Consider the following 41,038-nt stretch of genomic DNA (forward strand, 5'->3'; position numbering starts at 1 on the left):
ATCAACATGTTTCCGCAATCAACTCTGTTGGTGCAAAAGGCGGAATATGAGTGGCCTTCGCCCTTCGCGCGGGCACTTCAAGCCGGACCATCCACGGTCAACAAACTGGAGGGGGACCATGACGTCTTCGGCGACGGCAGCGTGATGCTCATGGCGACACCCGGGCACACGCCCGGCCATCAATCGCTATTGATCAAACTGCCCAACACTGGCGCACTCCTGCTCTCGGGCGACGCCGTCCATTTTAAGGACAATTGGGAAAACCGCCGCGTCCCTGACATCAATTTCAACAAGGAGCAGACCTCCGCATCATTGCAGCGGATGTCTGACATTCTCGCGAAGGAAAAGGCGCAGCTTTGGATCAACCATGACAAAGTGCAACGCGACAGCCTAAAAATGGCGCCGGGCTTCTACGATTGAGACCTGTTGGGCTGTCCCGGACGCACGCTGATGGCACTTTTGAGACACCCGACCGCTTCTGACGATGTCCGTTATCGGGGGAAGACCGGAAGTGCTCAGCGCACGGACAAAACGGCGTTATTGGACCCAAAGCGGATCCGCTGGTTCGCTAAAATGGCCAAGTGGGCTACGGGAATAAGACCTTGCGCCTTTATAGCAGACCGTACCGCAGCACGTTGATGCAAAGCGTCAACTTCGACCTGTCAACGCTGAGGTCCCATGAAGCGATGGGCATGCTCCGCACATAGGAGGTGATGATGCAGGTTAGCTATCCATTGTCGGCCGGAAACCGTCATATTCAGATATCTTAGACCGTCCTCGATGTGCGTCGAAACGCTGTTCCAGAAAAAGCCGGGATATTTGTCGATAATATCAGCTGGCGAGGCATATCCAAGCTGACGGTTTTTTCCGATCTCTTCAAACTCGCTATAGAGCGCATTGGCCTTTCGCGAATACATTGGATCCCCAAGCTGTCCGATGAGGTCGGCAGCTTGGACTAGTTTTGGCTCTATGCCCTCATTAGCGTTCGAGCGATCCAGACGTGCTGGAAAGCGCGTCATTTCAATTGCGGCTGCGATACGCGACGCGTCGAGGATGGGTGAATTTCCGAGGCGCTCAAAGGCAAACAGCTTCGATCGATCGACGTGATAAGGCGAGAGAGCAGCATCTGATGCGCCGCGAGAAAGCGTAATCGTCTTTCCGCTCCCGTCCACCACGAACTCGGTTTCCGTGTCACCGCTCAAAACGCCACGCACATAGCCGATATCGTGCAACAGACAAGCGACGATCAGATGGCTGTAATCAGTGGGTTCTATTCTTTGTGAAAGTGTCATTCCGGCCAGAATTTCACGTCCGACCATCGTGACCTGTAGGGTGTGCTCGTAATTGTGGTAAAGAGCATCGCTTCTGGCCAGGCATTCAATGGTGCTGCGCGCAAAGGAGCCTAAACGCTCAGCCATATCGTCCTGTGCTGGACCAAAAATGCGACGGAAATCTTTGGCGAGAAATTTGCCCAACTTCTTGGCTGCTAATGCCGTGATCGTCTTCACCGACCATCTCCAGGACGGCAAGATGCTATCATTTTGTGAAGAATCTGGAAGGCGAAAAACGTCCGTCGGTAACGCAGTCCTCGGTCTGACGTCGCGACAGACGCCCCTCGTTCGAGTTGATGAAGTGATCGAAAAGCTCGCTGGTTGCTGCGGTGCATGAGGATCGGTTTTGGCACGAATGCGAAGTGCCGACCGGCTCAGAAACTGTCTGCTCCTCGGGGGTTTCGCCATTGCGCCCTGCGGTCCTGTGGATCCGACGCCCCTCCGGTTTTTGACGGGAACCTTTTCCCTTCGAGACCATCCAAGGTGGGCAGTGAGGAAAGTGCCGATGCGACGTCCAGTTACCTGTGGACGGACCCGTTGGCACCGGACAATGCCGAGTTCGTACAGCGCGCACGCGGCTCGGGATGGGAATGGCTTCGAACCTAACCAAGGAGGACAACCAATGGCACAGGATCTTTCGACTTCCATCACAAGACGAAGCCTAGTCGCAGGGCTGGCGCTGAGCGCCGCTCCAGTCGCTTTGGCGGGCGCTAATAATGCCTACGCGCAGGCGAAGGAAACCCCGTCTGAAAAAAGTCTGTATGAGCGCCTGGGGGGCGTATTCGCCATCGCGGCGGTGGTTGATCACTTCAGCGACGCCGTCGTGAAGAACCCGGTCGTTGGCCAGAAGTCCAAGAACCCGCAACTGCGAGAATGGCACACCAAGAACCTGAAAAGGTTGCCCGGCCTCAAGTTCATGCGCACGCTGTGGGTCTGCAACGTTTCGGGTGGGCCCTTCCAGTTCACCGCCACCAAGCCCGGCAAGACGCCGCTCGGCCTTGAGGAGGCCCACCGCGATCTTCGAATCTCCCCGGCCGAATTCGATGAGGTCGCAGCCCAACTCGGACGAACCCTAGACTTCGCCAAAGTCCCCAAGCGCGAGAAGGCCGAAGTCCTGGCAGCCTTTGCCGCCCACAAGGACGAGGTCACCGCTGGCTACGTGGCGGCCAGCAAGCGCGGCTGAAGCTGCTGTCCAGACGATCCCGCTCAGCCCAAGCTGGGCGGGAAGTGTTGCTGCGTCTCAACGCGGTCCTGGGCTGGCCGGAAGTGGACCAGCGATCAAGCTGAGGAACCCACTTTTTGGTTTTCCTGCAGCGCACAACTGAAAGAACCCGCTCCCATCCGAACCAAACAACGCCCGAGCCGTTACGGTCCCGCCTTAGAACGGGCCCCGCCTTAGAATTGAGAGATGGCCATGCGTGTTATTGCGACACCCACGATATTCTTACTTTCATCCAGCCTCGTTCCCACACTCGCCCAGGAGCAGGGAAGGGCTCCGGCTCAGAGTCAGTCCGAGACGGCTCCGGCCCCTACTCCGCCCCAGACTGTTCCTGTGATGCAGCCCGAGCGAACCTCACAGCAATCGGAGTAAGCTCGTAAGCAAGCTCAGGATCGGGCGGAGGACGTCCAGGTCGGTCGCGATTGGCGAACGCAATCGCGCGACGGCGACAAGATGGGTCGCATGGGCCAGGATGGCATGGGGCGAATGATCGAAGGTATGGGTCCAATGGGCGAAGACGAGATGGCGCGAATGGGGGATCACATGAGGATGTGCCGACAAATGATGAAGCGCTGGGGTCACAGAATGCACCGCGACAGTGATGACATGGACAGCGACACAGCCGAGGAGACCGAAGCTCCGATCGGTCAGACCGAGATCGTTACGGCCGTACTTACGATGAAGGTCGATCTTCGCGTCAGGTGAAAATCTGTATTGAGGACGAAAGCGGCGACGAGTATTGCCGATATCGCAATCGGTAACCGCCTAGCGCGGCCTCCCCCTTCAGGACGTCCCCAAAGTCCGCAGTTAATAGGTCGGGCCGCCTTGACGGGTAATCTCTCCTGTACGGTACTTGCCGTCCAACACCTTGTCCGAGCCCGCCCGACGCTTTCCCTGATGCAGATGTGCTGGTCGCACTCAAGCGTTACGATCTCGGCAGCCTCATCCCCAAACTCGACCAGGTGGAGCTTTGGGACAAGGAGCTTTCGCTCGGCGAACAGGAGCGTCTCGCCTTTGCGCGACTGCTGCTGCACAAACCAGGATGGATTTTTCTCGACACACGAAAGCCCGAGTGCACACGAACGGCGGCGTTCACTCAATCGCCTCGGAAAATAGGCGCTTTGTCGCCGGAGCCATTCCTTTCTCCATTCTCATTGCGACGCGAGCGACACAAAGAAAACGCCAAGAACGACGCACATTCAACCGAAACCAAGAAGCAGCTTTGGCAAGGAAATCAGCATTGATCCAACGCTACGAGGGGTACGTCACATGCGCGACAACGTGAGCGCAATTCAGGAAACGCCTCAATAGAGCGTGAGGGACATGGGACCGACAGGAAATAGCTCTCTACCCGCAAGGTAAAAGAACGCCGTGCCCGAGGGACACGGCAAGTTTCAGGGAGGGTGAACCGGAAAACTCCCGGTGCATACGTGAGGCGTGGCCTCGGCCGATCGTCCGCCGGGCGCGATCGGAAAAAGTCAGCGGCCGTTCGCGGCCGCGGTCACCATTTCAACGCTGCCGTGCGCACGGGATGGTCCCAGAGCGCCGCGGTCTCGCTGTCGAGCAGGTTCACTGTGAGCGAGCACCCGGCCATGTCCAGCGACGTGACGAAACTGCCGACCAGCGAGCGGGCGATGCGCAAGCCCCGTTTCTCGAGCATCCGGCGCGCCGCGTTGTACATCAGATAGAGCTCGATCGTCGGCGTTCCGCCAAATCCGTTGACGAGCAAGAGGGCTTCGGCCCCGTCGCGCGCGTTGAGATCCTGCGCGATGGCCGTCGTCATCTCGTCCGCGATCGCGTCGGCCCGCTCCAGCTTGACCCGGCGACGTCCCGGTTCGCCGTGAATGCCGACCCCCATCTCCATCTCGTCCTCGCCGAGCGAAAAGGTCGGCGTGCCCGCGGCCGGGACCGTGCAGCTCGTTAGCGCCACCCCCATCGAACGCGTGCGCGCGTTGACGCGCTCGCCGAGCGCAACGCAGCCCTCGAGGTCGGCGCCCTTCTCTGCCGCCGCGCCGACGATCTTCTCGACGATCAATGTGCCCGCCACGCCGCGGCGCCCGATGCTGTGGGTCGAGTTCTCGACCGCGACGTCGTCGTCGGTCACGATGGTGGCAGTGCGACCTTCGGCGATCTCGGCGGCCATCTCGAAATTCATGCGGTCGCCCGCATAGTTCTTCACGATGAACAGAACGCCGGCTTCACCCGCGACCGCCTGGGCAGCCTCGACGATCTGGTCCGGCGTCGGCGACGTGAAGACCTGTCCCGGGCAGGCGGCGTCGAGCATGCCATAGCCGACGAAGCCTGCATGCAGCGGCTCGTGCCCGCTCCCGCCGCCCGACACGAGCGCGACCTTCCGCGGATTCAGCTCACGGCGCCGCACGAATTTGCGCTCCGGCCCGAGCGTGACGAGATCGCCATGCGCGGCGGCGAACCCGTCGAGGCTCTCCGCGAGCACGTTGTCGACCGAATTGATGAATTTCTTCATTGTCTCCTCCCCATCTCATCCGCATGTCCTCCCCTTGCGCCTCACGCTTATTTTTCCTGCATGATGGCAATCAGGCGCCGCGCGAACTCCTGGAGCAGCGCGTCAAGCTCGGCGTTCCGCTTGGCATTGCCGAGATCCGGCAGGTGCAGCGTCAGGGTCCGCTCGTGCGGCCCTTCGGTGAGCCGGCCGATCCGCCGCGGATGCGCGCGGGCATAGGCGCGCAGAAACGCGGCCTTGGCCTGCGGCGGGAAATGGCAGACATCGAAGATCGTATTGAGATGCTGCACGGGGATCGGCACGGGATAGGCGGGGTTGCTGATCTGGCTCACGAAGCTGCGGTTCTTCCCCATGGCATGGGCCAGACGAAGCCGCATGCCCGAGGGGCGGCTGTCCAGCACTTCCTTGAAGATGCGCTTGTAGACCGCAACAGCGCCGGCTTCGGCCGGCTCATCGATCGCCGTGTCAGCCAAGGCCGCCTCCGCCGCTCAGCCGGACGATGGTCTGCTTGATCTGTGCCAGCGCCGATGCATTGACGGACAACTCGCGCAAGCCGCAGTTCAGCAATGCGGGCAGGCAGCGCGGATCGCTCGCCATGTCGCCGCACAGGCTGACGCTGATCCCGGCGCGCCGGCCGTGCTCGGCGGTCCGCGCGATCAGTTCGAGTACTGCCGGATGCAGCGGATCCATCAAGGGCGCGAGAGCTCCATTGGAACGATCGCAGGCAAGGACATATTGCGCGAGGTCGTTCGAACCGATTGAGAAGAAGGAGGCCTTGAAGCTCGTGACTGCCAAAGCCGCCGCCGGGACTTCAATCATGATTCCCAGCTCGGGAAGCATCGCGGCAACGCCGTCCGCCTGCAAGCGCTGCACGACATCGGAAAACAACTTCCGTCCCGCCTCGAGCTCGTCGGCCGATGTGACCATCGGAAACATGACCTTGAGGTTGCCGCGCACCGCGGCACGCGCAAGCGCGCGGAGCTGAACGGCAAAGATCTCGGGCCGGGCCAGGCAAAGCCGGAGACCGCGAACCCCGAGGAACGGATTGGCTTCGCCATCCAGCGTAAATCCGGGCACCGGTTTGTCGCCGCCTGCATCAAACGTGCGGATGGTGACCGGGCGCCGGTCGGCCCAGCGCAACACCGCATCATAGGCCTGGAACTGCGTCTCTTCGTCGGGCAGCCCCCCGCGCTCGGTCAGCAGAAACTCGGTACGCATCAGGCCGATGCCATCGGCATATTGCGCGTCTGCGTGCTCGAGATCATCGACGCGCTGGATATTGATGAACAGCTTGATCCGCTCGCCGCGCCACGATGCGGTCGGCCGTCGCAGGATCGCGCGGGCCGACGCCCTGCTCTTGCGGTGGCTTTCGCGCCGTTTTTCGAACAAGCGGACCTGCTCGGCGCCGGGATCGAGTTCGAGCATCGCGCCCTCGCCGTCGAGCAGCGCCGTGGCTCCGATGTCCGGAATCGCGCCGAGTTGCACGACCATAGGGATGCCCCGCGCGCGCGCCAGCATCGCGACGTGGCTGGTGGGACTGCCGCGCAAGAGCGCCAGACCGCCGCCGCCGGACCAGTCGATCTCCAGGAACCGCGACGGCGGCAGATCGTCGGCGCAGACGACGGCGCCGCTCGGAATCTTCAGGGCCTGGCCCTCGCCTCCCCGCAGAATGTTGATCACGCGGTCGCGCAGGTCCGCAAGGTCCGAGGAGCGCGCCTTCAGATATTCGTCCGCCACCGAATTGTAATCCGCGATCTGCTCGTCGAGCGCTGAACGCCATGCGACATCCGCAGGATCGCCCTCGCCGATCGACGCGAAGATCGCTTCGATGAAGTCCTCATCGTCCAGGAGCGCGACCTGGAATTCGAGAATCTGCGCGGCTTCGCCACCGGCGATCCCAGCCAGATCCGCGATCTGCCCGCTTGCCGTGTCAATCGCAGCACGAAGGGCTAGCGCTTCTTCAGCCAGGTTACCCGCGACACGCTCGCCGCTCGTGCTGGCATCGACCCGGACGAATGGACCATGGGCAAAGCCGATCGAGGCGGTCCTGCCGCGGTAGGCCAGTCCTGCAGCGCCACCCTGCATGCTACGAAGCTCCGTCCGGAAAATCGGCCGCGATCAGGTCGACCAGCGCCGCAACGGCGGCCTCTGCGTCACTGCCGGATGCCTTGATCTCGATCGTGCTGCCGTGCGCTGCGCGCATCGCCATGATCTTGGCCACGCTCTTGGCGTTGATCCATTCGGCCGCGCCTGCGACACGAACGGAAATCTGGGCCTGGAACCTCTTGGCGAGCTTGGTCAGCTTGACCGCCGGGCGCGCATGCATGCCCACCGCGTGCACCAGCCGCACATTGCCGGTGAATATCTGTCCGTCCGCTTTATCCAGCATGCTCATATTCCATCATCGCTTCGCCGACATGTCAGTCGGCAGAGAGTTCCTCGGCCACGGCCTTCACCTGGGCCAGTGAGCTACCGCCCGCCGCCTCGGTTGCCGCCATCACGGCCCCCTCGACGATTGGCGCGTTGCATACGACAACGAGATCGCGCCGTGCAGGCTCCAGCATCTCGACCGCCATTTCGCTGTTGGTTTCGGCGCCGCCAAGGTCGACGAGAATCGCGACGCCCTTCGCCGACCAGGCATCATTGATGGCGTCAATGATCAGGGAGACGGTGGTGCCCAATCCGCCATCCGGATTGCCGCCGCAGAACGCCACCTTGACCTCGCTGCCGACCATCTGCCGCACCATGTCGGCGGTGCCCTTGGCGATGTCCCTGGAATGCGAAACGATCACGATACCCACAGTTTCGGTCATTCCTGTCCCTCCAGGCTCGCGCATACCGCCTGCACGAGAACGCAGCTTGAGCGCGCGCCGGGATCGATATGCCCGATGCTGCGCGGGCCGAGGAACGACGCCCGCCCCTTGGTGGCCTGCATCGGCGCGGTCCGCTCGACCGCTTCGGCCGCGGTGATGCGGACCCGCGCGATCAGATCCGCTTGGCCGGCCGCCGTCTTCAGCGTCTCCAGGACGGGAATGAGCACGTCGAGCATCGTCTTCTCGCCGGCCTGCGAGCGGCCCCGCGCGCTCACCGCGTTCACGCCGCAACCAAAGACATTTGCGAGATCATCCGGCAATTGTCTGTCGTGCGAGAGCGCTTCGCCCGCGGCAAGAAAGAAGCTGCCGTAAAGCGGCCCGGAAGCGCCGCCGACCGTCATCACCAAGGTCTTGCCGATCATCTTCAGCGCCTCGTCGAGCGGCTGCGCGGAGATCGCATCGAGCTTACCCAGCACCGCTTCGAATCCGCGCTTCATATTGATTCCGTGGTCGCCGTCGCCGATCGCCTGATCCAGGCTCGTCAGCTCCGGCGCGCTGGCGATGACCCGCTCTGCGGCCACTTTGACCAACGACTTGAACGTATCGGGTTGCAGCGACATCGACTTGATCCTCTAGTGAATCATCGCGGGGATGCGTTGCCCCGCGCGATCGAAACAGAGCGGATGTACCAGGTGCAATTCGACCTCCTGATCGGCCTTTAGCGGCTGCTGATGCGGATCCGCAAGCGTCACCAGCATTTCGCCCTTATAGTCCAGGTGAACGTGATTCTGCTCGCCGAGGTGCTCGACACGGTGGACGCGGCCGACCATCCGCCCGCCATTGCGAGCACCGACCTTCAGATGCTCGGTACGGATGCCGACCGTCTCCGTTCCGGGCGGCACCGGCACGTCCGGCAATAGACGGGCGGGAAGGAAATTGATCTGGGGCGTGCCGAGGCGCGAGGCGACGTAGCTGCTGGAGGGGCTTTCGTAGATCTCCCGCGGCGTGCCAAGCTGAAGAAGCTGGCCGTCCCTGATCACACCGATCCGGGAGGCCATGGTCATGGCCTCGACCTGGTCGTGGGTCACGTAGAGAATGGTCGCGCCCAGTTCCAGCTGGATCCGCTTGAGCTCGAGACGGAGCTCCGCGCGCAGCTTCGCGTCCAGCGACGAGAGCGGCTCGTCCATCAGGTAGATCGAAGGATCGCGGACCAGCGCGCGGCCGATGGCGACTCGCTGCATTTCGCCGCCGGACAGGCGCGTTGCACGGTTGTTCAGCTTGCTTGCGATATGCAACAGTTCCGCGGTCTGTTCAACGCGCTTGCGGATCATGGGCTCGGGCACGCGCCGCGCGGGAGAGCGCAGCGGAAATGCCAGATTGTCATAGACCGTCAAGTGCGGATATAGCGAATATTGCTGGAAGACGAAGGCGATATCTCGCGATCCCGGCGGATCAATTGTGACGTCGCGGCCATCGATCAAGACCGAACCGGCGTCGGGGCTCTCGAGCCCGGTGATCAGGCGCAGCGTCGTGGTCTTGCCGGCGCCGCTCGGCCCGAGCAGGACCAGGAACTCCCCGTCATTCACCGCCAGCGAGAGTTCGCGCACCGCCTCCACCGCGCCGAAGCGCTTGCTGATGTTGCGCAGGATGACGTCAGCCATGGCGCGCGCTCCCCTCATTGGCGGTCCCAATCGCGAGGCCGCTGCCGACATCGAACAGCGCCAGGCGTTCGGAATGGAATTCGAGACCCACCGTCTCGCCGATCCGCACCGCCGCATTGGAGGGCAGCCGCGCCGCGACGCGTCCATGCGCCGTGTCGACGGTGACGATCTGGGTGGTGCCGAGATATTCGGCTCCGAACACCTCGCCGCGGAAAGGTGCCGCGTCGGCAAAGCGGATATGCTCCGGACGTATTCCGAGCGCCAGCGGGGCGCTCGCGCGATCCTCGCGGATTTCCGGCACCGCGATCCTGGTGTCATGGAAGCTGATCACCCGATCGCCGGATCGCAAGCCCCCTTCAAACCGCAAGAAGTTCATGGGCGGCGAGCCGATGAAGTCGGCCACGAACATGCTCGCGGGCCGGTCATAGACCTCCTGCGGCGGGCCGATCTGTTCGACGCGTCCCTTGTTCATGACGGCGATCTGGTCCGCCATAGACATCGCCTCAAGCTGGTCGTGCGTCACGTAGACCGTGGTCGCGCCAATGCGATCGTGCAGGTCGCGAAGCTCGCCGCACATGAGATGCCGAAATTCGGCGTCGAGCGCCCCCAACGGCTCGTCCATCAGAAAGGCCTTCGGTCGCCTGACCATGGCGCGCCCGAGCGCGACACGCTGGCGGTCGCCGCCCGACAGTTTCGAGGTCTTGCTCGACAAGAGATGCTCGATCCGCAGTAGACGCGCCGTTTCCTGCACTCGCTCGCGAACCTCGCGCCGGCCCATGCCCTGGCACTTCAGCGGAAAGCCGATATTGTCCGCGACATTCATGTGCGGATAGAGCGCGAAGAGCTGGAAGACGAAGGCGATGTCGCGGGCGGCGGCACGGCGGAAGGTCACATCCTCGCCGTCAAGCAGGATCTTTCCCTCGGTCGGCAGCTCGAGGCCCGCGATCATGCGCAGCGTGGTCGTCTTGCCGCAGCCGGACGGCCCCAGCATCGCAAAGAAGGTGCCGTCGTCGATCGTGAAGTTCGAGCCTTGCACGGCCGTGAACTGATCGAACGATTTGCGCAGGTTTTCGACGCGGATCTGTGCCATGGCTGCCGCCCTATTCCGGAAAATGGCTGACGATGACGTATCCAATCGTGCCGGCAAGGATCGTCACGAAGGAATAGCTGTAGAGATCGATCGACCAGGGCTGCACCAGCATAATGATGCCGCCCCCGATCAGGGTCATCGCGCCCGCCTCCCACGGTCCGCGACGGAACCAGCGAGACACTCCACCCTCCTTGGCAACCGCAGACCCGCTCATTTACGCACAGCTCCGAAGGTGATGCCGCGCAACAGGTGCTTGCGCAACAGCACGGTGAACAGAACGATTGGGACGACGAACAGCGTGGTCGCGGCAGCAACGGCCGGCCAATCCTGCCCGCCCTCGCCGATGATGAAGGGAATGAAAGGCGGCATGGTCTGCGCCTCGCCGCTGGTCAGGAGAACCGCGAAGGCGTATTCGTTCCACGAGAAGATCAGGCAGAAGATCGCGGTCGCCGCGATTCCGGTAACAGCCTGCGGCAACACCACCTTGCGCAGGGCCTGGAGCCGCGTGTAGCCGTCGACGAGGGCGGCCTCCTCATACTCGCGCGGAATCTCGTCGATGAAACCCTTGAGCAGCCAGACCGCGAGCGAGACGTTCACGGCGGTGTAGAGCAGGATCATTCCGAGCCTGGTGTCGGTCAGGTTGAGCTGCCGGTACATCAGATAGATTGGGATCGCGACCGCGACCGGCGGCATCATTCGCGTCGAGAGGATGAAGAACAGGAGATCGTCGGCCAAGGGAATGCGGAATCGCGAGAAGGCATAAGCCGCAAGCGTGCCGAGAAAGACGGCCAGGAATGTCGAGCCGAATCCGATGATCAGCGAGTTGACGAAACGCGGCACGACCTTCGAGGGTCCCGCAATGACCATGTCCCGCTGACGCACGAGCTTGTCGTACCACGTCTCCGGCGGCGGCAGCTTGGCGATGAAGTCCGGCGTCTGGCGGGTGCGCACGGTGAACAGGTTCACATAGCCTTCGAGAGTCGGCTCGAAGATCACCTTGGGCGGATAGGCGATGGCGTCGCTCTGCGACTTGAATGCGGTGGCGACGATCCAGAGCAGCGGCAGGATCGTGATCACGGCATAGAGAATGACGAGCCCACCGGCCACGGCCTTTGCGCGCGGCGAGGCTTCGACGATGGAGTGAGCGGTGGAATTGGCGACGGCAGCGGTCATCGTTGCTTCACCTTGTTGAGCACCTTGACGTAGATGTTGGCTGCACCGAACACGGTCACGAACAGGATGATGGCGAGCGCGGACGAATAGCCGGTGCGCCACTTCTCGAACGCGGCGCGCTTCAGCGTGATCGACACGAGTTCGGTGGTCGACCCCGGTCCTCCCGACGTCAGGAGGTTGACCATATCGAACATCTTGAAGTTCTCGATCGCGCGGAACAGGACGGCGAGCATCAGGAACGGCACCGTCATCGGCAGCGTGATCGACCAGAATTGCCGCCAGGGCGAGGCGCGATCGACTTCGGCCGCCTCGTAGATGTAGTCGGGAATGGAGCGAAGCCCGGCGAGGCAGATCAGCATCACATAGGGGGCCCACATCCAGGTATCGACGAGCACGATGGTCCAGGGTGCGAGCGAGACCTGCCCGGTCATGCTGAACGAACTCGGCGGCACACCCGTGAACAGGCTGATCAGGGAGTTGAACGGCCCGATCTGCGGCTGCAACAGCAGGGTCCAGAAGTTGCCGACCACTGCCGGCGACAGCATCATCGGCAGCAGGATGATCGTGGTCCAGAAGCTGTGACCGCGAAACTGGCGGTTGATCAGCAACGCCAGACCATACCCGATAACCACCTGTAGCGCCACTGACCAGATCACGAATTGCGCCGTGGTCTGGAGCCGGAACCAGACGTCCTCGTCGGTGAGGATGTCGGTGAAATTGTCGAGCCCGACGAACCGCAGCGGCAGATAGGACATGCTGAGGTTGAGGCTCGTGAAGGACAGCCGGATCATCCACACCAGCGGAAAGATGTTGATCGCCAGCAACAGCGCAATGGTCGGCGCGACGAACAGCCAGGCGATGGCCCGGTCCGACAGGCCGCGGACGCGCCGCGCGGCGCGAGATTTGGCGGGCTCGCTCATACCGGCAATCGTGACATGATCAGGTTGTAGGATCGTCGTCATCTGGTCCATCGGCTGGCTGGTCCAGCTTCCCCGAGGTGCACCCCCGGGGAAACCAGTTCGGTTAGAGTTGCGAGCGGCGTGTCTATTGCGACGCGACCTGCTTGCCCTGCTCCTTGAAGACCTTGGTCCAGTCCTTGACCAGGAGATCGAGCGCCTGCTGCGCCGTGCCCTTGTCGGCAACGACGTAGTCATGCACCCGCTTCTGCATGTCGAGCAGCAGTTGCGCGTATGACGGCTCGGCCCAGAAGTCCTTGACGATGCCCATCGACTCCAGGAATTGCGGTGCGAACGCCGCGCTCTTCGGGAAGTCGGGTGCATCGACCACCGCCTTCAGGGCCGAGTAACCGCCGAGCTGCCACCACTTCTGCTGCACGGCGGGTTGCGCGAACCATTTGATGTAGGCGAGCGCGTCGTTCCTGCGGTCGGAGGTCGCGACGACCGAGATGCCCTGCCCGCCGAGCTGGGTGAAGCGTCCGTTCGGACCGGCCGGATTGACGAAGAAGCCGATCTTGTCGCCGCCGACATTCGGATCCTTGTAGAGGCCGGGGAAGAAGGCGAACCAGTTCATCTGCATCGCCACCTGGCCGGACTTGAAGGCATCGAGCCCCTCTTGCATGTAGGCGTTGGTCATGCCGGGCGCCGTGCAGCACTTGTAGAGCTCCTTGTAGAACTCGAGCCCTTTGGCCGCGTCGGATGAATTGACAACGCCCTGCATCTGGTACGGCTTCTTCGGATTGTCATAGCTGAAACCGTAATTGTAGAGCGCGTTGGTCACGCCCATGGTGATGCCTTCCGAGCCGCGCTCGGTGAAGATGTAGGCACCATAGACCTTCTTGCCGTCGATCTCGCGGCCCTGGAAGAACTCCGCGATCTGCTTCAGCTCGTCATAGGTTTTCGGCGGCGCCAGATCGCGGCCATACTTGACCTTGAACGCGGATTGAATTTCGGGCCGCGAGAACCAGTCCTTGCGATAGGTCCAGCCCACCGCGTCTGCCATGGCCGGCAGCGCCCAATAGTTCGGCGAGTTCTTCGGCCACTGCGAATAGCCGACGACCGTTGCCGGGACGAAGTCGTCCATCGAGATCTTCTCTTTGTCGAAGAAATCGTTGAGTTTGACGTACCACTTGTTCTCGGCAGCCCCGCCGATCCACTGGCTGTCGCCGATGATCAGGTCGCAGAGCTTGCCATGGGAGTTGAGCTCGTTGAGGAAGCGATCGGCATAGCTCGTCCAGGGGACGAACTCGTATTTCATCTCGATGCCAGATTGTTTAGTGAAGTCCTTGCCGAGTTCGACCAGCGCGTTGGCCGGATCCCATGCCGCCCAGCACAGCGTGAGCTGCTTGCTCTGGGCGGTGGCCTCGTTTGCACCAAGTGTCCCCAGCACCACTCCGAGCACCGCGGTCACCGCTGAGCTGCCTAGCCATTTGAATCTTCGCATATCTGTTTCCTCTCTCGTTGAAGCATCTGACCCGCTCAGCGCGCCCTGCCGGAGCGACGCCAAGACCCTGAAACCGAGTTTGAGGAGCGATGGGTGAGGAACGAGACGGACCATTTCCGGAAAACGGGTCCGGAAAGGCTGGGCTCCTCCCACACATCCACTCGATGCGTGATGTTTAGTTTTTTGTAACACTAAACATATTACTGAACGTACGAGGCCGTCAAGTCGATTTCTTGCGGCCCGCCGAAAAATTTGAATAGGCCTAAAGATGTGCTGCATCGCAACAGATCGCGCGCAGAGCGGAAGGGTTTTGCTTCGACAAAGTGTTTAGCAGATTAGTTTTACTGAACGTTCAATGCGCCATGACGAGCGAGAGCAGCGCCCCGTACACGCCGTCCGAATTTGATTGGAGAAGGCTAGCCACGAAAGTATCGAGCTGGGGCGACTGGACCGAGCAGTCGCCAGGAGCGAATAACGATCACCCGCCTCGACGATGCGTGGGCATCGTGCGAACCGGATCGTAGACCGGCGTAGAAACTCGTGGGCCGTAGTAGCGGGGGACGACTCGAACCCCGACATCGATTTTTTTGACCTTAAGCTGAAACAGCAGCCCCTATCCACCGACGACACGAAGGCAGGTCCGCTCGTTATGCCGATAAACGAGATCAGCTTCTCGGTCGCAGGTGGGTGCACTGCTCTCGTCGATTCGCCCGCGTCGAGCCCCGACGCCCACCTCACGTCGCGGACCGACTGCGCAGCTTTGCCATTGCTGGATTCTTCTGGATCTCCCGGTGCACACGTCGTGCACACGCCGCCTCCTAACCGAATGAACGGGTTAAGCTCTCGCTCCAATCCATCATTGGACCCGTAGAGACACCTGAGCCGATCCGATGCGAACTGGCAAATTACAATGGCGCAAAGTGGCAAACTCGGCTGATGCTTGCGCGATCGATCAGTTGTCGAGCAAGTACAACGTCGTGGAATATCGTGGATTTTGGCGCTCCCCAGGGAACGCCCCTTTCAACCGCACCTCACTGTCGCCCAACATGGCGTCGAACCTTCCCTCGGCCGACGCCGCCGCGGCGCAGCTAAAGATGCGATAGAACTGCGCCCCCGTCAAAGGCGACCAGCAGCAGATCGACACCAGCGTTGAGCGCGTCGACCACCGCCATACAGACGCTGCGTTGATAGATCGCCCCCATCACGAGGTCGTCGGTCATGACGACGCCCTGATAGTTCCATCTCTTGCGAATGATGCCGTCGACGACCCGTTTGGAATACGACGCCGCGCGGTCCGGATCAACTGAGGTCAGCGTCACATGCCCGATCATCAGTTGCGCTTTCGAACCAGCCAGCACCTTCCTGAAGGGACTCTAGTCGGACGCTTCGAGCTCATCCACGGACGTATCGAGATCGGCGCTGAAATGATGGGTATCGGTTCGCACGCGCCCGAGCCCTGGAAAATGCTTCACCGTGGCGCCGACGCCTGACGCTTCCAGCCCGCTCACATATGCTCGCGCGACGTCAGCGACGACAACCGGATCATCTGAAATCGCGCGCTGGCCGATCAGCGTGTTGAAATCGAATCGGTTACGCTTCAGTTCGGGTCGCAAATCCAGCACCGGCGCAAGATTCAGGTTGACGCCGAGCGCCGTCAGCTCCTGCCCGTGAATACGCCCGAGCGCCTCTGCCTTCTCGGCGCGAGCATCGGGCGCTAGATTCGCAAGCGCCGATAGAGCCGGCAACTTGGTCAAGGGCGGCGCCAGATGCGATACGATGCCGCCTTCCTGATCGGCCGCGACGGTCAGGGGCGGCAGGCCCGCAGCGCGCCGCTTTTCCTGCAGCGCCGAGATCTCTTCTTTCAATCGCGCCGCCGATGATCCCACGACATTGTGCCTGGTGATATAGACGCCGGAGATCAGGCCCTTCTCGGCCAGGCCAGCCACCTCCGGAAATGATGAGTATCCGACGATGAAGCGCCGCCCAAGGCTTCGCGCCTGCGCAGCATCGGTCTGCAAGACGTTCCGCTTGCGCCATTCAAACGAAGCCTGCGCTCCAGGATCGACAGCGATGGCAGGCACCACAGCAGAATGAGCAACCGTCCGGCGATGCCTCGTCTCCAATAACCGTGACGGACGAGAACTACGACCGCGATGATGCTCGCTGCGGCCAGAACCAATGGCCCTCGCAACGAAATCAGATAGGGATCGTTCTTGTTGGCCGCAGCGAAAATGCAGACAGCGCCGGTGAACCAGAGCAGGACGAGGCCAATGCGTTTGAGAATTTGCATGAAAATGGATGGCGGCTTGCGCGAGGAGGTCGAATGAGACCATTGCCCGTATCAAAATCGTCTCGCCGACGCGAGCGCATAACCGCGCCTGCACGGAAACTGCATAAAAATCCTGAACTCTTGCAGACGGCGCTCCAAGCAAATGCACACCGGCATCTGATAGTTCGTCCTGCAAACTGGGCGATCATCGAATGCCTGTTCCCACGAGACTAGCTAACGACGGGTGGTGGCTGTGCGAGCGCCCCGCGACGGCGCTGGTTTGCAATTTTCCTCTCCAGACAGGTAGCGCAATAATGGCCGATTTCACCACGCCGGCATCCCATGCCAGCTCCGTTCAGGACGGCACCTTTCCCGTCAATGCAGCCATTGTCCTTGCGCTGGCTGCGCTGGCCGACTGGCTGTTCTACGGGCACGGCATTGGAATATCGGCCGCCATCTTTGCGGTCGCCGTAGCCTGCGGCTCGTTGCTCGCCAACCTTGCAACTTTGAACCGAAAGCAGGCGCCACCGGCGGGCGCTCTCCTGCTGGGAGCCCTCGTCCCCGCCGTGGAAGAATTCAACGTCGCGTCCCTGACCTTCATGGTGCTGGCGCTGGGCATTGGCCTGCTGCTGACGACCGAACGCGATCGGCATGGTCTCGGCGAGCAAGCCGCGGTGTTATGTGATCTTTATCTGGTCGGCCCGCTCCGATTTTTCCGCGATGCCATCGCTGCGTTCAATCTGCCGGCACTGAAGACCGGGTTTGTCGTGTGGTTCATTCCGATCGTTCTCGGCGGCATCTTCGTGTTTCTGCTGGTATCGGCCAATCCATTGCTCGAGAAGTGGATCAGCCTGCTGAACCCCGGTAACACGGCTTCCTACGTGAGTCTCGGACGCGTACTGTTTTGGACTGTGGCACTGTCGATCGTGTGGCCCTTTATCCACGTCCGGTGGAGCAGCAAGCGGGAGACTCCTGCAGGCTTGGCCGAAGCGGCGGCACTGGCGCAGGGAATACCATCGAGCCAAAACGATTTCTTTGGTGTTGCGACGATCCTACGTTCGCTGATCCTGTTCAATTTGCTGTTCGCCGTTCAAAGCGTTCTCGACGTGGCTTATCTCTGGGGCAACGCGACCCTGCCCGCCGATATCAGTTACGCTTCATATGCGCACCGAGGCGCCTATCCCCTCATTGTCACGGCGCTATTGGCGGCGGGCTTCGTTCTGGCCGCCATGCGGCCCGGTGGACCGGCCGAGCAATCAAGGGTGATCCGGCCGCTGGTCTATCTATGGGTGACGCAGAATGTCCTACTGGTGCTGTCGTCGATCCTGCGCCTTGATCTCTATGTTCAAATCTACCTGCTAACCTGGTGGCGCGTCGCGGCTTTCATCTGGATGGTGCTGGTCGCGTTGGGGCTCGTGCTCATCGTTGCCCGCATCGTTTTGAACCGCTCGAATGACTGGCTGATCCGAGCCAACCTCACCACCCTGACGGCAACTCTCTACGTCTGCTCGCTGGTCAATTTCGCCGCCATCATCGCCGACTACAATGTCGGCCACAGCCGCGAAGCCGCCGGCAAGGGAGTGTGGATCGACATGAACTATCTGTTTTCCCTCGGACCGCAGGCATTGCCAGCCATCGACCGGGCCGTTGCCCTTCGCGGGTTCGATCCCGCCCTTGTTTCCCGCCGTGGTAGCCTTGTAGAACAGCAACGAAGAGAGGTGGCATCCTGGCGCAGCTGGGGCTTTCGGAGTTGGCGACTGCAGCGCTTCCTGGGCGCCCAACAGAAGAGTTCGACCACAGGCTAGTACGACTTCTCGGAGAGACCTTTGACGCACCGCATTCTTATCGTTGACGACGACCTGCATATCCGTGAGGTCATCCGTGTAGCACTGAAGAAAGCCGGAATGACCGTCTTCGAGGCGCGCGACGGCAAGGAAGCATTGACCCGCTTTGCCGCCCACAGGCCGGATCTGATCATTCTGGATATCGGCATGCCGGAATTCGACGGCCTGGACGTCTGCCGCGAAATCAGAAAGTCCTCGGACGTTCCGATCCTTTTTCTCTCCGCTCGCGACGACGAGATCGATCGCGTGCTGGGTCTGGAGATCGGCGGTGATGACTATGTCACCAAGCCGTTCAGCCCGCGCGAACTCGTCGCCAGGGTGAACGTCATCCTGCGCCGCATGGCTTCGCGCACGCAGGATGCACAGGCGTCCATGGCCGCGCTGTCGCAAGGCAGGCTGTCCATCGACCCCGAACAGCATCTCGCCGAGTTTGCGGGCACCCCGCTCCGGCTCACGGCCATCGAGTTCGGAATCCTCAGAGCATTTCTGACACGGCCGACGCTCGTCTTCAGCCGCGAGCAGATCATGAGCGCCGCCTATCAGCTCAACATCCAGGTATCGGACCGCACCATCGACAGCCATATCCGCAATATCCGCGCCAAGCTGTCCGCCGTGAACTGCGACAATGTCATCGAAACCATTCACGGCGTCGGCTTCAAGCTTGGGCGATGCGAGTCGCAGGCATGATGCCCCGCACGGGTGAAAAATGGCGACCATCGGTGGGGCAGGTCATTTTTGCCGCGCTCGCCTCCGCGGCGACACTGCCACTGGTCGGGCTATTCTTCTTCCGCCTCTATGACAACCAGCTCATTCACCAAACCCAGGCCGAGCTGATCGCTCAAAGCCGGGTGCTCGCCGCGGTCTATGCGCGGGAAGTGGAAACCCGCCTCGGCGCCGGGATTACTCTCGGAGCTGAAATTCCGTCCGAGGCCCGGCCGGACCGGGAAGACCAGCTCACGCCGATCCGGCCTGCGCTCGATCTCGCCGCCGGCGGTGATCTGCTGCGACGGCGGCCGAACGCCCTGCCGGCAAATGCGCCCGCTTCGCCGCCCTATGTCGAGATCGGTGCGCGTCTGATGCCGATCATCCTGGAAACGCAGAAGGTCACGCTTGCTGGTTTCCGCCTCCTCGATCCCCGCGGCGTCGTGATAGCCGGCCGCGACGAGGTCGGCCAATCGCTCGCCCATATCGAGGAAGTAGCCACAGCGCTTCAGGGACAATACCGGGCAGCCTTGCGGATTCGCAAGCCCGACAAGCCGCCTCCTCCGATCTACTCGATCAGCCGCGGCGTCGGTGTCCACGTGTTCTCTGCAATGCCTGTCATCGTCAACAACCGCGTCGCGGGCGTCGTCTATACATCGAGGACGCCGAGCAACATCTTTGACCATCTCTACCAGGAGCGCGGCAAGTTTATCCTGGCGGGACTTGCGGTCATTTTCGCGACCGTCATTATCGGCCTGGTTTTCTCCCGAACCATCACCCGCCCGATGCGCGAGCTGGTCGATCGCGCCGCGCGCATCAGCCGCGGCGATCGCGACGCATTTCTGCCGCTCGCCAATTACGGCACGCGCGAGTTCGCCCAATTGTCGCACAGCTTCCTCGACATGGCCGAGCAATTGGCGCGGCGGTCGGACTACATCGCGACCTTTTCAGCGCACCTCACCCATGAATTGAAGTCGCCGCTGACATCGATCAAGGGTGCCGCTGAACTGCTGCTGGATTCGCTGCAAAGCAAATCCGACAATCTTACCCGGATGGAACAGAAGAACTTCATATCCAACATTCTGGGCGACACGGGGCGCCTGGAGGCCATGACCCAGCGGTTGCGCGAACTGGCCCGCGCCGAAACCGCGCCGCAGAACGAGCAAACCGAATTGTCACAGGTTGTCGGAGGGTTGAAAAGCCGCTTCCCGACACGAGCAATCGAGGCAACCGGAAGCCTCGAGCGCCCAATCGGCATGTCCAGCGAAAAAGCGCTGATCGTGTTGTCGCATCTGACCGACAACGCCATCCGTCACAACGCGAAGGCTGTGCGACTGGAAGCGATCGAGGAAGCTGGATCCGTCAGGATGACGGTCAGTAATGATGGCGATCCGATATCCGAAGCGAACCGGGAGAAGATTTTCGACGCGTTCTTCACGACGCGCCGCGACACCGGCGGCACGGGAATGGGGCTCTCGATCGTCCAGGCGGTCATGACCAGCCATGGTGGATCAATCCGGCTTTTGCCGTCGAACGAAGGCGTTACGTTCGAGTTGCAGTTTCCGACTGCTTAAAGCCCTACCGTCAAACGCGCTCGATAATAATAGCCGGCGCCATGCCGCCGGCGGCGCACATCGTTACCAGCCCCCGCTTGAGGTCGCGCCGCTCCAACTCGTCGAGCACGGTACCGATCAGGATCGAGCCGGTCGCACCGATGGGATGGCCGAGCGCGATCGAGCCGCCATTGACGTTGACCTTCTCACGGTCGAGCTTGAGATCCCTGATGAACTTTTCGGCGACGACAGCGAACGCTTCATTGATTTCGAACAGGTCGATATCGTCGAGCGTGAGTCCGGCCTTGGCCAGCACCTTGCGGGCGGCCGGTACCGGCGCGTTCAGCATCAGGGTTGGCGAGTCCCCCATATTCGCCATCGCGACGACGCGGGCACGCGGCTTCAGGCCATGGGCTTTTGCGTAACTCGGCGACGCCAGCAGGATCGCCGCCGAGCCATCGACGACGCCGGAGGAATTGCCGGCGTGATGCATAAAGTTGATGTCGAGGTCGGGATATTTGTCGAGGATGAGTTTGCGGTAGGTCGTGCCCTTGTCGTCGAGCGGATAATCCGCAATCGCCGGGAAGGCCGCCTTCAGGCCGGCCAGACCTTCGAGCGTGGTCTGCGGCCGCGGATATTCTTCACGATCGAGCGCGAGGCTGCCGTCTTCGCGGTAGACCGGCACGAGGCTCTTGTCGAAATGGCGACCCTTGATGGCGGCCGCCGCCCGCTTCTGGCTTTCGAGGCCGAGTTCATCGACATCCTGCCGCGTGATGCCTTCCAGCGTCGCCACCGCATCGGCGCAGACGCCCTGATGCGACTGCGGATGCCGGGCACGCAGGCGAAGGTTGCCGTTGTCCATCATGAACGGCCCCTCGCCGCGACGCCCTTCCATCGACATCATCTCGGTGCCGCCGGCGATCACGAGATCCTCGGAACCCGACATGATCGAGCTGGCCGCCATGTTGACGCTGGTAATGCCGGACCCGCAAAATCGATCCAGCGTCACCGCGCTGGCGCGCACGTCATAGCCGGCATCGAGCGCCGACATCCGTCCGAGGTCGCCGCTTTGCTCGCCGCGTTGCGAGCTGGTGCCCCAGATGATGTCATCGACATCGGCGGTATTGATGCCGGTGCGGTCGGCCAGCGCGCGCAATACCGTGGCGCCGAGCTGCTGCGGATGGATGCCCGACAAGGCGCCCTTGCCGGCCTTGCCGATGCCCCGCGGCGTCCTGCATGCGTCGATGATCAGCGCGTCAACCATGGAATTTTCCTCAAGTATATCGATCGGCCGCATTTGCCGCCGACCAAGCTATAAAGTCAATCTGATCAAGTCGGGTTCGCAGTCCGGTTCGTAGCCCGGATGAGCGCAGCGAAATCCGGGGCCTTCTTGCGCATTCGACCCGGATATCGCTTCGCTCATCCGGGCTCCAAGATTTTCGCTACCGTCCCCGCAGTGCCAGAATTTTCTCCGCGGCGCGCAGATGTGGCTTGTCGATCATCTTGCCGTCGATCTTCACCACTCCTGAAGTCGGATTGTCGTTGAACGCCTTGACCACCTTCTCCGACCAGGCGATTTCTTCATCTGTCGGCATGAAGGCGGCATTGACGACGTCGACATGCTTGGGATGGATGACAGCCTTGGCCAGAAAACCATCCTGACGTGCGGCAATGGCCTCCTCCCTCAGGGCGTCGAGATCGTTGATATCGGTCGCAATCGTGTCGATGGCGACGACGCCGGCTGCGGCTGCACTGATCAGGCAGAGGTCGCGCGCCAACAGGAACGGTCCATGGAAGCGGCCGCCGGTGCGGTTCCGCGATGCGCCGAGCGAGGCCGCGAGATCCTCGGCGCCCCACATCATGCCCCATAGCCGCGGGCTCATGTTTTCGAAATCGAGCAGCTTGAGGACGGCCCTCGCCGTCTCCGTCGCCACGGTCACGATTCTCGTAGAGCCATGTTCGATCCCCGCGGCGGCCTCGAAGGCATCGAGATATAGCGAAAGCCGGTTGACGTCGGCGGCGCCGGCGCATTTCGGCAGCACGATGCCGTCGGGCCGGCCCGGCATCACGGCCGCGAGGTCGCCAAGCGTCATGTCCGTGTCGAGCGCATTGACGCGGACGTATATCTGCTGGTTCCGATTCCGGGCGTCGAGCATCTCGCGCACGGTGCGGCGCGCACCGACCTTTTCGTCCGGCGCAATCGAATCCTCGAGGTCGAGGATCAGCGCGTCGGCCGCGGTCTTCTTGGCGTTTTCGAACTTGCGTAGGCTATCGCCGGGAACGAACAGGAATGATCGCATCAGCTTAGACCTTCGGTTTGCAATGCATCAGACCGGTCCGGCGGCAGCTTGCCACCACCTCGCCGCGCTGATTGGTCATGGTGTGCTCGAATTCCACAATCCCCTGGTTCGGCCGTGATTTGCTTTCACGCTTGGAGATAATCTTGGTGTGGGCCTTGAGCGTATCGCCGTGGAACACCGGTTTTGGAAACTTGACGTCGGTCATGCCCAGATTGCCGATCGTGGTGCCGAGCGTCGTATCGTAGACGCTCATGCCGATCATGATGCCGAGCGTATAGAGGCTGTTGAACAGCCGCTGACCGAATTCGGTATTTTCGGAGAAATGCGCATCGATATGGAGCGGTTGCGGGTTCATAGTCAGCAGGCTGAACAGCGTGTTGTCCATCTCGGTCACGGTCCTGGAGAATTCATGATGAAACTCCCGGCCGACCTCGAACTCCTCAAAATACAATCCAGCCATCAGCGCCCCCTGTAGTTTGGCGTCCGCTTTTCGACGAACGCATTCAAGCCTTCCTGACAATCTTCCGTCGTTGCGACGAGCGCAAAACTCTCGGCCGCGTTTTCGACCGAGCGGCGGAAATCGGCGTCGACCGCCCGCATGAAGGCATCGCGCCCGATCTTCATGACAATGGGAGATTTGGCAGCGAGCTTGCCCGCGACCTCACGCGCGCGGTCCAGCGCGGTGCCCTTCGGCACCACCTCGCTCAGCAATCCCATGCGAAAGGCTGTCGCGGCATCGAAGGGCTCGCCCAGGAACAATGGTCCGAAAGCCTGGTGCTTGCCGACGAGCCGCGGCAGTTGCACGAAGTGAATGGCCGGGATCAGGCCGACATCGATCTCGGGATAACCGAAGGTACAGGCGTCGCCCGCGATGATCATGTCGCAGGAAATCGCGATCGTCATGCCGCCGGCGCGCACCGCGCCGTCGACGGCGGCGATGGTCGGCTTGCCCATGCGATACTGGGTATCGTTGAGCGCGAAATACAGCCGTTCGAGGAATTTCTTGGTCTCAATCCCTGGCTTGCCCCGGACGATGTCCAGATCGAGCCCAGCGCAAAACACTTTGTGTGCGCTGCCGATGATGACGGCGCGTACCGCTTCGTCGTCCCCCGCCTTCGAAAGCGCCGCCAGCAGCGCATCGATCAGGTCCATGCTGAGCGCATTGACTGGCCCACGATCGAGCATGATTTCGGCAATATTGCCCGAGGCGAAATAACGAACGAGATCGGTACTCATGCCGTGCCTCCCCTGGCCTGACGCACCGCGCCGGCCTTGACCAGATCGTCGATGGCGCCACGCTCGAAACCCGCTTCCAGCAGCACCTCGTGACTGTCCTGGCCTATATCAGGCGCAGGACGCAAGTCATCCTCCGAGAAGCTCGCAATGCCCGGCGTCCGCGGGGAGTACACCGGCCCTACGCCCGGCGTCTGCTGGCAGACCGCGGCCCGGGTCGCCTCGACATGGACGTTGCGCAGCCATTCTCCGGGATTGAGGATCCGTTCCGCAATGAGATCGGCGGCATGCAACCGCGACAGCCAGATATCCGTCGGCTGCGTCGCAAACACCTCCCGCAACTGCGGGATCAACGCATCCACGGCATCCGCACGCCGGGCAAAATCCGCAAAACGCGGATCGCTGGCGAGATCGTCGCGACCGATTGCCGTGCACAGCCGCTTGTATTGCGGCTCGTTCACCAGCGTGACCATCATCCAGCCGTCGGCAGTCTGATAGGAGCCCGCCGGAACGTTAAGCGCGCGCGGCGCACCGCCCTCCAGAATATGTTCGGCGACCTTGTGACCAAGCAAGGCAGACGTCGACTGGCAGAGGTTGACGTCGATCCAGCGCCCGGTTCCGACGGTCGCGCGTGCAAACAGCGTCGTCGCGATCGCCTGGAAGGCATAGACGCCGGTGACGACGTCGGAGATCGTGGTGCCGACCCGATGCGGGGTCCCGTCATTGCCGGCATTGATCGACACCAGGCCGGAGAACGCCTGTGCGACGGAATCGGAGCCGGGCCGTTTCGAATAGGGACCGCTTTGGCCGAAGGCGCTGACCGAGAGATAGATCAGGCCGGGATTGTCGCGTGATAACTCCTCGTAGCCAATCCCCAGCCGGGCGGCGACGCCTGGCCTAAAGCCTTCGATCAGGACATCGCAATCCCTGGCGAGCCGCCTCGCGATGGCGATCCCGTCCTTGTGCTTCATGTCGAGGCAAAGGCTGCGCTTGCCACGATTATAGACCGCCGACAGCGTGGTATGGCTGCCATAGGTCGTGCCCAGAAATCGCGACCAATCGCCCTCCGGTGGCTCGACCTTAATGACATCGGCTCCGTAGACGCCGAGCAGCATCGCGCAATAGGGCGAGGCAATGCCCTGCCCGAAATCCAGCACACGCAGGCCGCGATACGGCGCCTCATGCGTCGGCGATAGCTTGCGTTCAATGGCCATTTCGTCCCTCGGTCGGGCCGAAAGCTACAGCGCGAGGTAGCGCTGACGAATGTTATCGTTGGCTTTCAGCTCTTCGATCCCGGATGTGTAGACGATCTGGCCCTTGTCGATAACCGTCGCGTGGCTCGCAAGGCCAAGGCAAAAATGCATGTTCTGCTCGGCGATCAGCACCGTCGCCCCGGTGCCGCGAAGCTGCCGCAGCAATTCTCCGATCCGTTGCACGATGATCGGCGCCAGCCCTTCGCTCGGCTCGTCCAGCAGCAGCAGTGCCGGATTGCCCATCAGCGTGCGCGCAATCGCCAACATCTGCTGTTCGCCACCCGACAGCCGTCCCGCAATCCGGTGCCGCAGCGGCTCCAGCAGTGGAAACACATCGTAAATGCGCCGGATCGACCACTCGTCCTCGCCATTTGGGCCCTTCTTGGCACCGATGACCAGATTGTCCTCGACCGTGTGCTCCGGAAAGATCTGGCGATCCTCCGGCACGAAGCCGAGACCGGCGCGCGCGATATGATGCGGCTTCAGGCCGGACACTACTTTGCCGCGCAAAGTGACTTTGCCGCGGCGTGCGGGAGCGAGCCCCATGATCGCCTTCATGGTGGTCGTCTTGCCGGCGCCGTTGCGGCCGAGCAGCGCCATGGTTTCGCCCTGCCGGACCGACAGGCCAACGCCGAACAGGATCTGGCTGGTGCCGTAATAGACGTCGAGATCCTCGACCTGTACGACCGGCTGCGCACTCATATCGCGACTCCGGCGTGATGTTCGGTGCCGAGATAGGCCTCGATGACGGCCTCGTTGCCGCGGATCGCATCCGGCGTGCCGGTTGCAAGAATGCGCCCATAGCACAGCACTACGATCTCGGGCGCGATCTTGAACACGATATCCATGTCGTGCTCGATGAATACCACCGTGATCTTTTGCGTCTCCCAGAGCTCTTTCACCTTGTCGATCATCCGCCAGCGCTCTTCGGTGCCCATGCCAGCAGTGGGCTCATCGAGCAGCAGCACTTTTGGATCGAGCACGAGCGCCAGTGCGATATCGAGCAGTTTCTGGTCGCCATGCGACAGCGTCGCCGCGGTGCGGTTCCGCTTGCCGGCCAATCCCAGCAACTCCATCGCATGCTCGGCACGATCGCGGGTTTCGGCCAACGGGAAGCGCCGGTGCAACACGCTGGCGCGGCGTTGATCGGCGCAGACGGCGGCGAGCATGGTCTCCTCTACCGTCAGCGACGGAAAAATGCTGGCAACCTGAAACGCCCGGCCGATACCGTAGCGCACGATCTCGGGAGGCGAACGCCCGGCCATGTCAACGCCGTTCAGCAGGATCTGGCCAGCGTCGGGCCTCAGCGCGCCGGTAATCAGGTTAAAGAACGTGCTCTTGCCGGCGCCGTTGGGACCGATCACGGCGGTGAGCGAACCATCGGCAAAATCGAGCGTGACATTGTCGGTCGCCTTGACGCCGCCGAACGATTTGGAAAGGGAGCGTATCTCCAGCATGGCTAGCCGCGCTCCCCCGTGCCGGCGCGGCGTCGCGCATACCACTCGACCACAAAATCCATCAGGCCTTTCCGCAGGCCGATGGCGAAGAACAGGATCACGATCCCGAGCACGATGCCGTAATATTCGGTCAACCGCGTCACGGTATCGTTGAGGATCAGCAGCAGCACGGTGCCGACCATGGGACCGAGAAACGTCGTGACGCCGCCGAGCATGTTGATGAAGATGCCCTCACCCGAGATCGTCCAGTAGGCGAACTCGGGATAGGCGCCCGACACGAACAGCGCCATGATGATGCCGCCGGTCGAGGCAAACAGTGCTGCCAGCACGAATATCGTGAGTTTTGCGCGCCAGACATCGATGCCGATGAAGCTGGCGCGGGTGGCGTTGTCGCGGATCATCCGCAAGGTATAGCCGAACGGCGATTGCGCGATCTGGCGCATCAGGAGAAGCCCGATCACCAGCAGCGCGCAACTCGTGATGTACAGATGCACATGGTTCGACAGGTCGATTCCCAGGAACGCCGGGCGTGGAATGCCGCCGCGCAGGCCCTGGTCGCCGCCGGTCAGCGACACCCAGGACAGAATCGTACTGTGGATCAGCATCTGGAACGCCAGCGTCACGAAGGCAAAATAGATTTCCTTCAGCCGCACGCAGATCGCGCCGATGGCGGCGGCGATCAGGGTGGTGATAACGAGCGTTGCAACGAACCCGACCGGCACCGGCAGGCCGGTGCGCTGCATGAGGAGGCCAAAGCCGTAGGCGCCGAGGCCAAAGAACATGCCATGTCCGAACGAGACCATACCGGTAAAGCCCACCAGCAGGTTGAGCGAGGTCGCGAATAGTCCAAAGGCCGAGCAGCGGATCACAAAATCGAGCAGCGCCTTGCTGCCGGTGAGCATCGGCAGGATCGCCAGCACGGCAAAGGCCACCAACGCGATCAGCACGTCGCGGTAGCGCGAGCGCTGCGATTGGGACTCGATCCGCGGCACCACGGCGGCCTGTTCGGCCTGCAGCTCGGTCATGCGACCTCCTTGCCGAACAGACCGGTGGGCCGCGACACCAGCACGATCACCATGAACAGGTACATCAGCCCTTCCGTGAACAAAGGAAAGCCGAGCGATCCGAACGAGCGGATCATGCCGATCAGGATTGCGCCGATCAGCGCGCCGAGGATCGAGCCCATGCCGCCGATCACGGTGACGATGAAGGATTCGATCAGGACCGAAAATCCCATGCCCGGCGTCAGCGAGCGCACTGGTGCGGCGAGCGCGCCGGCGAGACCCGCCAGCATGCCGCCGAGCGCGAACACCCCGCCATAAATCAATCCGGTGTTGATGCCGAGCGCGGAAACCATGCCCGGATTATGCGCAGCCGCCCGGATCACCTTGCCGATCCTCGTGCGCGCCAGCCCGAGCCCGAGAACCACGGCAACCACCAGCGCCACGCCGATCAGGAGCAGATAATACGGCGGCACCACGCCGCCGGCGATAAACAGCGGCGCTACCTGGAACGCCGCCGGCATGCCCATCGACTTGAATTCCGGACCCCATATCATCCGCACCACGTCATCGAAGATCAGCACGAAGGCGTAGCAGACCAGCAACTGCATCAGCACGTCGGAGCCATAAACCCGGCTCATGAACACGCGCTCGAAAATCAGGCCGAGCAACGCGGTGCCGGCCGCGCCGCACAGCATCGCCAGCGCAAAACTGCCGGTGAACTGATAGGCCGTCATCGCGAAATAGGCGCCGAACATATAAAAGGCGCCGTGGCTGAAATTCACGACCTTGAGCACGCCGAAGATCAGCGTCAGCCCGACGGCGACCAGAAACAGCAACATGCCGATGATGAAGCCGCTGGTGGTCTGCGTCACCAGACAGGCGGAACTGGCGAGACAGCCGGTAAGCGCATCGATATCCAAGGGAAGCATCCATTACAGCGCGCCGGAACGGGCGACGCGCGAAAAAACATTCGGCAGCGAACGGAGGCAGCTTACGCCACCTCCGTTATCGCCGGTCGATCAGGTGTAACCCTTGCTCTTCTTCCACTCGGCTTCGAGCTCGAATATCGTCTTCCAGTCTCCGGCCTGAACCTGCGGCACGTAGGGTTCCTGCGGGATCGTCGTTCCCCAGCCGATCGCATAGCCGACCAGAGTCTGGTCCTCGGCACGCATGGTGACGGTGCCGTCGGCGCCGAACGGGGACTTGATCTTCAGCCCGCGTAGCACCTCTGCAATCTTCTTGCCGTCGGCTGAATTCGCCTTCTTCGACGCTTCCGCCAGCAGCATGATCGCGGTGGCATTCTCCCACGACCAGTTGGTGGGATACTCGTTGTATTTCGCCTTGTAAGCGTCACCCCAAGCGGCGTTCTCCGGTGTTGCCGGATAGGTCTTGATGTAGCGGTTGCCGGAGTGAATGCCCTTCGGCAGGTTCTTCACCACTGTCAGCGCGGTGTAGTCGGCCATGTTGACCGCGAACACTTCCATTTGGCTGAACAGCGCGTAGATGTTGGCCTGATCGATATAGGACGTGAGGTCGCCGCCCCACAGGCAGGTATACAGCGCCTGCGGCTTGGCCTGCAGGATCTTCGTCACCACCTCGGTGTAGTCGGGCTGGAACAGCTTTGGCCAGGACTCGCTGATGATTTCGGTGTCGGGCGCGAAGCGCTTCAGGTACGTCACGTATTCGCCGGTGGTGTCGCGGCCATAGGCATAGTCGGGCGAACAGGTGGCCCATTTCTTCAGGCCCTTGGCTTTCGCAATCGCCGCTGCGTAGCTGCCGCCCACGATGGAGTCATGCACGCCCTGCCGCGCGGTGCGGAACGCATTAGGAATGTGCTGCTTGGGATCGGCCGTTAGCGCCGAGGTTTCCGAATTGGTGTGAATGCAGAGCACGCCGAGATCGCGCGCCACTTCATGCACCGCGAACGCGCCCGACGACGCTTCGGCGTCAATCAGGATTTCACATCCATCGGTATTGACGAGTTCGCGTGCGACGCGGGCGGCTTCCTGCGGCTGCCCCTTGGAATCGCGGATCACCATCTCGATCTGCCGTCCGGCCAAACCGCCGGCGGCATTGACCTTTTCGATTTCCAGCATCACCCCGTTGCGCGACGAGGTTCCGAGCTGCGCCACGCGTCCGGAGAGAATGGTCGGCATGCCGACCTTGATGGTCTTGGCTTGCGCGCGCGCCACCCAGGGCGTCGCAAATGTTACGGCCCCGGCGCCCATCATCGCCAACGTCGCACGTCGGCTTACGCCCGGTTTGCGGGTTCTCGTCATTGCTTCCTCCCTTTGGGGTTTGCGTTCCCAAATCCCTGCCGGAGGTCGTGTCGCCTCCGTGCAGGCTTGAGGATTTCAGAGCAAAGGGGGTGACGTCAAGCCAAAGATGAACTACGAGTCACAATTCATCTAGGGAGAGACGAGGCCGGAAACCGGCTTTTTGGGCGGATAATGATCAATCTATCCAGCTTTATCGCGTTTCATGCCCGGCGGACGCCGGATCGCTGTGCGCTGAAATATCGCGGCGAGGACGTCTCCTATGCCGAGTTCGACGCCCGTATCCGCCGGGTCGGCGGCTGGCTCGCCTCGCGCGGGATAGGCCCGGGCGACGTCGTCGCGGTGCTGATGAAGAACAGCACCGCCTTTCTCGAACTGGTATTTGCGACCAGCCATATCGGCGCGGTGTTTCTGCCGATCAATTATCGCCTGTCCGCCGACGAAGTTGGCTACATCGTCGGCAATTCCGGCGCGCGCATCCTGATTGCGGATGACGAGCTTGCAGGCATCGCGACCGGCGGCGCGCCAGTGATACTGCTCGACGAAGCCACACAATCCGACGCGACGCGCCTTGCGCCAGATATCGCGCCCGCCCCTGTTCATGTCAGGCAACCACGCGACCTGATGCGGCTGATGTACACGTCAGGCACTACGGACCGCCCCAAGGGCGTGATGCTGACTTACGAGAACATGTACTGGAAGTCGGCCGACCAGACGCTCGTGCTCGGGTTGAACGCCGACACGCGATTGCTGGTGGTCGGTCCGCTCTATCATGTCGGCGCGCTCGATCTGCCTGGGATTGCGGTGCTCTGGCACGGCGGCATGCTTTCGATCCACCGCAACTTCGAGCCTGAGCAGGCGCTCGCCGCAATCGAAGCGGAGAAACTCAATGCCGCATGGTTCGCGCCCGTGATGACGACCGCGATCCTCACCTGCCCGACCCGCGACCGCAACGATGTATCGAGCCTCCGATGGGCAATCGGCGGCGGTGAGAAGACCCCGGAAGCGCGCATTCGCGCCTTCTCCGATTATTTCAAGAACGCCCGCTATATCGACGCCTATGGCCTGACCGAAACTTGCGGCGGCGACACCTTCATGGAAGCTGGCCGCGAGATCGAGAAAATCGGCTCGACCGGCCGCGCCATTGCCCATGTCGAAATCGAAATCCGTGACGATGCCGGCCATCGCCTGCCGTCCGGCGAGAACGGAGAAATCTGCCTGCGCGGACCCAAGATCACGCAGGGCTACTGGAAGGATCCCGAAAAAACCGCGGCCGCGTTCTTCGGCGACTGGTTTCGTACCGGAGACGTCGGCTATCTCGATGAGGACGGCTTTCTCTACCTGACCGATCGCAAGAAGGACATGATCATTTCCGGCGGCGAGAATATCGCCTCCTCCGAAGTCGAGCGCGTCATCTACGAACTGCCGCAGGTGCGCGAAGTCGCTGTTGTCGGCATGCCCGACGAACGCTGGGGCGAGAAGCCCGTCGCGGTCGTGGTGCTGGGAGATGGCGCCACGCTGGATCTGCCTGCTCTCGCCGACCACTGCCGCGCGCGCCTGGCAGGCTTCAAGGTGCCGAAGCAACTGATCATCCGCGACAGCCTGCCGCGCAACCCTTCCGGAAAAGTCCTCAAGCGCGTGCTGCGCGCCGAACTGGAATCCCACGCATGACGCAATCATCGCAAGCCGCCTCCGGCAAAGCGGCAAAACTCAACCGTGTCGAGCGCAACGCCTGGACCAAGCGCAGGATATTCGATGCCGCCACCAAGGTCGTCGGCAAACACGGTTACGCCGAGGCGTCCGTCGCCCGCATCACCGAGGAAGCCGGTGTCGCCCAAGGCACGTTCTACAATCACTTCGAGAACCGCCAGGAACTGCTCGATCAATTGCTGCCGAAGATCGGCACCGACATGGTTTACTTCATCCGCGAGCGCACCGGAAACGCACACGCGGCAAGGCAGGAAATCGAACGCTTCAGCGCCTTCTTCGATTTCATCCGCGAGGTGCCGGAATTTCTGCGCATCCTCAACGAGGCCGAATATTTCGCGCCGATCGGCTATCAGAAGCATCTCGACAATATCGCAACCGCCTATGTCCGCATCCTCCGGCGCGCCCGTCAGGCCGGCGCGATCGTTGATTATAGCGACGAGGAGTTCGAAGCCATCGTCCACATGCTGATGGGCGCGCGCGGCTACCTCAGCCGCCGCTACTCCTACGTTGGCGGCAGCGTCACGGCAGCGCCCGAGCATGTCATCTCCGCCTACCGAAAGCTGGTGACGCGCGGCCTGTTCACACCGGAAAAAGGCAATAGCCATGACCGCTGAGGGTATCGTCCTCGTTACCGGCGGCAGCCGCGGCATTGGTGCGGCAACCGCGGCGCTCTTGGCCGAGCAAGGCCGGCGCGTGGTGATATCAGACATCGCGCCGGAGCCGCTGGCGGCAACGAAAACGATCCTCTGGCCGGCCCCATTCGACGTCGCGAGCGAAAGCGCCGTCGTCAGCGGCATCGCCGATATCGAGGCCGCGCACGGCCCGATCGCCGGCCTGGTTAACGCCGCCGGCGTCTTCGGCAAGATGTACCGGATCGAGCGCGTGCGAATGGATCAATGGGACCGCGAGGTCAACATCGATCTGCGCGGCACGTTTCTGGTCGCCCGCAGCGTCGGCGTGAAGATGGCCGAGCGCCGGCACGGCGCGATCGTCAATGTCGCTTCCGTTGCCGGCATGACATCAGGTCCGATCCATGCCTACACGGCTGCGAAAGCCGGCGTCATTCAGATCACGCAGACGCTGGCCGCCGAATGGGGCCGCAGTGGCGTACGCGTCAACGCGGTCTCGCCGGGCTTTACCCGCACTGCCATGCTGGAAGCCGGTATCGCCTCCGGGGCACTGAACAGGAAATGGCTGGAAAGTCCGACCGCAATGAACCGGCTGGTCGAGCCGGTCGAGGTCGCGCACGCAATCGCGTGGCTGCTTTCGCCCATGAGCAGTGGCGTCACCGGAATAAATCTACCCGTCGACGCTGGATACATCGCAGGCACCACCTGGGCCGCCTATGGCGGCCTGCCGGAAGCACCGGACGCGCAATGAGGATACGAGCATGAATATCGAGCTACCGCGCAAGAAACTCGATCTGGCATCGGCCATCGCCGAGGGCGATATCCGTGTGCTGCTGATGGTGCTGGTCCACATGACCGGCGACGAGCGCTGGCTGGAGCCGCCCTACAAGCCCAAGCGCGACGTCCGCCTGATTCCAGACCCGCAAGCCGGCATGCCCAAGGAAATCCAGGCCGAAATCCGCGCTGCCGTGCTGAAGCTGTTCGAGAACGGGGAGCCGAAGCCGGTCATCACCGACCCCGGCAATGAGTTGATGCTGAAGATGATGCGCGCGACGCTCGGCGAGAACGTCACGCCGGAATATGCGCCATTGATGCGCGAGGAAATGGGTTTCATTCCCCGGGAGGCACGCTGGACCAAACCGCCTTCCGGTGAGAAGCTGGCGCAGCAACATGTCTTGATCGTCGGTGCCGGCGTCTGCGCCATCGCGCTGGGCGTTGCGCTTGGCCGGCTCGGCATCCCCTACACCATCGTCGAGAAAAACGACGAACTCGGCGGCACCTGGTACGTCAACCGCTATCCCGGCTGCGGCGTCGATACGCCTAACCATTCCTATTCCTTCTCGTTCGGCGCGCGAAATCCGTGGACGCGCTACTTCGCCCAGCGCCAGGAGTTGCTCGATTACCTCAAGAAGGTCGCGCTCGAATACGACATCCGCAAACATCTCCGCCTCAACACCGAACTGACGTCGTCGCGCTGGGACGAGAGTAAGCGGCGCTGGATCTCCACGTTGAAGACCGCCGATGGTGAGGAGATCGTTGAATCGACCACGCTGGTCAGCGCCATCGGCCAACTTAACGACCCCTCGCCCGCGCACTTCAAGGGCGAGGAGGATTTCAAGGGTGAGATGCTGCACTCAGCCTTGTGGTCCGATGATATCAAGCTCGACGGCAAGCATATCGCCGTCATCGGCACCGGCGCGACCGCCATGCAACTGGTGCCGTCGATCGCCGACCGCGTCGCGTCCGTCACGGTCTATCAGCGGACCGCACAATGGGCGCGCCCCGTGGCAGGCTATTCCGATCCCATCGCCGAAGGCGCACGGTGGCTGCTCGCGTATTTGCCGTTTTACGTGCAGTGGTATCGCTTCAACATGTTCTGGCGCTACGGCGATGGCCTGTTGCCGTTTCTGCGCAAGGACCCGGAATGGCCGCATCCGGAGCGTGCCGTCAACAAGGGCAACGACCGGCATCGCGAAGAGCTGACGGAATTCATCCTGTCCGAATTGAAGGACCGTCCCGACCTGATCGAGAAATGCGTGCCGACCTATCCGCCCTACGGCAAGCGCATCCTGCTCGACAATAACTGGTTCAAGACGCTGACGAAGCCGAATGTCGAACTGGTCACCGACAAGATCGATCATTTTGCAAGCGACGGCATCGTTGCTTCGGACGGCAAATTGCGGCCGGCCGATGTCATCGTGATTTCGACGGGCTTCAAGGTGACGGAGATGGCGGCACGGCTCAACATCAGCGGGCGTGACGGAAAGAATCTCAGAACGGCGTGGGCCAACGATAACCCGACGGCCTATCTCGGCCTCACCGTGCCGGACTTTCCGAATTTCTTCGTGATGCTCGGTCCCAATTCAGGCCCCGCGCATGGCGGCAGCGTGATCTTCCAGTCGGAATGCCAGAGCCGCTACATCTCAGCTTGCCTCGTCGAAATGATGAAGCGTGATATCGCCGCGATCGATGTTCGCCCCGAGGCGCACGATCAATACATTCGGAAAGTGGATGCCGAGCATGAGCAGTTGATTTGGACTCACCCGGGCATGACCACCTATTACCGCAACGGCCAGGGCCGGGTTTTCTCGGCGATGCCATGGCGATTCGTGGACTACTGGGCCATGACCCACGATCCCGATTTACGCGATTACCGGCAGACCAAAGTCTGACATTTGTTCCCCCGGAACCGGTGCATGTATGCCGATGGGATAGCTTGACACCCGCCCGCATCTGCCGCACCATTTCCGTGCTGCACCTGATGGAGCCACGGAGCGTTTGGCTCCCTGCTTCGCAGGCATTGACGTCCGCGGTCATATGATCAAGGCGGCACGCAGCGGGTGCGGACGAAAGTCCGTCGGCCAACTCTTGAGGAGGAGCATGACGCCACCGGATCAGACTGGTGACCTTGCTCATCGCAAGGTCGGGGTGCGGTCGAGGTCATAAGCAGCTGCCAGCCTCATTGCACCTTCAACAATTCGAACATATCCGCGGGACTGGAGCGCAAAGGCCACGCGCTGCCGGATCCTGAGATCACACTGGTGTCTACCAGAAATCCTTCGCCTATAACGAAGATGTCGGGCCCCGCGATGCTCTTATGCACCGGGGCCCATTCGTTTTTGCAATGGCAACCCGCGCCGCATGGTTCCATGCTCCGATCGGATCGGATCCCGATCCGGTCGAACAAGGACACGCCATGGATAGACCGCGCGTACGAATCTACACCGATTATAAGAGCCCCTACGCCTTCGTCGCCAACAAGCGGCTGTTCGAACTCGAGGAAGCTCATGGCGTCGAGCTCGAATGGCTGCCCTACACGCTGCGCATTCCCGAATTCATGGGCACGGTGGAAGAGCGCACGCCGCATTTCTGGCGCAAGGTGCGTTACGCCTACATGGACGCGCGCCGTTATGCCAACGCGCAGGGCCTCACCATGAAGGGGCCACGGCGCATCTATGATGCTTTCTATTCCAGCGCCGGCATGCTGTTCGCACAGCGCCATGGCTTGTTCCGCCCCTATCACGACACAGTATTCCGGCGCTTCTGGAATCATGATCTCGAAATCGACGAGCTGTCGGACATTTCAGGCGTCATCGCGTCGGTCGGCGGTTCGGCCGAGGAATTCGAGGCCTACGTCCGCGGTCCGGCGCGGGCGGAGCACGACCGCATCATCGATGAAGCGGAAGCGCTCGGTGTGTTCGGCGTGCCGACCATGGTCTTCAACGGCGAATTGTTCTGGGGCGGCGATCGCATCGACATGCTGATCGAGCGCATCCAGAACCCGGCGTCGATCGCAACGTCGCTGGGCAGCCGTCACCGCAAGTAAGACCGCCTCGTGCTTTCAGCTACTGCTAGCCAAATGCTGCCAGCACCCGGTGCGCTCCAGCACCGGCCGCAACACAGCCCGGCTGTCCGCGTCGAGCGCTGAAAACTTGTCGCGAAGCTGCTGCAGGCACTTCACCTGATATTTGAACGGCGCCAGCGCATAAGGCAGGCCCCAAACAATCATCTCCAGCCGCTCCACGCCTTTCGCAAACGCTCCTGCATTGGCGACCAGGAACGGCAGATAGAGTTCGCCTGATATCCTCAACAACGCCTCGACCATGCCGCCGAGCGCGCGTTCGCGCGGATACCACTCGCCCTCCACGCCCGAGGCATCGTCCAGCCGCCGCACCCAGTGATCGGTGAATGGCGCTTTCGCGCGCATGATCCGCATCGGCGTCGGATCGGTCGCCATCTCGCTGAGCTGGCCGAACCAGGCGAAATCGGCGAGCGACGGCCGGCTGCCGAACAGATAATTGGTCATGCCGACGTGCGGCTCGAACGCCGCGAGCACCCGCAAGTAGCTCTCCTCCAGCAGCGGCTTGTTTTCCGCTGTCGCGCCGAGAATGACCATGCGCGAAATCTGCCGCTCGCGGAATTGCTCGATCTCTTCCGGGCTGCCGGTTTCGGCCTCCGACACCGACCACTCCTCGGCGGCCCAGCGCGAGACATAGGCCTGATCTTCCGGATCCCACCAGCGATAGAGAAACAGCGGCTTCACCGCCCATTCGTCGGCGAGGTCTTCCAGGAGATCGCAAATAAACGCGACTGCCTTGTCATCGGGAATGACGGAACGTTCCTTGTGACGGTTCTCCAGATCGTAAGCCAGCGTCGTGGTCTCGCCGCGATAGGTCCCATCAGGATACTGCAGCACCGGAATCAGATTGGGCCGCAAATGTTCGGTCGCTTTCCGCAGCGCCTTGGTCATGATCACCCAGTCGAACGGAATCCTCCGGTAGCGGAGCAGCGCGCGCAGCTTGATGGCGTAGGGCGACGCGGTTGAGCCGATCAGCCGATAGCGTCCTTCGGTCATGGCATTCACCTCGCCCCGAGCCATAGCGCATTCGAATTTCACCCGCCAGACCTGCAATAACGCCTGCGGCCCTCGCCTTGCGGCGCAGCGAAATTTGCCGCTATCCTGCCGGCAAATGATCGGCCCCAGCGGGCTGGATAATTCCTCTCTGCGGAGAAACGTCCATGAATCCTCCCGTCAGCTCGCCCGCCGTCAAAGTCATGAAATCCGTCCGTGAACAGGTGAGCCCGGAGGAATGGCAGGCGCGGGTCGATCTCGCGGCCTGCTATCGTCTCACCGCGATGTACGGCATGACCGAGATGGTGGCCAACCACATCTCCTGCCGGGTGCCGGGGACAACCGACCAATTCCTGATCAACCCTTACGGCATGCTTTACGAAGAGATCGACGCTTCCAGCCTGATCAAGCTCGATGTCGAAGGCAACACGCTGTTCAATGCATCCGACTATGACATCAACGTCGCCGGCTTCGTGATTCACAGCGCCATCCATATGGCCAAGCACGACATGGATTGCGTGGCGCATACGCACACGCCGGCCGGTATGGCCGTCTCGGCGATGGAATGCGGATTGTTGCCGCTGGCGCAGACCTCGATGCGGTTTCTCCACATCGCCTATCACGATTTCGAAGGCATCGCCGACAATGTCGACGAGCGCGAGCGGCTGGTGAGAGACCTCGGGGACAATGAAGCCATGATCTTGCGCAACCACGGCCTGCTCGTCGTCGGCCGTACCGTGCCGGCAGCGTTCAATGTGCTGTTTCGTCTCGAGCGCGCCTGCCAGGTGCAGGTCATGGCGTTGTCCTGCAACACCAAGCTGATCTACCCGCCGCAGAGCATCCTCGAAGACACCTATGAGAGAATGCAGCCGAAACCCGGCCGGAGCACCCGTAACGGCGAACTCGCCTGGCCGGCGCTGCTGCGCAAGCTCGATCGCACCGATCCGTCGTATCGGAACTGAAGTCCGCCTCGTCAGGCACGTCCGCCCCCGCACGATCTTTGGGCGGAGCCTGCCTGTAATTTGATCGCACATCCCGTCGCTAAATCGCCGATGCTGATATCAGGCGTGGCGACAGGTGCGTCCGATGAAGACATTCATTCGCGTGGTTGAATTGTGGGTGCCCGACCGAACCCGCACGCGGCTGGAATTCGGCGGCTGTCTTTGCAGCGAGGAGTATTCGGAGTTCAAGGCGGTCAGCGAAAACGCCCTGTTCGCCTATGACGAAGGCCTTCCGGGCAAGGCCTGGGCCTCCGGCCATCCCGTCATCCTCACGGAATTCGCAAACTCCTACTTCAAGCGCACCGACGAGGCGATCGAAGCCGGCTTGACCTGCGGCGTGGCGCTGCCGGTCTTCGCCGGCGAATTCCTGATGGCCGTGATGGTGCTGTTCTGTGGCGACGACGAAAAGCACGTCGGCGCCATCGAGCTCTGGCACAACGATCCGGAAAAGTCGCACGAGATGGGCCTGGTCGACGGCTATTACGGCACCGCCGATATGTTCGAATTCAATTCGCGGCACACGAAGTTCCCGCGCGGGTTCGGCCTGCCCGGCCGTGCCTGGAAAGCCGGCATGCCGCTCATCATCAAGGACCTGCACAACGCCAAGAGTTTCCTGCGCTGGGAGGAAGCGAGCGAAATCGGGATCAATTGCGGCGTCGGCATTCCCTACACGACGCCGCCGGATCAGACCTGGGTCATGACCTTCCTGTCGGCGCAGGCAACGCCGATCGCGAGACGCTTTGAAATCTGGGTGCCGAACCCGTCGCGAACGGAGCTGGTGTTTCATTCCGGCGACTGCAGCAAGAATGCCGATCTGGCCTCGCTTTACGCGTCAAAAACGATCCGCAAGGGCGAAGGCAGCATCGGCGGCGCCTGGGCGACGGGCATGCCCGCCATCAACGAGCATCTGAAGGTCGATGAATCGATCGCGGCGCAGTTGGCGCGCGCCGCCGGCATGAATCAGATCGTCGTTCTGCCGGTGATTGAGAATGCCCTGCTCAAGGCCGTGCTCGCCTGGTATCTCTGAACGGCCGCGCAACTGATCAGGAGACAGGCGGCTGCCGCAGCGTCCTGAAATAGTTTCGCACCTCTCCGACGAACAGATCGGGCTGCTCGAATGCCGCGAAATGACCGCCCTTCGGCATTTCGCTCCAGTGCTGGATATTCGTGTAGCTCGCGTCCATCCACTTTCGCACCGGCGTGACGATCTCCTTGGGGAAGACGGCGACGCCCGTCGGTATCGTCACCTTGAACGGCGTGCGGCGCTTCGGCCCGAAACTCTCCCAATAAAGACGCGCGGATGACGCGGCGGTCGCCGTCACCCAATAGAGCATGACGTTGTCGAGCAACTCGTCGCGGCCAAGGATGTTCTCGGGGTGGCCGTCGCAATCGGTCCAGGCCCAGAACTTTTCCAGAATCCATGCGGCCTGCCCGCTCGGCGAATCCGTCAAGCCGTATCCGAGTGTCTGTGGCCGGGTCGATTGCTGCTTGGAATAGCCGGAATCCCAGTCGGCGTAATATTCAATTCCCTTCAGCGCCCGCGCTTCCTCGGGCGTCGGCTGCCCTTCCACGCTGGGCCGCGTCGACATCGCCAACGTGATGTGAATGCCGGCGCAATGCTCGGCGTCCTGCGCGCCGAGTGCGGTGGTGACCGCCGACCCCCAGTCGCCGCCTTGCGCGCCATAGCGCGAATATCCAAGGCGATCCATCAACACCGCCCAACTTGACGCGATGCGACCAACGCCCCAGCCGGTTGTCTTCGGCTTCTCAGAAAAGCCGAAGCCGGGTAGCGACGGGCAAACGACATGAAATGCGTCGGCGGCGTTGCCGCCGTGCGCGGTCGGATCGGTCAAGGGCTCGATCACCTTGTGAAACTCGACCACGGAGCCCGGCCAGCCATGCGTGATGACCAGCGGCATCGCTTCCGGGTGCGGCGAGCGGACGTGCAGGAAATGAATGTCGAGCCCGTCGATTTCGGTGGTGAACTGCGCAAAGCGATTGAGCCGCGCCTCGCGCCCGCGCCAATCGTACTCTTCGGCCCAGTAGCCGCAGACGTCCTTGATCCATTTCAGCGGCGCGCCCTGGCTCCAGTCCTCGACCAGTTCGGCTTCCGGCCAGCGCGTGTTGCGCAGCCGCGATTTGAGATCGTCGAGAACGTCGTCGCCGATCGAAATGCGATAAGGTTTGATGTCAGCGCTCATAAATGCCCCTTTTTAAAGCCCAGCCGGAGCTGCCGGGACGGATCTCACAGGCGAAAATCATCGTCGCAGATGAGGCTGATATCAAGGGATCGGAGGAAGTACCGACTTTCGCGCTTGGGGACTTCGGAACTGTCACAAGCCGCGGCAGGCTAGCATCCCGTTCACACGGCGTGCTCGCGCTTGCCGGGCCGAACAGCCGTCCGCGGGATTTGGCAAGATCGGCTACGCGCCTCTACAGTCCTCCATTTGATGACGACTACAACCATCCGTTCGGCTGCCGGCAAATCCCCCAACCCACCCTTCAAGGTAAGTTAAGGATCTTATTAGCTCGAAAGAAGTCATGGTCCGGTGCAAAACGCCAACATGAAGAGACGTAATACCCGGCTTGCCATGGCTGCGGCATGGATCGCAGTCATAGCGATCGCCTATGCAACGCTGACGCATGTCAGCTTTGTCTATGCCATCTACTTCAAGCTCTCGCCGTTCTTGATGCGCCCGGCGATGCAAAGTACGCATACGACGAAGACCGCCTGATTGACGCATGCGCGGGGGCGTGGCTAGCTCTATGATGGCGTTGCGCGAAGG

The 41,038-nt window shown here is 61.8% G+C and carries 39 protein-coding genes and 1 pseudogene; 14 read left to right on the top strand and 26 right to left on the bottom strand.

The window, feature by feature from the left end:
- Positions 1–420, top strand: a 420-nt coding sequence (locus tag JQ624_RS34770) for an MBL fold metallo-hydrolase (RefSeq protein ID WP_409334411.1), incomplete at its 5' end; no start/stop codon positions are given.
- A gap of 242 nt (positions 421–662) precedes the next feature.
- On the opposite strand, the gene JQ624_RS34775 is transcribed toward JQ624_RS34770, so the two are convergent.
- Positions 663–1,508, bottom strand: coding sequence for an HD domain-containing protein (locus JQ624_RS34775; RefSeq protein WP_212423398.1), 846 nt, complete (start codon positions 1,506–1,508; stop codon positions 663–665).
- A gap of 445 nt (positions 1,509–1,953) precedes the next feature.
- Here JQ624_RS34775 and JQ624_RS34780 point away from each other — a divergent pair, with 445 nt between their 5' ends.
- Together JQ624_RS34780 and JQ624_RS34785 are read left to right on the top strand one after the other, a co-directional pair.
- The gene (locus tag JQ624_RS34780) at positions 1,954–2,514 is read left to right on the top strand and encodes a group 1 truncated hemoglobin (protein ID WP_212423399.1); all 561 of its coding nucleotides are present in this window, start codon (positions 1,954–1,956) and stop codon (positions 2,512–2,514) included.
- Positions 2,515–3,455: 941 nt separating this feature from the next.
- The gene (locus JQ624_RS34785) at positions 3,456–3,794 is read left to right on the top strand and encodes a hypothetical protein (RefSeq protein ID WP_212423400.1); all 339 of its coding nucleotides are present in this window, start codon (positions 3,456–3,458) and stop codon (positions 3,792–3,794) included.
- Between the two features lie 257 nt (positions 3,795–4,051).
- On the opposite strand, the gene dhaK is transcribed toward JQ624_RS34785, so the two are convergent.
- The 13 genes and pseudogenes from dhaK to JQ624_RS34850 form a co-directional block, all read right to left on the bottom strand.
- Entirely contained in the window at positions 4,052–5,035 is a 984-nt protein-coding gene (dhaK, locus tag JQ624_RS34790; RefSeq protein ID WP_212423401.1) for a dihydroxyacetone kinase subunit DhaK, read from the bottom strand.
- Positions 5,036–5,082: 47 nt separating this feature from the next.
- Positions 5,083–5,505 carry a hypothetical protein gene (locus tag JQ624_RS34795; protein ID WP_212423402.1) on the bottom strand — a complete coding sequence of 141 codons (423 nt, stop codon included), beginning with the start codon at positions 5,503–5,505 and terminating at the stop codon, positions 5,083–5,085.
- A complete protein-coding gene (gene ptsP / locus JQ624_RS34800) occupies positions 5,498–7,117 on the bottom strand; it encodes a phosphoenolpyruvate--protein phosphotransferase (protein WP_212423403.1) in 1,620 nt (539 codons plus the stop codon). The genes JQ624_RS34795 and ptsP overlap by 8 nt, the downstream gene beginning before the upstream one ends.
- Before the next feature lies 1 nt (position 7,118).
- Entirely contained in the window at positions 7,119–7,421 is a 303-nt protein-coding gene (locus JQ624_RS34805) for an HPr family phosphocarrier protein (RefSeq protein ID WP_409334412.1), read from the bottom strand.
- 31 nt (positions 7,422–7,452) lie between these two features.
- Positions 7,453–7,845: a dihydroxyacetone kinase phosphoryl donor subunit DhaM gene (gene dhaM, locus JQ624_RS34810; RefSeq protein WP_212423405.1), complete on the bottom strand. Its 393-nt coding sequence runs from the start codon at positions 7,843–7,845 to the stop codon at positions 7,453–7,455.
- The gene (dhaL, locus tag JQ624_RS34815) at positions 7,842–8,465 is read right to left on the bottom strand and encodes a dihydroxyacetone kinase subunit DhaL (protein WP_212423406.1); all 624 of its coding nucleotides are present in this window, start codon (positions 8,463–8,465) and stop codon (positions 7,842–7,844) included. The genes dhaM and dhaL overlap by 4 nt, the downstream gene beginning before the upstream one ends.
- A gap of 12 nt (positions 8,466–8,477) precedes the next feature.
- Entirely contained in the window at positions 8,478–9,506 is a 1,029-nt protein-coding gene (locus tag JQ624_RS34820; protein ID WP_212423407.1) for an ABC transporter ATP-binding protein, read from the bottom strand.
- Entirely contained in the window at positions 9,499–10,596 is a 1,098-nt protein-coding gene (locus tag JQ624_RS34825) for an ABC transporter ATP-binding protein (RefSeq protein WP_212423408.1), read from the bottom strand. The genes JQ624_RS34820 and JQ624_RS34825 overlap by 8 nt, the downstream gene beginning before the upstream one ends.
- Positions 10,597–10,606: 10 nt before the next feature.
- Positions 10,607–10,810 carry a hypothetical protein gene (locus JQ624_RS34830; protein WP_212423409.1) on the bottom strand — a complete coding sequence of 68 codons (204 nt, stop codon included), beginning with the start codon at positions 10,808–10,810 and terminating at the stop codon, positions 10,607–10,609.
- The gene (locus JQ624_RS34835) at positions 10,807–11,769 is read right to left on the bottom strand and encodes a carbohydrate ABC transporter permease (protein WP_212423410.1); all 963 of its coding nucleotides are present in this window, start codon (positions 11,767–11,769) and stop codon (positions 10,807–10,809) included. Before JQ624_RS34835 ends, JQ624_RS34830 begins: the two co-directional genes overlap by 4 nt.
- Entirely contained in the window at positions 11,766–12,689 is a 924-nt protein-coding gene (locus JQ624_RS34840) for a carbohydrate ABC transporter permease (RefSeq protein WP_409334413.1), read from the bottom strand. The genes JQ624_RS34835 and JQ624_RS34840 overlap by 4 nt, the downstream gene beginning before the upstream one ends.
- 124 nt (positions 12,690–12,813) lie before the next feature.
- Complete coding sequence (locus JQ624_RS34845; RefSeq protein WP_212423412.1) at positions 12,814–14,169, bottom strand: ABC transporter substrate-binding protein; 1,356 nt, start codon at positions 14,167–14,169, stop codon at positions 12,814–12,816.
- Positions 14,170–15,257: 1,088 nt separating this feature from the next.
- A pseudogene (locus JQ624_RS34850) lies at positions 15,258–16,502 on the bottom strand (glycoside hydrolase family 3 N-terminal domain-containing protein).
- A gap of 250 nt (positions 16,503–16,752) precedes the next feature.
- Between JQ624_RS34850 and JQ624_RS34855 the strand changes: the two are divergent.
- From JQ624_RS34855 to JQ624_RS34865, 3 genes are read left to right on the top strand one after another with little or no spacing between them, the layout of a single operon-like run.
- Complete coding sequence (locus JQ624_RS34855) at positions 16,753–18,243, top strand: DUF4173 domain-containing protein (RefSeq protein ID WP_212423413.1); 1,491 nt, start codon at positions 16,753–16,755, stop codon at positions 18,241–18,243.
- Positions 18,244–18,264: 21 nt separating this feature from the next.
- Positions 18,265–18,969, top strand: coding sequence for a response regulator transcription factor (locus tag JQ624_RS34860; protein ID WP_212423414.1), 705 nt, complete (start codon positions 18,265–18,267; stop codon positions 18,967–18,969).
- Positions 18,969–20,558: an ATP-binding protein gene (locus tag JQ624_RS34865; protein WP_212423435.1), complete on the top strand. Its 1,590-nt coding sequence runs from the start codon at positions 18,969–18,971 to the stop codon at positions 20,556–20,558. Before JQ624_RS34860 ends, JQ624_RS34865 begins: the two co-directional genes overlap by 1 nt.
- 10 nt (positions 20,559–20,568) lie before the next feature.
- On the opposite strand, the gene JQ624_RS34870 is transcribed toward JQ624_RS34865, so the two are convergent.
- The 10 genes from JQ624_RS34870 to JQ624_RS34915 form a co-directional block, all read right to left on the bottom strand.
- Entirely contained in the window at positions 20,569–21,801 is a 1,233-nt protein-coding gene (locus JQ624_RS34870) for an acetyl-CoA C-acetyltransferase (protein ID WP_212423415.1), read from the bottom strand.
- A 178-nt stretch (positions 21,802–21,979) separates the two neighbouring features.
- Positions 21,980–22,837 carry a CoA ester lyase gene (locus JQ624_RS34875; protein WP_212423416.1) on the bottom strand — a complete coding sequence of 286 codons (858 nt, stop codon included), beginning with the start codon at positions 22,835–22,837 and terminating at the stop codon, positions 21,980–21,982.
- 4 nt (positions 22,838–22,841) lie between these two features.
- Positions 22,842–23,297, bottom strand: coding sequence for a MaoC family dehydratase (locus JQ624_RS34880; RefSeq protein ID WP_212423417.1), 456 nt, complete (start codon positions 23,295–23,297; stop codon positions 22,842–22,844).
- Positions 23,297–24,073: an enoyl-CoA hydratase/isomerase family protein gene (locus JQ624_RS34885; protein ID WP_212423418.1), complete on the bottom strand. Its 777-nt coding sequence runs from the start codon at positions 24,071–24,073 to the stop codon at positions 23,297–23,299. Before JQ624_RS34885 ends, JQ624_RS34880 begins: the two co-directional genes overlap by 1 nt.
- Entirely contained in the window at positions 24,070–25,284 is a 1,215-nt protein-coding gene (locus JQ624_RS34890) for a CaiB/BaiF CoA-transferase family protein (protein ID WP_212423419.1), read from the bottom strand. The genes JQ624_RS34885 and JQ624_RS34890 overlap by 4 nt, the downstream gene beginning before the upstream one ends.
- A 24-nt stretch (positions 25,285–25,308) precedes the next feature.
- Positions 25,309–26,025 (bottom strand): ABC transporter ATP-binding protein, encoded by a 717-nt coding sequence (locus JQ624_RS34895; protein ID WP_212423420.1) that lies wholly within the window; start codon positions 26,023–26,025, stop codon positions 25,309–25,311.
- The gene (locus JQ624_RS34900; protein ID WP_212423421.1) at positions 26,022–26,780 is read right to left on the bottom strand and encodes an ABC transporter ATP-binding protein; all 759 of its coding nucleotides are present in this window, start codon (positions 26,778–26,780) and stop codon (positions 26,022–26,024) included. The genes JQ624_RS34895 and JQ624_RS34900 overlap by 4 nt, the downstream gene beginning before the upstream one ends.
- Positions 26,781–26,782: 2 nt before the next feature.
- Positions 26,783–27,805, bottom strand: coding sequence for a branched-chain amino acid ABC transporter permease (locus tag JQ624_RS34905; protein ID WP_212423422.1), 1,023 nt, complete (start codon positions 27,803–27,805; stop codon positions 26,783–26,785).
- Positions 27,802–28,704 carry a branched-chain amino acid ABC transporter permease gene (locus JQ624_RS34910; protein ID WP_212423423.1) on the bottom strand — a complete coding sequence of 301 codons (903 nt, stop codon included), beginning with the start codon at positions 28,702–28,704 and terminating at the stop codon, positions 27,802–27,804. Before JQ624_RS34910 ends, JQ624_RS34905 begins: the two co-directional genes overlap by 4 nt.
- A gap of 99 nt (positions 28,705–28,803) precedes the next feature.
- Complete coding sequence (locus tag JQ624_RS34915) at positions 28,804–30,063, bottom strand: ABC transporter substrate-binding protein (protein WP_212423424.1); 1,260 nt, start codon at positions 30,061–30,063, stop codon at positions 28,804–28,806.
- A 171-nt stretch (positions 30,064–30,234) separates the two neighbouring features.
- Between JQ624_RS34915 and JQ624_RS34920 the strand changes: the two genes are divergently transcribed.
- From JQ624_RS34920 to JQ624_RS34940, 5 genes are all read left to right on the top strand, one after another.
- Entirely contained in the window at positions 30,235–31,731 is a 1,497-nt protein-coding gene (locus JQ624_RS34920; protein ID WP_212423425.1) for an AMP-binding protein, read from the top strand.
- The gene (locus tag JQ624_RS34925; protein ID WP_212423426.1) at positions 31,728–32,384 is read left to right on the top strand and encodes a TetR/AcrR family transcriptional regulator; all 657 of its coding nucleotides are present in this window, start codon (positions 31,728–31,730) and stop codon (positions 32,382–32,384) included. Before JQ624_RS34920 ends, JQ624_RS34925 begins: the two co-directional genes overlap by 4 nt.
- Positions 32,374–33,150: an SDR family NAD(P)-dependent oxidoreductase gene (locus JQ624_RS34930; RefSeq protein WP_212423427.1), complete on the top strand. Its 777-nt coding sequence runs from the start codon at positions 32,374–32,376 to the stop codon at positions 33,148–33,150. Before JQ624_RS34925 ends, JQ624_RS34930 begins: the two co-directional genes overlap by 11 nt.
- Positions 33,151–33,160: 10 nt before the next feature.
- The gene (locus JQ624_RS34935; RefSeq protein WP_212423428.1) at positions 33,161–35,071 is read left to right on the top strand and encodes an NAD(P)/FAD-dependent oxidoreductase; all 1,911 of its coding nucleotides are present in this window, start codon (positions 33,161–33,163) and stop codon (positions 35,069–35,071) included.
- Between the two features lie 524 nt (positions 35,072–35,595).
- Positions 35,596–36,225, top strand: a complete 630-nt coding sequence (locus JQ624_RS34940; protein WP_212423429.1) for a 2-hydroxychromene-2-carboxylate isomerase — start codon at positions 35,596–35,598, stop codon at positions 36,223–36,225.
- Between the two features lie 15 nt (positions 36,226–36,240).
- Here the strand turns inward: JQ624_RS34940 and JQ624_RS34945 are convergent, their stop codons facing one another.
- Positions 36,241–37,254, bottom strand: a complete 1,014-nt coding sequence (locus JQ624_RS34945; RefSeq protein WP_212423430.1) for a glutathione S-transferase N-terminal domain-containing protein — start codon at positions 37,252–37,254, stop codon at positions 36,241–36,243.
- A gap of 164 nt (positions 37,255–37,418) precedes the next feature.
- On the opposite strand from JQ624_RS34945, the gene JQ624_RS34950 reads away from it, so the two are divergent.
- Positions 37,419–38,213: a class II aldolase/adducin family protein gene (locus JQ624_RS34950; protein ID WP_212423431.1), complete on the top strand. Its 795-nt coding sequence runs from the start codon at positions 37,419–37,421 to the stop codon at positions 38,211–38,213.
- A 124-nt stretch (positions 38,214–38,337) separates the two neighbouring features.
- The gene (locus JQ624_RS34955; protein WP_212423432.1) at positions 38,338–39,279 is read left to right on the top strand and encodes a GAF domain-containing protein; all 942 of its coding nucleotides are present in this window, start codon (positions 38,338–38,340) and stop codon (positions 39,277–39,279) included.
- Positions 39,280–39,295: 16 nt separating this feature from the next.
- On the opposite strand, the gene JQ624_RS34960 is transcribed toward JQ624_RS34955, so the two are convergent.
- Positions 39,296–40,453 carry an epoxide hydrolase family protein gene (locus tag JQ624_RS34960; protein ID WP_212423433.1) on the bottom strand — a complete coding sequence of 386 codons (1,158 nt, stop codon included), beginning with the start codon at positions 40,451–40,453 and terminating at the stop codon, positions 39,296–39,298.
- Positions 40,454–40,816: 363 nt separating this feature from the next.
- Here JQ624_RS34960 and JQ624_RS34965 point away from each other — a divergent pair, with 363 nt between their 5' ends.
- Positions 40,817–40,987, top strand: coding sequence for a hypothetical protein (locus JQ624_RS34965; RefSeq protein ID WP_212423434.1), 171 nt, complete (start codon positions 40,817–40,819; stop codon positions 40,985–40,987).
- The last annotated feature ends 51 nt before the right edge of the window (positions 40,988–41,038 follow it).

The sequence above is a fragment of the Bradyrhizobium sp. AUGA SZCCT0283 genome (genome assembly GCF_018130385.1).
Taxonomy (GTDB): Bacteria; Pseudomonadota; Alphaproteobacteria; order Rhizobiales; family Xanthobacteraceae; genus Bradyrhizobium.

Excerpts from the sequence above, each read along its gene's own strand:
- JQ624_RS34780 (WP_212423399.1), top strand. The coding sequence starts at position 1,954 with ATGGCACAGGATCTTTCGACTTCCATCACAAGACGAAGCCTAGTCGCA.
- dhaK (WP_212423401.1), bottom strand. The coding sequence starts at position 5,035 with ATGAAGAAATTCATCAATTCGGTCGACAACGTGCTCGCGGAGAGCCTC.
- ptsP (WP_212423403.1), bottom strand. The coding sequence starts at position 7,117 with ATGCAGGGTGGCGCTGCAGGACTGGCCTACCGCGGCAGGACCGCCTCG.
- JQ624_RS34805 (WP_409334412.1), bottom strand. The coding sequence starts at position 7,421 with ATGCTGGATAAAGCGGACGGACAGATATTCACCGGCAATGTGCGGCTG.
- dhaM (WP_212423405.1), bottom strand. The coding sequence starts at position 7,845 with ATGACCGAAACTGTGGGTATCGTGATCGTTTCGCATTCCAGGGACATC.
- dhaL (WP_212423406.1), bottom strand. The coding sequence starts at position 8,465 with ATGTCGCTGCAACCCGATACGTTCAAGTCGTTGGTCAAAGTGGCCGCA.
- JQ624_RS34820 (WP_212423407.1), bottom strand. The coding sequence starts at position 9,506 with ATGGCTGACGTCATCCTGCGCAACATCAGCAAGCGCTTCGGCGCGGTG.
- JQ624_RS34825 (WP_212423408.1), bottom strand. The coding sequence starts at position 10,596 with ATGGCACAGATCCGCGTCGAAAACCTGCGCAAATCGTTCGATCAGTTC.
- JQ624_RS34830 (WP_212423409.1), bottom strand. The coding sequence starts at position 10,810 with ATGAGCGGGTCTGCGGTTGCCAAGGAGGGTGGAGTGTCTCGCTGGTTC.
- JQ624_RS34835 (WP_212423410.1), bottom strand. The coding sequence starts at position 11,769 with ATGACCGCTGCCGTCGCCAATTCCACCGCTCACTCCATCGTCGAAGCC.
- JQ624_RS34840 (WP_409334413.1), bottom strand. The coding sequence starts at position 12,689 with ATGAGCGAGCCCGCCAAATCTCGCGCCGCGCGGCGCGTCCGCGGCCTG.
- JQ624_RS34845 (WP_212423412.1), bottom strand. The coding sequence starts at position 14,169 with ATGCGAAGATTCAAATGGCTAGGCAGCTCAGCGGTGACCGCGGTGCTC.
- JQ624_RS34855 (WP_212423413.1), top strand. The coding sequence starts at position 16,753 with ATGGCCGATTTCACCACGCCGGCATCCCATGCCAGCTCCGTTCAGGAC.
- JQ624_RS34865 (WP_212423435.1), top strand. The coding sequence starts at position 18,969 with ATGCCCCGCACGGGTGAAAAATGGCGACCATCGGTGGGGCAGGTCATT.
- JQ624_RS34870 (WP_212423415.1), bottom strand. The coding sequence starts at position 21,801 with ATGGTTGACGCGCTGATCATCGACGCATGCAGGACGCCGCGGGGCATC.
- JQ624_RS34875 (WP_212423416.1), bottom strand. The coding sequence starts at position 22,837 with ATGCGATCATTCCTGTTCGTTCCCGGCGATAGCCTACGCAAGTTCGAA.
- JQ624_RS34880 (WP_212423417.1), bottom strand. The coding sequence starts at position 23,297 with ATGGCTGGATTGTATTTTGAGGAGTTCGAGGTCGGCCGGGAGTTTCAT.
- JQ624_RS34885 (WP_212423418.1), bottom strand. The coding sequence starts at position 24,073 with ATGAGTACCGATCTCGTTCGTTATTTCGCCTCGGGCAATATTGCCGAA.
- JQ624_RS34890 (WP_212423419.1), bottom strand. The coding sequence starts at position 25,284 with ATGGCCATTGAACGCAAGCTATCGCCGACGCATGAGGCGCCGTATCGC.
- JQ624_RS34895 (WP_212423420.1), bottom strand. The coding sequence starts at position 26,025 with ATGAGTGCGCAGCCGGTCGTACAGGTCGAGGATCTCGACGTCTATTAC.
- JQ624_RS34900 (WP_212423421.1), bottom strand. The coding sequence starts at position 26,780 with ATGCTGGAGATACGCTCCCTTTCCAAATCGTTCGGCGGCGTCAAGGCG.
- JQ624_RS34905 (WP_212423422.1), bottom strand. The coding sequence starts at position 27,805 with ATGACCGAGCTGCAGGCCGAACAGGCCGCCGTGGTGCCGCGGATCGAG.
- JQ624_RS34915 (WP_212423424.1), bottom strand. The coding sequence starts at position 30,063 with ATGACGAGAACCCGCAAACCGGGCGTAAGCCGACGTGCGACGTTGGCG.
- JQ624_RS34920 (WP_212423425.1), top strand. The coding sequence starts at position 30,235 with ATGATCAATCTATCCAGCTTTATCGCGTTTCATGCCCGGCGGACGCCG.
- JQ624_RS34925 (WP_212423426.1), top strand. The coding sequence starts at position 31,728 with ATGACGCAATCATCGCAAGCCGCCTCCGGCAAAGCGGCAAAACTCAAC.
- JQ624_RS34930 (WP_212423427.1), top strand. The coding sequence starts at position 32,374 with ATGACCGCTGAGGGTATCGTCCTCGTTACCGGCGGCAGCCGCGGCATT.
- JQ624_RS34935 (WP_212423428.1), top strand. The coding sequence starts at position 33,161 with ATGAATATCGAGCTACCGCGCAAGAAACTCGATCTGGCATCGGCCATC.
- JQ624_RS34940 (WP_212423429.1), top strand. The coding sequence starts at position 35,596 with ATGGATAGACCGCGCGTACGAATCTACACCGATTATAAGAGCCCCTAC.
- JQ624_RS34945 (WP_212423430.1), bottom strand. The coding sequence starts at position 37,254 with ATGACCGAAGGACGCTATCGGCTGATCGGCTCAACCGCGTCGCCCTAC.
- JQ624_RS34950 (WP_212423431.1), top strand. The coding sequence starts at position 37,419 with ATGAATCCTCCCGTCAGCTCGCCCGCCGTCAAAGTCATGAAATCCGTC.
- JQ624_RS34955 (WP_212423432.1), top strand. The coding sequence starts at position 38,338 with ATGAAGACATTCATTCGCGTGGTTGAATTGTGGGTGCCCGACCGAACC.
- JQ624_RS34960 (WP_212423433.1), bottom strand. The coding sequence starts at position 40,453 with ATGAGCGCTGACATCAAACCTTATCGCATTTCGATCGGCGACGACGTT.
- JQ624_RS34965 (WP_212423434.1), top strand. The coding sequence starts at position 40,817 with ATGAAGAGACGTAATACCCGGCTTGCCATGGCTGCGGCATGGATCGCA.